Below are 57,671 nucleotides of genomic sequence, written 5' to 3' on the forward strand. Positions count from 1 at the left end.
CTGCTGAAGCAATACGACGGCAACGGCTGATGGCCTTTCAGACCACGCCAACTGAGCAATCAGACCTTCCAATAACAACATGAACCCAAGGGGACATTTCTACTTTGTTAAGAGGGGGGACATTTCTACTTTGGTTTGACAATCTCATTGCACAATGCAGTGAAATCCATCAAATTATACGGTTACCACTTAACCCATTTATGATGCGCGAAGCAACAGCCAGCAACACGAAACGCACGCCGCAATCGATTGACGTTGTCTTGGTCAACCCTGGTCAACGGCAAGCTGTTTACCAGCAACTCGCCGACGACCTGTCAGCGATCGAGCCGCCGTCGCTGGCCGGCCTGTTCGCCACGTATCTCCGCAACAAGGGTGTCAGCGTGGCGATTGTAGATGCGCCCGCCACCGACCTCAGCCCGAAGGGTACCGCCGAATTCATCTCGGAGAATTTCCGCCCGGTACTGACCGTAATGGTCGTGTATGGGTTCCAGCCATCCGCTTCCACGCAGAACATGGTCGCCGCAGGCGAAACCTGCCGCGCGTTGAAGGAAATCAACCCGGAATGCCGGATTATGATGACGGGGACGCATCCCGCCGCGCTTCCCGAGCGCACGCTCCGCGAGGAAACGGTCGATTTCGTGTGTGATCGCGAGGGGCCGGAAACGATCCTGATGACGACAAATGCGTTGAAGAGCGGAGCCACGTCGTTCGAGGGAATCCCGAGTCTCTGGTACTACGTGGGCGACGCGGTGACGTCGAACCCTCCCGGGGCCCTGATGACTAATCTCGACACCGAGATGCCGGGAGTCGCATGGGACCTCCTGCCGATGGAGAAGTACCGGGCTCACAACTGGCATTGTTTCGAGCACATCGACGACCGGCAGCCGTACGTATCGATGCACACCTCGCTCGGTTGCCCATACAAGTGCTCGTTCTGCTGCATCAACGCGCCATTCGGAAAATCCGCATATCGGATGTGGTCTCCGGAAACGGTAATCGCGGAAATCGACATTCTAGTCAAGCAGTACGGTGTGAAGAACATCAAGTTCGTGGACGAGATGTTCGTCCTCAATCCCAGCCACGTACTCGGCATATGTGACGCAATCATCGAGCGCGGCTACGACCTGAACATCTGGGCGTATGCGCGAGTGGATACCGTCAAAGACGAATTCCTCCACAAGCTGAAGGGCGCCGGCTTCAGGTGGCTCGCGCTCGGAATCGAATCTGCCAGCAAGCATGTCCGCGATGGTGTCGAGAAGGGCCGTTTCGGCACGACAGACATTTTGAAGACGGTCAAGAAGATCCAGGACGCCGGAATAAACGTTATCGGGAACTTCATATTCGGCTTACCCGACGACACTCACGAATCCATGCGGGAGACGCTCGATCTGGCGGTGGAGGCAAACTGCGAGTTCGCCAATTTCTATTGCGCTATGGCGTACCCCGGATCGAAGCTCTACACAATGGCTCTTGAGACCGGCCTCGATCTTCCGGAGACCTGGATCGGCTATTCCCAGCACAGTTACGAATGTCTGCCACTCGGGACCGACACACTGACCAGCGCCGAAGTACTCAAATTCAGAGATGAGGCGTTTCTCACTTATTTCTCGAATCTCCGCTATCTGAACATGGTGCGGGAGAAATTCGGGGAGAAGGTTGCCGCCCACGTTCAGCAGATGACGAAGGTGAAGCTGAAGCGAAAGCTCCTTCACGAGCCGGCGCTCGTTGGCAGCGGCGGCTGATGAACGCGTTCGGTAGATTGCGGGGCGGTCGAAGGTGAAGGGGCGCAAGGTTTGTCTGGGGTTCATCGGTGGAAGCGGTATTTACGACCTGGACTGGCTCGCCGAGAAGCGATGGGAAGCAATTGAGACTCCATTCGGCGATCCGTCGGACCGCGTCCTGAGAGGCGAGCTCGACGGAACTCCGCTCGTCTTTCTTCCGCGCCATGGGGTCGGCCACCGAATCCCTCCGGCGGAAGTGAACTATCGGGCGAACATCGACGCCCTCAAGCGCTGCGGCGTCACCGATGTTATCGCGCTCTCCGCGGTTGGCTCGCTTAGGGAGGATCTCGAGCCCGGGATGTTCGTCATCGTCGATCAGTTCCTCGATCGGACCATCAGCCGGCCGCACAGCTTTTTCGGCACGGGGTTGGTCGCTCATGTCTCCATGGCAACCCCGGTTTGCCCACGACTTGGAGATGCACTTTACGCCGCGGCGACAGACGCTGGCGCGACGTGCGTGCGTGGCGGAACCTACGTGACCATCGAGGGCCGCAGTTTTCGACACGAGCTGAGTCGGAGGTGCACCGCCGGGATTCCGGGGCCGTGATTGGAATGACGAACATGCCCGAGGCCAAGCTCGCTCGAGAAGCTGAGCTGTGTTATGCGACGGTGGCGATGGTGACCGACTGGGACTGCTGGAAGACCGACGAGCAGCACGTTACGGTGGACCAGATCATCAAGACGATGACGAGAAACGTGGGAATCGCCCGCGAGATGATTCGGCTGGCAGTGCCGCGGCTGCGCGAGGGGCCGTCCACGTGTCCTGCCGGTTGCGACAGAGCGCTCCAAGGCGCGATCATGACGGCAGCCGGTGTTCGCGATCCGTCAATGGTTGCGCGGCTCGCGGTTGTCGCGGGAGAGTCCTCTGACTGATTTGAAGTCGCTGGTACGCAGTATCCCCGGCTATCCGATTCCCTCCGTCAATTTCCGAGACATAACGACCCTGCTAGCCGACCCTTGCGGGTTCAGGGAAACGATTGATCGGATCGCCGAACGGTACACCGAGGCACGAATCGCCAAGGTCGCCGGCATCGAAGCCCGCGGATTCATTCTCGGCGGCGCCGTCGCGTACTTGCTCGGGGCGGGGTTCGTCCCGATTCGGAAAAAGGGCAAACTTCCGTGGACCACGATCGGCCATGATTACATGCTCGAGTACGGCACCGATCGTGTCGAGATGCACACTGACGCGATCGCCGCGGGGGAGCGTGTCCTGCTCCTTGACGACCTGGTCGCCACCGGTGGCACGGCGAGCGCCGCAGCGCAGCTGATTGACCAGACGGGTGGTGACCTAGTCGAGCTTTGCTTCATCATCGATCTCCCGGATCTGGGCGGCAGAAAAAAACTCGAGGCGGAAGGACGCAAGGTTTTCCATCTGATGGAATTCGAGGGGGATTGAGGCCCGTGAGCCGGCTCAAGTGAATGTCAACGGAGTTCGCGAACGGACCCTAACCGAAACCCCGGATGGCCGCGCGGTTTCGATCGTGGACCAGACGTTGCTGCCGGATAGGTTCGAGCATCTGCGGCTGGAGGACATCGCTGCCACAGCTTCGGCGATCAGCCGAATGAGCGTGCGGGGCGCGCCACTGATAGGCATCGCCGCCGCCTATGGCTTGGCGCTCGGATTGCGCGACGATGCTTCGGACGCCGGACTCGACCGCGCTATAAAACTTCTGATTTCGACCCGGCCGACCGCCGTGAACTTGCGCTGGGCCCTCGAAAGTGTCAGGGCCGAGGTCGCTCCACTCCCCGAATCCCAGCGCTTCAGTGAGGCTTGGGCGACAGCCGGCCGGATGGCGGAAGAGGACGTCGCGGCGTGCCAGGCGATAGGTCGTCACGGAGCCGTACTTCTCGAAAGTCTGCAGCAGCCGCGACGCGACGGTGGGCGTCTCAACATTCTCACCCATTGCAACGCCGGGTGGCTGGCGGCGATAGATGTCGGCACCGCCCTCGCGCCGGTCTACTTCCTTCACGATGCAGGTGTTCCGGTGCATGTCTGGGTAAGCGAAACGCGGCCGCGCAATCAGGGACTGCTCACTGCATGGGAGCTCGGTGCTCACGGAGTGCCGTTCACGCTAATTGTCGACAACGCTGCTGGATCGATCCTGCAGAGCGGGCGGGTTGACGCGTGCATTGTCGGGACCGACCGCGTTACTCGAAACGGTCACGTGTGCAACAAGATCGGAACGCTGCTCAAGGCTCTCGCAGCCGATGACGCCGGCGTGCCATTCTATGTCGCCGCACCGTCCGCGAGCATCGACTGGACGCTGTCGGATTCCGCTCTGATTCCCATAGAGGAGCGCTCCGCCGAAGAAGTACGCGGCAACGCAAACACGCCCGTCCTGAATCCCGGATTCGACGTGACGCCAGGCCATCTGGTGACAGCGCTCATAACGGAATATGGGGTCTGCCCGGCAACGGAAGAGGGTCTGGCTTCGCTCGTTCCAGAGGCGCGCCTGAAAGAAGAAAAACTACTGACCCCCGTTCCCCCCGAATCAACCGCTGCGAGTAGGTGGAAATGAGAAGTCTCTGGAGTGACAACGACGCCGGGAAATTCAACGGCGACCCCCTGGCTCTACGTGTCTACACATCGCGGCTGCTGGGCAGTGAGCCGGCACTCGTCCTTCACGGCGGTGGCAACACTTCGGTCAAGGTCACCACTCGTGACATCTTTGGAGACGAGGAAGATATCCTTTATGTGAAGGGCAGCGGATGGGATTTGGCGACTATCGAGGAAGCCGGATTCGCTCCGGTCAGGTTGTCGCACCTGAAGCGCTTGGCTGGTCTGGAATTCCTGTCCGACCCGGAGATGGTGAATGAGTTTCAAACCCAGACCACCCGGCCGGGCGCTCCGACTCCCTCGGTGGAGGCGATCCTTCACGCAGTCTTACCGTACAAGTTTGTCGATCACACTCACGCCGACGCGGTTGTCACACTTACCAATTCCGCGAACGGCCGATCACGCATTGACGAGGTTTACGGCAATGTCGCGGTGATCATTCCCTACGTCATGCCTGGGTTTCCGCTGGCCCAGCTGTGCGGGGAGCGGTTCGCACGTGAGGCAGGCCCGGCCACGATCGGCATGGTGCTGATGAACCACGGCATTTTTTCGTTCGGCGAATCGGCCTACGAGTCCTATGAGCGAATGATCAGTCTCGTCGATCGTGCCGAACAGTACTTGAAACGAAACAAAGCTTGGGGGGTCGAGTGGGATCCGCCGCGTCAACCGGCCGCGAAGGGGTGCTCCGAACTGCCCAGGCTGCGGAGGGAGATCTCCGATGCTGCTGGGTTCCCCCTAATTGTCTGGAGGCAGTCTGACGACCGTTCTCTCAGCTTCGCGCAGTGCAAGGATCTGGAGGCCATAGCGACGCACGGCCCTGCAACGCCGGACCATGTTCTCCGGACCAAGCGCCTGCCGATGATCGGCCGCGACGTGGCTAAATACGTTGACGAATACCGGGATTATTTCGTGCGGAACGGCGGCGGTGCGACGGGCAAGGTCATGGTGGACCCCGCCCCAAGAGTGATTCTCGATCCCACGCTGGGCATGTGCACGGTTGGGCGGTCTGCGGCGGACGCGGGGGTCGTCGCTGATATCTACTCGCACACGATCGACATAATCACGCGCGCATCCGCCCTCGGAGGTTACACCGCGCTTCCAGAGCGCGAGATATTCGACGTCGAATACTGGGATCTGGAACAGGCCAAGCTCGCGAAGTCCGGAGAAAGGAAAGTGTTCTCCGGTGAGATCGCCCTAATAACCGGCGCGGCCTCCGGAATCGGTCGCGCGTGCGTGGACTCTTTCCTGCGACGTGACGCTTCGGTAGTCGGCGTAGACATCAACCCGAAGATCTCAACGCTGTACCAGCGTCCGGATTTCAGCGGAATCCAGTGTGACATAACAGCCGAATTAGAGGTAGCGGCCGCTCTCGAACGCACTGTGAATTGCTATGGCGGGCTGGACATGCTTGTTCTCAACGCGGGGATCTTTCCCGCTAGCCGTCCGATCGCCGAACTGCCGAGTGAAGAGTGGAGCAAGGTGATGCGCCTCAACCTCGACGCCAATCTCACGCTGATGCGCCTTGCGTTTCCGTTACTGAAGCTTGCCCCACGCGGCGGCCGTGTAGTCATCATCGGTTCAAGAAACGTCGCCGCCCCGGGACCTGGAGCTGCAGCATACTCCGCTTCGAAAGCAGGCCTCAACCAGTTGGCCCGAGTGGCCGCTCTCGAATGGGGTGGGGATGGAATCCGCGTAAATTCGCTTCACCCTCACGGCGTATTCGACACGGGCATCTGGACGGATGAAGTACTAAGGTCACGCGCGCTGCTATATGGGCTAACGGTCGAAGAATACAGGAAAAACAACGTACTCAAGACTGAAATTACGAGCCGCGATGTGGCGGAGTTGGCTGCTGAGTTGTGCGGACCCGTCTTCGCCAAGACTACGGGTGCACACATTCCCGTCGACGGCGGGAACGACCGGGTGATTTAACGAGAATGGGACTACGACCCAGCACTCCGCAGCTGACGGGGGTTATCGGCGGAAGCGGCGTCTACGACATAGACGGGTTGACCGGAAAACTGTGGGTGAAGATTGCCTCACCCTTCGGAGAGCCGTCTGACGAGATCTTATACGGTGAACTCGACGGACTGCGGATGGCGTTCTTGCCGCGCCATGGACGCGGCCACCGCATACCGCCCTCGGAGATCAATTTCCGGGCAAACATCGACGCACTGAAGCGTGCCGGGGTCACTGATCTGATCTCCGTGAGCGCGGTTGGGTCGCTCAGGGAAGATTTGGTTCCGGGAACCTTCGTGGTGGTCGATCAGTTCATCGATCGCACTTTCGCCCGCCAGAAAAGTTTCTTCGGCAATGGCATGGTCGCGCATGTGTCCATGGCGGATCCGGTCTGCAAACGGCTGGGTGCCCATTTGATGCAAGCTTCCCGAGACGTCTCTGCGAAAGTGGTTGACGGCGGGACGTATCTCGTGATCGAGGGGCCGCAATTCTCTACGCGAGCTGAGTCGGAGTTGTACCGGCAATGGGGATGCGATGTGATCGGTATGACGAACATGCCAGAAGCAAAACTCGCGCGGGAGGCGGAAATGTGCTATGCGTCGGTGGCGATGGTGACCGACTTCGATTGCTGGCACTTGGATCATGACGAAGTTACGGTCGACGCGATCATCAAGGTTCTTGTCGCAAACGGGGACCAGGCGCGAACTCTGGTCAAGGCGGTCGCACCCAGACTTAACAGGGACTCGAGTTCGTCGATGTGCCGTTGCAAGATCGCCCTCAATGATGCGGTCATAACCGCCCCTGGTGCGAGAGAGCCGCTGATCGTTGAGCGTCTCCGCGCAATCGCCGGGCGCGTTCTGGGGAGCGAATGAAGATGGCCCACGAGTTCTCTTTTCTCCGCTCTACGCCTGATTAGCTCCGTGCCGATCAAATCATTCATTCGGACAGTTCCGCATTACCCGAAGCAAGGTGTGATGTTCAGGTCCCACCGCCATCAATCTGTTCTGGGCTCTGGACAGGATGCGGTCGATCCTCGAGATCGCCGCCGAGCGGCAGCCCGGTGACATTGCGGACAAGTTGCTCGGGGAGGCCTGCGCGATTCACGCGGAAGACATCACCACCAATCGGGCAATCGGTGCATTCGGCGCGGAGCTGCTTAGCGACTCCGACACGGTTCTCACCCATTGCAACGCTGGGGGGCTCGCAACCGGAGGCCACGGCACGGCACTGGGGGTGATTCGCTCCGCGGTTGAAGCCGGAAAACGGATCTACGTAATAGCGGGCGAGACGCGGCCGTTGCTTCAAGGCGCTCGCCTGACTGCGTGGGAGATGGTACAGGAAAACATTCCGGTCACGCTCGTCACGGATAATATGGTCGGTCATCTCATGGCGCGAGGTGAAGTAGATGCGGTCGTGGTCGGAACCGATCGTGTCGCCGCGAACGGGGATGTGGCGAACAAGATCGGTACCTACACCATCGCGGTTCTTGCGCGGCGTCACGACATCCCGTTTTATGTGGCGTGTCCGCTATCGAGCATCGACCTTTGCACCGACAGCGGCGCAGATATCCCGATCGAGGAGCGGGGTTCCGAGGAAGTGACCGGCTACCGAGATGTTCAATGGGCGCCCGCGGCGTGTTGGTGCGGAATCTATCCTTCGACGTCACACCAGCAGAGCTCGTGAGCGGGTTGATCACTGAGAGAGGGGTAATAGCTCAGCCAAACCGTGGAAAGCTCGCTGCGTTGTTCGCGGAACGACATTAGCTGCTGCGAGGAGTGGTTTCGGCTCCAGAAAGGCACCCCAAACGACGGACGTACCAGGAGACCGGCACTAGGATCAAAGATTCATCGGAATCGTTGCCCCGACCGAACGATGCATGATAGCGCGATCAGTATCTGCGGGGCCAATCAGTGGCGCCGAAGATTTCGACTTCATGAGTGAGTAAGGCATGGGGTTATTCCTCCCCGTTTCCAAACGCTTGACCTGTGGGGGAGCCTTGATAGGCTGCGAGATCGCTCAGCGAAAAATCGCGCTACCGGGGAGTGGATGAAATGGTCGAGCAGTTTCGATACTACCTGGCTCACCCTGAACCCGCCGTGCAGATCGACTCGCATGCGCGCGAGGGCAAACTGCGCGAGCACCGGTACGCACGAGTGCTCCGCACTCTGGTGTGCTCCCGGATTAGACCCTATTGCCCTCGACGCGTTCCCGCTAAGTTTAACCCTTTCTCGCGGCTCGTTCCTGCCGTCAGGCAGAGTCCAACAGTCCGTCAATGCCGCATATTCTTTTCATACATGCACTGCTTAAACTCGCATCCGCCTGCGGCGGTCACCTGTTGATTGTTCTCGCGTGAACGACAGGGTTCCGGGACTCGTCTCCATCGGCATCACGGTGTACAACGGCGAGACGGATCTGAGAGAAGCTCTCGAATCGCTACTCGCCCAGGATTACGAGAACATCGAGGTAGTGATCCTGGACAACCGCTCGACTGACGGCACTGCTGAGATCTGTCGAGAATTCGCGGCGCTGGACCGGCGCGTCCGTTACGTCGTGGACGAGCGACGGTCAGACGTTGTTGAAGGGCAGAAGAAAGTCGCGGCGATGGCGCGCGGCGAATACTTCATGATCGCGTGTGACGACGACGTCTATCGTCCGAGCTACGTCCGGCGAATGGTGGAATTGCTGGAGGCCGACCCCGGCGTGGGGATGGCATACTCGGGACTCGGTTTCGTTTACCCCGACGGCTCCGTGCGCGACGTAAATTTGGCGCCGAAGTACTTTCGGAGTCGCCGCCAATCGGCGCTTGCAAATTTCGCTTTCTATCTCCTCTATCGCACGCCGATCCCGTTGATGTTTGGTCTCGTCAGGGCCGACGTTCATCACGAAGCTCTCCTCTCATATGAGATGGTGGACAACCGGGGCAGCGATCACGACAACCTCTACATGCTGAAGTTGCTGAGCATCGCAAGGTTGAGTAGCACTCCGGAAGTGCTGTTTTTTTACCGCCAGCGAGACCGGGCCACACGCGCTCCGTTCGTGATTCCAGATGGCGCGCTGATGCGTTACGCGTCGCGCACGCTGCATCAGCTTCACGTATCGAGAGCGGTCGCGCACATCGTCGCGGCGGCGGGTTTTAGTCGGGCGCAGAAACTGGCGATGCATCTTCACAACGTGGCGGCGTTCACCTACCACGTAACGTTGGCCCATGCTTTGGCTACGAGGTGGTATCGGCGGCTTCGCGGCGAGTCGTACACCTGACCTCGTTCGCGACTCACGGGATCGCGCCGGAGGGCGGTGGCGGGCTCCCCGAACCGGAGATGGGAGTCGCGGCCACCAGCGGCACTCCCGCCGGCCGCCAGTTTGCGGAAGCCGTCACGATCGCGGTCGGACGTGCGGCCGCCGCAGTCGGGCAAATCGTCGCTGTCCGGGTTTCGACCGAGCTGCTCGTCCCGGCGCAGATGGCAGGAGTCGCGGAAATCGGGAGCGTCGCCTACTTCTGCCTGATGCTCGTCTCGCCGGTCGGGCAGTACGTGATCCGCGGTTTCGGCGAGTGGCGCGAAGAGGGCGTTCTCAAGACCTACGTCCGGCGGTATGCCGCTTACGCGATGGGCGTTGCAATCCTTGCCGGCGTCGTCGGTGCGCTGTTGCAAAGCAAGCTCGGGATCGTAAGCGGGTTCACTCCGCTGATGGTGGGCGCATTACTCGCCCTTTATGTCGTCGCGACGCCGCTCAACACGCTAGGCACCAGCGGGGCGAACCTGATGCGCAAGCGGATCCGCTGCGCGGTGTTCTCGAACGTGCCGGTATGGGCCGGACTCCTGATATCGATCGCCGTGCTGCGCGCGACGAGCGCGGGCGCAGCCGGTTGGGTAGCCGGCCAGTACCTGGGGTTGGCCATTTCGTCGTTCTCATTCTTCGTACTGTGGCGTGCGCTCGGAAGACCGAGAAGAAGCCACGATTCGACCGGAACGCTATCCTTCACGCGCCGCGCGGTATTCGCTTTCGCGTGGCCGGTGATCGTTACGAACATTCTCTGGTGGATCCAGTCGCAAGGCTATCGGTTTGTGCTCGGCAAGGCGCAGGGTGCGACGAGCCTCGGTCTTTTCGTCATCGGTTACGGGCTCGCCGCCGCGCCGATCGCGCTGTACGAGGGAATCTTTGCGCAGATCTACGAGCCGGAATACTACGGCAACCTCAAGGGGCAGGGGCCTGAAGGGCAGGCGCTCGCGTGGAACCGGTACGCCCGCGCTTACCTTCCTGGGTTAGTGATCGTGGCTGTTTTCATTGCCGCCGGCGGTCCTTTTCTAGCCACGCTGCTGGTCGGCGCGCAATTCAGACACGCGGCAATGATCGTAGTCGGATGGGCGGCGTTCATCGAGATGTTGCGGGCTGCTTCATCAATGCAAAGCCATCTCGGCATCGCCAAGGTGGACATGCGGATCGTCATCGCGCCGGTCGCGGCGGGCGCTTTCCTCGCTCCCGTATCGGTCTTGCTTCTCTCGCGTCGCGATCCTCTCGTCGGAACCGCTCTCGGACTTCTCACCGCGGCGGTCGCGGTGATGGTGATCGTTTTCGTAATCAGCCGCCGAGCGCTCCCGATTCGCTGGCCGCTCCGCCGCTGTCTCGAAGCCGCGTTCGCCGCAGCGCCAATGGCACTCGCGCTCTACGCCGCGTCACGCGAATGGCGGTCGCCATCAGCGTTTCGAGCTCTGATCGTAGTAGTCGCCAGCGGCGCGTACACACTTGCCGTCATCGGCTTTTTCTACCTGTTCCGCGAGCGCAGACTGATGACGGGGCGCGTGCTCGTGTGATTCGGCGACGCTAACGAGATGAGACGGTGATGGACGCGCTTCAGATGGCGATTGCCTGGAGAAAACCTCTGGTGGGTCTTTTGCATCACGCGAACCGGGGGAGCCAGTACGCCTGCGCCGACTACCGGGCACTGCTCGATCAGCGCGGAATCACGTGCAGCAGGAGCCGGAAGGGAGATTGCGGGGATAACGCCGTGGCTGAGCGCTTCTTCGCCAGACTCAAGAAGGAGATGGTCGACGATTCAGACTGAAACACCAGGAAAGAAACCAGAGCCACGCTGTTCGAGTACATCGAGGTGTAGTACAATCGGGCGCAGCGGCACTCGAGCCTCGGCTATGTGTCCCCCGCCGAGTTGTATTTTCTGCTCTCGTGGGTGCGGTACCGATAATTGCATCCGACGGTGTACGTGTCTCCCTTCGCATCGATTCGCAATCACCGCTGGATCCGGCTGGGCCCGGGATGCAGGGTGGATCACTCCGTCACCCTGTGGTGCACCTTCCTCAAGGTGGGCAAGTTCGTTGACTTCAATCCGGGAGTGGCTGCGTACGGGCGCGTCGAGATCGGTGACTTCGTGCTGATCGCGCCCAACGTGATGATCGCCGGGGGAAACCACGGAACCGCGAGGATCGAGACCCCGATGTATCTTCAGCGCGACTCGTCGCGTGGGATCGTGATCGAGGACGATGTGTGGATAGGCGCGAACGCCGTGATACTCGACGGAGTGCGCTTTGGCCGCGACGCGATTGCGCGAGTCGGGCTTCTTCGCGCCCCCTGGGCGCGAATGCGCCGAGCCCAGGTTCGCCGCGACTACCGGCGACGGAGGGACGGCCATGCAGAGTCCCCGCGGAGCGAGGGCTCGTTTACGACGAGCGGGCGGTACCCGCTTCCGTGCGCGCACGACTTGCGCGTTGGGGCTACAGTCCGGAGCTGCGCCGGCGAACTCTTCTAAGCTATCGGGAAACTCGCAAGCCACAGCCAATTGGAGTCGGGCGAAGAAAATACTTGTCCATGTTGCGCACCTTTGCAGTATCCGGCTGCAATGCGCTGACTAGCGCACGTATTTCGTCCTCAGATTTGTGATGCTGGTATTGATGCGAACCATAACAGTCAAAGGTATTGAGCTTCGTGTTCTTGAATCGCCGCTTTATGCGCGCCCATGTGGCTTCCCCGGCCAGTCGCGGAATATCGCCTTGTACACAGAAACCGGATTTCTCCAGAAACACCCCAAACCCGGGCACCAGTCGAAGGGCGGCCATGATGCGTGAATAAAGCATGATAAGGCCGAAAGGCATACGCGACAGTACCGCGCGTAATGGTCTATAAACAAGATGAAAGCGCACCCAGCGCACCAATCCTTGGTCATTCAGCGGATAACAATTGAACACAAACTCGCCACCTGGCGCCATCAGCGCATAGAGCGCATGGGCGGTCTTTTCAACTGAGGGGGTGTGTTGAATCACATTATGGCAATAGACAATGCCGTTAATGCTTTTGTCACGCAGGGGGGGGGCATCGATGGAGCACTGAATCACATCCACATTCTTGAATCCGGCAAGATTGCGCTTCACAACATCGTCGACAGCATGCGAAAGATCCATCATGATCACGTGGCTAGCGCCATATTCCGCGAACCACTTGCTCTGTGCGCCGCTGCCCCCCCCTGCATCCACAATCAGCTTACTCTGAAAAACATCGGTCGTGCCGAAGGTATTCGCAACGGTGTGGGAGAGCCAGTTCACCTTGAAGTCGGTAAAGTTGAAATAATTCCATTCATCGCCAAAAGACTCCACGGTCTTGGTGGGCACAAAATCTATAAAACGAGGGATACCGTTGATGATGGGATAACGTTTGCCGGTAGGCGTAACCAGATCACCGGATTGGATGTTGCCGTCAGCATCGGAAACCGCATCGACAAGTTGAAGCGGCGCCTTGGTGACAGGCTCGCAGAGGTAGTCGAGGAGGTTGGGAGTCATAGGATTTGTTCGAGTCAATTAGGTATTATTCGAAACGCACAACACGTTGGTTTCTTTTCGGTACCACCACATCGTGGAGCATGGACTGAACGAACGTAGGTTCAGCAAACGAAATAGCATCGTATAAATAAGGAATTAATCTATGACCCCACAACTTCTTACACTCTCGTCAATACTCTCGCCAACAGATGCCGTCTGCTGGCCCTTCGCCTCTTTCCTTCGTACTCTTCGCATGGGTGGTGTCCTTGTCGCTGTGAGTGAAAATCCTTTCCGGGGATCAACACTCTAGTAGGAGGCACCACCCGAATTTCAACTAGACCTGGGACTCATCCAAGCGGGTCAACTCCACCTCCTTATTTATACGATGCTATTCCGTTTGCTCAACCTACGTTCGTTTGTTCTAAGTTTGTTGGTCATAAATGCTGCGATTGGAGTGATCATATTTCTATTTCCTGAATCCTACATCGATTATGGCCGTCAATGTTTTGGATTTGGCTTTTTGTCCTTTCTTACGGCAATGTGGTTTTTTCGTAATAATTTATTGTTTCAATCTAGATTATTGCTTTTGGTTACTATCGGCTATTACGCAGGGCTTATCAAAGCGATTGATCCTTCAGCAGCCTTTTCACCAGTTGGGATTGAGGCACAGACGTTGGAAGTCGGTGCGAAGATGTTCGCACTTACCTCGCTGGCGTTGCTGGGCGCGTTCGGTGGCTTGGTAATTGGATTTAGGCTATCGCGGAAACCTGGTTCTACTTGGCCAGCAACAACTGCGCTTATGTCTTTTTCTTCATCATATTTTTACTTTGCGACTGTAATTGTTTTTATCACCGGTTACTTATCAGCCCGAAGTTATGGGAATACCGTTTTCGAATCTGGTTACGCAAGTGGTAGCGGGAAAGGGCAACTTCTCGGAAATTTACAAGCGATTGGTGTTATTGCGATGGTGGTGGCCGTTACCGCTGGCTCACGTTCAAGCAGACGATGGGTCACACCGTTTCTGATTTTTCTTGGAAGTTATTTTTTCATCTGGGGAATATTTTTACGCGGCGGACGAATCGACGTGTTGTCAGGGATATTGGCCGTTGTTATTGGGCCAGCTGCAGCAAATGGACGAATTGCCCGTTTCAGACTTCGGCACTACGTTGTATTTGTTTTTGTGGCACTCGCCATGGAGGCTTGGGGTACATTAAGAACTACGTTATCTTCGGCGGAGGCTCCAGAGGAGACCATTGTAGAAGATTACAAGGGATTGATGGACTTGGGCATATATAACGCGGGTACGATTAGCAGTATTGCGACGACGTTTTCTAACACTGTAGACATGATGGGTACAGCGGTCAATTTTGATCATGGTAAGAGCTACTTTGATTACGTCCTTCGGACGCCGCCAGAATTTATTTATCCTAATCGCCCGCGAGATTTGGCATGGATGTTTCAAGATTTGGGATACAGTGCTATAGGGGGCATGTTCGAGCTGGCTGAAGCTTTTTTTAATTTTGGCTTGATCGGCTGCCTACTCGTCCCATTCTGTATTTCATACGCAATTGGCGTCACCTATAGGAAAGCGTTGCGAGGACAATTGTTGTGGTTCTTTATTTTGGCGTCAGTTTTGGCAGAAACATTTCGTGGTGGTTGGTATCAAACTTTTGCTTTCTACAAAGGCGCTGTAACAGGCATTGTTTTATATTTTGCTTTCGTTTTCGTTGCAAATTCATTTGGTCAGCGGCGCGTCATTGCGCGTGCGTGATGCTCGTACACCACTCGCTGCTTAGGCATTCCTCCCGGAATCGCCCGTTGAAGCTTTCGATGAACGCATTCTCAACCGGCTTACCAGACCGGATGAATTGAATAGCCACGCCGTGAGGATGCGCCCAGAGATCGAGCGCTCTGCCCGCGAGCTCGGGGCCGTTGTCGCAGACAATGCTTCGAGGAAGACCCCGGCCTTCCCGCTCCGACACGATGTGAAGCCGCACTCGTAACCCCAGCCTGGCCTCATACCGGCCAAATCACGCAGGCGCTCTCTGATGATCTTCGTGGCGTCCCCTTCGCAAGCGATAGTGCCAACGGGACCGGCTGGGACCGATCAACTCACATGCGTGGCGCGCGCTCGTCGGAAAGCCTTCGAGCAAATGGGTGACGACGTCGCGCCGCTGTCCGCTCGTCACAGACCTCGCGAATCGAGGTGGAACCTCCAGCCTCATACAGAACCGCGATTATCTGCTCAGTAAATCTCATCCTCTTGATCAGTCCTCGCCGCCTCAAGGCAGATTAGGACTCATAACCTACGAAATGGCTCCGATTTCGGGGAGGACGTCAATACGTCTAGAAATGGAGTAAATCGACTGCGCTAGCCAATCGCTGATCCCATGTGTGTTCGCGAACCGCCCGGGCTCTACCGGCAGCTCCTATCGTTTTCCGTTCCGCATCGTTGGCGAGGTAATAACGCAGTTTCTCGACACACTCGTTAATCGTTTTGTAAACAGCAATCTCCTTACCGATTTCATAGTGCTTCTGCAGATCGGGGTTGTAGCTAGTAAGATACAGACTTCCAGACATTGGCCCATCGAAATCGCGTAATTTGAGAGTAACTATTTTGCTCGAGTGTCCAACAAACCCCGTGCCGAGAACTATTTTGGCTCTGGCGAATAGTTTAGGAACCTCGTTGCCCGCTATATGGCCATTTTGGAATCCGTTACCGAAGCACTCGATCCGAATTCCCGCTGCCCTAACAGCATCGACGAGCTTTCCTCTTTTACCGTAATTATTTCCGACGAACACAACATCCAAGTCTTTGTCACCTGAAGGTTTAAATAGTTCAGGATCACTCCCGAACGGCCAGTAAATAGCAGGGCACCCTTCAGACAGATAGCGAGGCACGTATTCCTCGGTCGTCTGCAAAGTAAGATCAACGCCTTCGACGAGTCCTATAAAACCCATACGCACGTTATCCTGCGTGCTCCAATGTACCGGTAATCTATCATCCATTGCCATATTAATGACGGGAATACCCATTTTCCTTACCGATTGCAACGCGTGGACAGATAATTGTTGCGCCGTCATCGTACCGATGACGCAATCTACTCGGCGCTCCGCATTTAATGCTCTGATGTGTTCCACAAGATGGCGACTGTTCGACTCTCTAGCTCTGTAGGCCGAAACGCCAATTGGTGGATTCAATCCATATTCCCCCTGCATATTGTAGTAGAGGCTCAATTGACCAAAACGAGCAAGCGACTGCAGAAACCCAGTCGCCTCATGATCGTAATAAGTACCCACACAGTAAATATGCATCGGTGCGGCTGGCCAACGAACCTGCTGGACGCCGGCACCGCGCATTCTGTCATGCAGCATCTTAATTAAGTTCCTCCTGTCCCAGTTAGCAGGGACGCAAGCGACCTTGCTTTCATAGACCCGGCTAATGCGCGCCAACTGCACCGACAACGCAACATCCTTAATAAAGGAATTCAGCGCGTAAATCACTCGAGACTTCTTAAGTGATTCCTTTATCATTGGGCTCGTTCACGGACGAGGTCATTAGAAAAGATTTCGTGTGATCCGCGAGGACAGAGGTGGGGATGAGTCCCAAGTCTAGTTGAAACTCCAATTAAATTCCTTGGACCTTGCGTTGCCCCGGCAAAGGAAAACAATGGCAAGGTGTCTTTAATGCGGTCTGCGCAGATGATCTGCCATGCGGAGCGCGAGGGCGGCGATTGTGAGGCCGGTGTTGGCGTAGCCGCTGGCGGGGATGAGAGAGCCATCGCACACATACAAGTTTTCCAGTCCGTGGACCCGGCCATTCTTGTCGCACACACCCTGATCGGGTGACGCGGCCATGCGGGCGGTGCCAGAATGGTGCGAGGAAGAGAATATGTTGCTGGGCCAGCACGGGAACACGTTTGCGTTCGTGACCATATTGCCCAGTATATTCAGCGCCTGGTGAATTGATTTCTGCAGGGAGAGGATGTAAGTAGCTGGCATGTCCCACTTCCGGTAGATGTTGGGGCTTTCTTTATCCCCCCAGACGTTGCGGGTGGTGGCGGGCGGTTGTTCCGCAACCATCAGTAGTGAATAGTGCTGGGTGGGCAGGTGGATGCGGAACCTAAAGGAAAGGATATCCAGAATATCGTCCCAGTGAGTCAGCAGGCGGAAGTAAGGCCGCGGGTTGAACGGTTCGTTCCTTAGCTCGGTGAGTACACTTCGCACCCTGACTCGCGGGTGCGGCGTCCGGTGGTAGATAGCCGCCGGTCTGAGCTGGAAGGAAACCTGCAGGCCATCTTGCTTGACAACCAGCGGCAAGCGGAGATTGCCGTCAGTATGGGGCGCGGGATAATTCCACAGATTGTAGAGCGGCGCGTCCAGAGTGATTTCGCCCACAAACGCAGATGGGTGGTCCTCGTAATGGAGGCCAGCTTGTTGCAAAGCCGGAAGCGGGAAGTGTTCGGCCAGTTTTTGAAGCAAAAGTGGTGTACCGAGGCCACCGGCGGCGAGAATGAAGACATCGCCGCTGACCTTGTGCTCGCCATCTGCGCTCTTGACCAACAGGTGACGAACTTCTCTCTTTCCATCGTACAACAAGGCAGTGACCTCGCCTTCAACGACCTTGACGCGCCCTTTCAGTTTGAGAGAATGCCATGTATTGACACGCTGACGGGGGAAAAATAAACCTTGTCCCAGTTTCTTTTCCGGGAAGCCAATGGCCAAGTACTTCTCGCGTAGCGTTTCTACAGCTGCCATCACGGCACTTTGGGGTGCACCGGCAAGCTTCGGATAGGCTTGAGTGTAATACGGCGCCAGTTCTGATTTGCAAAATGGCCATTTCTCCTGAAAGATATCCTCGTCCACTTCGATAAGGCCATTGTGCCAGAGGGCAGTAGTTCCCCCGAGCCCGGAGCCGATGTGTGGGTAGGTGACGGCGGGTGTGGCAGTATCCAGCACACGCTGTTGCAACGGCGTGGCCTGCGAGCCGAGTTCGACAATAGTGATGTCCCAACTCTCGGCTAGGCGGTCTGCCAAAACGCAGCCTCCGAGACCTGCGCCAACTATGACTAATTTTGGCTTCACGCGGCCATTCTAATTGACTTGGTCTCAAGGTCGAAGTGCAAGCTTAAGAGATTGTAGCTGAGCGGACCAAGCCTCGGCAGGGTCATCCGGACGCGGGGTTTACGGGTGCGATCGTTCAAGTGTTCGGCTATGGAATACAACTGGCGCTCCGTTTGTTTAAAAAGAGATTGTCATGTGTGGAATTTATGGGCTGGCTCAGGTTATTAGAGCGCGCTTGGTTTTCATGCTGACGTCAATTGCGTGGACGTTGCCGGCGGGACAGGTAGAGGGGCTGTACAGGGCTGTCGGGCGCCTCCAAGTAGTAAATTAATATCTTCGCCAAACCCTTCGCAAGCGGTCGGTTTTTCAGCCGAGAATGGATATTTTACAGGCCCTTCCGCGTAGCTTGTCTTTGACACGGATGAAATGCACGAACGGCTGAAGCGGTTCCTCGGAGTGTACTCGGAATCCCGAATCAACGATTTCATTGAGCGGGAGGTCGCGGCGTTGCCGGCGGGGTCCAGGATACTCGATCTCGGCTGCGGATCCCAAAGATACCGCAAGCACTGCGATCAGCTCCGGTATTATGCGCAGGATTGGGGTAAATCCTCTGAGGGGCTGGGCAGCACGCGGGAAGAATATGTGTACGGGCAGCTCGATTACTTGGGAAACTGCTGGAACGTCGATGAGGAAAGCGGCCACTTCGACGCGATATTGTGCACCGAAGTTCTCGAGCACGTGCCGTATCCCGAGAAAACCATACGAGAGATCGCGCGTCTGCTCAGGCCCGGCGGAAAGCTGTTACTCACTGCGCCGTTGATGTCCCTGCGGCACATGAACCCGCATTGGTTTCAGCCGGGGCTTTCCGACAACTGGTACGAGTTTTTTCTGCCTAAGTACGATTTGTCCATTACCAGAATGGATACGATCGGCGATTACGCGATGCTGCTGAAATCGGAGCTCGTACGCGTGTGGGCGCATCACAAGTGGGCGGTGCCGTTCATGCTTCCGGCAATCGTTTTCATGTCCCTGTTTTTCAAGGCGGATAAATCCGCTTTTCGGAACCTCGCCTGCATGGGCTACCACATCGTCGCAACGAAAACGCCTCGGGATTGACGTTTCGGCGGCAATCTCTTTTCGTCCCACTCAAGCCAAATACAGGTCGCGCAAATGAGTAGCCCAAGATTCTCGATCTGCATCCCGACGTTCAACCGGTCCTCGGAGCTGCGGCAGCTCTTCGACTCGATCCTGGGCCAGCGTTTTACCAACTATGAAGTGATCTGCTGCGACGACTTCACCCCCGAGCCGGCGCGAGCGCAAAAACGCGAGATGGCCCAAGCGTATGAGCGCCTTTTTGATGGACGGCTGAGGTACGTTGAGAATCCGCGGAATCTCGGCTACGACAGAAATCTGCGCACCGCGATGGACTACGCGGCGGGTGAGTACATCGTGCTGATGGGAGACGACGACCTGCTGGCTCCCGGCGCGCTCGAGCACTTCGATGCGGTGTTGACCGCGAACTCGAACCCCCGATTCCTGCTTCGCTCTTACGCGACCTTTCGAGACGACCCGAGCGTTCAGGAGCAGATACACCGGTATTATCCGCGAGAGACCCGGTTCCAGCCGGGTGCGGAGACAATCAAGCGGCTGTTTCATCGCGCCGTTCTGGTCTCCGGTCTCGTCATCCACCGGGCCTCGGCGGTTGAGAACAGGACCGATAAGGTAGACGGGACTCTTTACTACCAGCTCTACGTCATCGCGATGATCCTGTCGCGGCTCCCGGCGGTCGCCACCCCACAGATCACCGTTTACAACCGCCTGATCGGTCCGGAGAAATCCGTATTCGGCAATTCGCAGAGCGAAAAAGGTTTTTGGGAACCGGGCAAGCGCACGATCGCGAGCAGTCTCTACCAGATGAAGCAATACCTGAAGGTGGCGAAAATCGTGGAGGATGATTCCGGCCTCGATGTCTATCGCGGCATCCGGAATGAGCTTTCAAAATACTCCTATTCCTTTCTTTCCTATCATTCCGACAAGGGTGCGCGCGCTTTCATCGCGTACGCGCGCGATCTCATTCGCGCCGGTTTCGGACGTGAGCCTTTCTTCTACGTTTACGTAACGGGCCTCCTGACGCTGGGACCCGGCCGCTGTTACTGGATCATCAACCAGATCAAAAGACGCTTGGGGCACACGCCGCGGCTGTAGCGGCGTGCCGGGTCATCCGCCGGCTGCATTCCTGATCTCCTCGACCCAATCCACCACCTGCCGCATTCTCGACTCGACGTCGTGACCGTCGGCGATCACCCGGGCTCGGCCGCGTTCCGCCACCGAGCGGCGCGCGTGCCCGTCCGCGAGGTAGTGGCGGATTTTTCTCACCAGTTCGTCCTTGTCGCGAAAAAAATCCGCTTCGACGCCCTCTTCGAAGAGAGACGCCAAATCGTCCGAGTACTCGGAGAGCAATAACGTTCCGGCCGCGGGGATCTCGAAGCATCGCCTCGTGTAGGTGTCACGGTTGAGCTTCGACAGAAAGCAAAGCGCGATCTTTGTTGCGCAGACCGCCTTGTTGTAGTCTTCCCCACGAACGGGATTGACCGGCCACAGATGCGCGAGGACGTCGGAGACAGGCTTGGGCGGATAGTCGGGACCATACAGCTGCAGCGCGACGCCCGCTTTCGCAATCTCCTCCAGGCACTCGATTCGATTGTCCGGCTCATAGTGACCGATGAACGCCACGTCGCATCCGAATCGCGCCTCGTCCTCCGGCGAAAGTGCCACGAGACGGTTCCGCTCCGGCACGAACCAGGAGCGAAGGACCTCCACCCGTTTCGCGCCGATCCGCAGGAAGTCGGCAACGTTGTGTTGGCGGTACGCGAGCATCAGGTCGTAGAACGGTACGCTCGCCAGGAAATGTCGCCACAGCAAGCCCGGCTGCCGGCGCGAAAACGGATCGTCGTTGTTGTACCCGACGAGGACGGCTGACGGGAGCTCCCTCTTGATGCCGGTCAACGTCGCTTTCTTGACGTGGGTTCCCCGATAGACGAAGACCATCTCGGGCCGGAAAGCGACCGCGGCCGCTATGAAGTCGCGATTGAGCTGGCGCAGCCGATTCCCGAACAGGAATTTGTTCTGGATTTTTCGGCTGATGATGTCCGGACTCAACCGCTCAGCCGGCTTGTGCTTTGCGTGAAAATAGGAATGCCACTTGAAGGGACGGACTTCGTGTCCGAGCGTTTTTAGCGCCCGGTACGCGGGCTCCTCGTGAATGTCCGCTTCCCAATCTCCTACGAACAGAATGCGCATTGCCCGCCGGGTCGGATCGCTCAATCGCCGGAGCGCAACAGCATTCGCTCGATGCCCTGACGGAACGTGAGCTTCGGCGTCCACTCCAGGAGCGCCGAGGCCTTAGCAATGTCCGCGTACACGTCGTTGATTTCTCCGCGGCGCGTTTCTCCGTCCGTTTCGATCGGCAAGTGCGTTCCAGCGACGTCTTGAACGGTTTCGATGACGTCCCGCACGCTGAGCGAACGGCCCGAGCCGATGTTGATCACCTGATAGCCCGACGCGAAGTTGAGGGTCCGCACCAGCGCGTCCACGAAATCGTCCAGATAAACGAAGTCCCGCCGCGGCGCGAGATCGCTGACTCGAATTGCCCGTTTCTCCCTGATCTGTCGGATGATCTGGGGAATTAGAAATATGTCCGGCTGGCCCGGTCCGAATATGTTAAAGGGCCTGATCACCGTGACCGACGTGCCGTAACAGGAGGCGTAGAAGGCGCACGATTGTTCGGCGAGGTACTTCGATAGTGCGTAGGGATTATTGGGGCGGGGGATGACGTCTTCGGAGACCGGCAGACGCTCCGGTGCTCCGTAGAGATATGCACTCACGAAAGTCAGTCGAGCGCCGTGAGTGCGGCAGTACTCAAGAACGTTGGCGGTGCCGAGCACGTTGGTTCGCTGAAATCCGGCTGGATCGAGCCAACTGTCTGGTACGAAGGTGCGTCCCGCGAGGTGGAAGACGTGCCGGGCCGCAGGGGCTCCGGCCAGCGTCTCCCGCCGCGCGATGTCTCCGTGCTCGCTGGTAAGCTCAAAGACTTCGTGACCGGACCGTTTCAGTCTTCTGCACAGGGCGCCCCCGATGAAGCCCGCTGCGCCCGTGACGAGGACGCTAGTCACTGAGGAATCGCGACTTCAATGAGTCGAACTCTTCGATCGCGCGGGCGTAGTCCTCCGGACGTCCAATGTCCAGCCAGTACCCCTCGAATGGACGTACAGTCACCTCTTTTTTTTCTGCTATAAGGTCCAACATCAGGTCATCGAATCCGTAGGGCTTGCTGGCGGGAACCGAGTCAAGCGCCTCCCGGCTGACCATATAGACACCCATGCTGACCTCATACCGAGCCGTCGGTTTCTCATTGAACCCGGTAAGGCGCCCACTCGACCTATCCACTTCGAGGACTCCGTAGTCTATCGCCTGCTCCCGCGAGTGAGATGATATCGTGAACAGCTTACCCGACGCCAAGTGGGCATCGTGAAAGGCGGCGAAGTCCAGATCCGTCAAGACGTCGCCGTTCATTACGAGAAAATGTCGCGGCAAATCGCCGATCAAGCGCAAAGGCCCGATCGTTCCGAGCGGCGACTCTTCCAGGGAGTAGTCGATGGCTATACCCCACCTGGATCCATCTCCGAAGAAGGCCTTGATCAAGTTCGCCTGGTGGTTGACGGCCATCGTGACGCGGTCGAACCCCGCCGCGGCCAGTTGTCTTACGACGACTTCCAGAATCGGGTATTCGCCAAGTGGCATCAGCGGCTTGGGCAACACAATAGTATAGGGCCGCAATCTCGCGCCCTTGCCGCCGGCGAGAATCACCGCTCGCCTAGACATTATACACATCGGTCCGGTAGCGGGCGAGGTTGGAGGGCTTTCGGAACCATTCGATGGTTTCGGAGAGGCCTTTCCTGAAACCGGTGAGGCCCGCGTAGGCCGGGCGCCAATTCAGGATCGAGGCGGCTTTCTCGTTTGAGGCGAGCAACCGCTCGACTTCGCTCGTTGGCGGCCGGAGCCGCTCCCGCTCGGTGACGATCTCGATTTGCGCACCCATCAGCTCCCCGATGAGAGTAGCCGTGTCGCCGATCGAGATCTCGAAATTGCTGCCGAGGTTTATCACCTCGCCGATTCCGTTGTCGGAATTCGCCGCGGCGATGAACCCTTCGACCGTGTCCGCGACAAAATTGAAGTCCCGAGTCGGAGTCCTCGCGCCGAGCCGGATTTCTCTCGCGCCGTCCGCAATCTGTGTTATGATGGTGGGAATTACAGCGCGTGCCGATTGGCGCGGACCGTACGTATTGAACGGGCGGATGATCGTGACCGGCGTGTTGAACGAAGTGTAAAAGGACATCGCGAGTTGGTCCGCGCCGATCTTGCTCGCCGAATAGGGCGACTGACCTTGAAGCGGGTGATCCTCGGTGATCGGTACGAATCGCGCGGTGCCGTACACCTCGCTCGTTGAAGTATGCACCACCTTCGAGGCGCCCAGGTCGCGGGCCGCTTGCAACACGTTCAACGTCCCCTTGATGTTGGTGTCCACGTACGAATCGGGGGAGTGATACGAATAGGGAATCGCAATGAGGGCGGCGAGGTGGAAGACGACGTCGCAATCCTTCATCGCGGTGCGGACGCCGTTCGGATCGCGCACGTCGCCCGCAAAAACCTCAAACCGGCCTTTCACATCATCGCCGCATTCGTCCAGCCAGCCCCACGAATTGAAGGAGTTGTACAGGACGAACGCGCGAACGTCGAATCCTCGGCGGACGAGCGCCTCCGTGAGATGCGAGCCGATGAATCCATCGGCGCCGGTTACGAGCACGCGGGGCTTCTCAGGCATTGCGGCTCGCGGCCACCTTTACCCGATCGCCTTCGATGCGGTCGGGCGCGCGTAGTCCGAAGGCGACTCCGGACGGAAGTGAAGATTCGTTCGCGGGCGACTGCGGTTCCGCGGCGCTGGCGACTTCCGACAGGAACATCAAGGTTTCGCGGGCGCACCGGGTCCAATCGTAGGCCTTAGCGCGTTCGAACGAGATTGCGGATCTTTCGCTTCGCAGGCTCGGAGACGTGATCATCGCGTGCAGCGACTGAAAAATTTCTTCGGGTTTTTCGGGATTGAAGTACACCCCGCCGTCGCCGAGGATCTCGGTCATCGGGCCGCTGTCGGAGCAGGCGATCGGCAACCCCGACGTCATCGCCTCGAGCAAGATGAGCGGCATGTTTTCGCAACTAGAGGCGAACACGAACAGGTCCGCTTCGGCATAGCTCGCCAGCAGTTCCGGGTACAATACCTTTCCCCTTTGGCGGATCAACTCGCCTTCCGGATCGACGCGATCAACTGTCTTTTGGAGCCGCTTCATCGCCGGCGGGTAAGCGGGGCCGACGAGCTCGAGGACGACGGGAAAGCCGCCGGCGCGGAGTCTTGAGGCGGCCTCCGCGACTTCGGGGTGGTGCTTGTACACGTCGATGATCGAAACGTACAGGATGCGGAACGGGTTCTCGGCGGAATAGCGCTCGATCGGCAACTGCTCACGCGGAGCGCGGATGAACTGCCGATCAACGCCGTTTGGAATAACCACCGTGCGGCGGGTTTTCGGCTTTACCACTCGCATCACCACGTCGCGCGCATACCGGCTGGCAAAAACGAGCCCGTCGGCGTTCCGGAACGTGCGGGACTGCGCCTTACGGAGAAGCATCAGCTTTAGCGCCATCCAGCTCCAGCCGAAGCGCTTCAGCTCATTCCACTCGAACGGCAACAGATTGTGACTCGCGGCGACGAACGGCCTGAAGTCGCCATCGAAGGAGCCGCCCGGAACGAAGAGAACGTCGCAGTCGAACTCGCGAGCGGATGCCGAAAGCCGGGAAAGCTGCCACCAGACCCGATACGGAAGCACTTTGTCGAGATGTGGATCGTGGCCTTTCACGAGCCAGGGCCGGTCTTCTATCATTGCCAACGTTTCCCGACCGGCCCATACGACCACCTGCGAAAAGCCGTGCGCCGGAGGGTCCGCGCCACGCAGCACTCCGGCGAGATAGGAAATGCCACCGCCAGCGCGGAGATTAGTCGCGTCGATGCCGAGTATCAACGGTTTTCGAAATCGGCGGCAAGTTGCTAAGTGGAGTGAAAGGGTGAAAGCACAGACGGCAAGATCGACCAGCGGCGAGCCTTTGTCAATCGGCGGCGGAGCAGCGGCGGAGCGGACACGAGGCGGGGCGGTGTCCGTTGCAGCCGACGAGCGTTGCATCCTACCGAGCTCCATCCTGTGAGGTTATCGTTCGTGACCGGTTTTTCACGTCCACATTCCACTCGGATTGCATGTCACGCCAGTCACTGTTCACTCGCGCATTGAATTATCTAAGGCCCGCGCCGGTATGGAAGCCGCTCTCTGTCACGCAGATTCTTGCCGATCAGAGAGCTCTCGGCATCGTCGAGCAGTTCAGGGACCTGTACTACCGCAGCGGTGTTTCGGGCGACCTGCGGTGGCGGGGTGCGCGGCTCATCAAGAACCCGTGCGATTTGTGGATGACGCTCGAGTTGTTCCAGCGAATCCGTCCCCGCGTCGTCGTCGAGACTGGAACGCACGAAGGCGGGAGCGCACTTTTCTACGCGGACCTCGCGCGCGTTCTCGGGATCACAACCACCGTGATCACCGTGGACCCCAATCCGAAATGGTCGGTCGATCCGGAAGCGGCGGGAATCGTTTCGATCCGGGGCTACAGCACCGATCCCAAGATCATCCAGCGAGTGCGCGAGGAGGTCTCGCGACTCAAGAGTGACGGCGCGGTGATGGTATTCCTCGATTCCGAGCACAGCGCCGACAACGTGTTCGCCGAGCTCGAGACCTACGCCCCACTCGTGACGCGCGGCTCGTATTTGATCGTCGAAGACACGAATGTCAACGGCCATCCCAGCTTCCCGGAACACGGGCCGGGCCCTTGGGAAGCGGTCGATCGCTTCCTCGCGACGTCGCCGCCTTTCGAGCCGGATCCCGACTGCGAGCGCTTTCTCCTGACGTTCAATCCGCGTGGCTGGCTGCGCCGGACCGGCTGACTTCGGGCAAAAAAATGCGCCGCAGGAACGCCCCCGCTAAATTGAGTTTCCCGGCGTCAAAGCTTTCGCCGCAAGTCGCTTATCTTCGGGGCAATCAATAATGTGCGGTATCCTGGGTTTCGCATCCGCCGGTGGTGTAGCTGACGACCTGGCCATTGCGCGGCAGCGCGACACGTTGCGGCACCGCGGGCCCGACGACGAGGGACTTTGGCGGTCGTCCGACAATCGGATATCCTTCAGCCACCGCCGGCTGTCCATCGTGGACCTTTCCTGCGGCGGGCACCAGCCGATGGCTTCGCCGGACGGCGCCGTGCACGTCGTCTTCAACGGCGAGCTCTACAACTATCTTGATCTTCGCGACGAGCTTCGCGGGCTGGGCGCGACATTCTCGACGGCGAGCGACACCGAAGTACTTCTCGCCGCGTACGCTGCCTGGGGTGAGAGGTGCGTCGAGCATTTCAACGGGATGTACGCGTTCGTGCTGCACGACGCGAAGCGTGGAATCCTGTTCGGCGCGCGGGATCGTGCCGGAGAGAAGCCTTTCTTTTATCGTCACCAAGGCGGGAGGTTCGCGTTCGCGTCCGAGTTGAAAGCTCTCCTCGCCGATAGCGCGGCGGGTCGTCACCTCGACCTCGAAGCTTTCAACTCCTACCTCGCATACGGTTACGCCGGTTTTGACCAGTGCATGCTGAAGGGATTCCGAAAGCTGCCGGCTGCACACTCGTTCACGTACCGCGTGCAGGAGGACGAGTTCCGCATTCGGCGCTACTGGGAGCTCCCGGAGCCCCCTGACCAGCGGCACGCGCCAGACACAGAGAGTCTTCTCGAGGAGCTCGAAGGGCTGCTTCAGGACTCGGTGCGCCGCCAGCTTATCGCCGACGTGCCCGTTGGAATCCTGCTGAGCGGCGGGATCGACTCGAGTCTCATCACGGCGATGGCGGCGCGAGTCGGCGGGTCGTCGGTTCACACCTTCACGATCAGCTTTCCCGGCCACGGCAGCTACGACGAAGGTCCGATTGCGAAGCTCGTGGCGGCGCATTTCGGAACCACTCACACGGAGCTCGTGGCGGACGCCGCAAGCGTTGATTTGCTGCCCATCCTCGCGAGGCAGTTCGATGAGCCGATGGCCGATTCGTCGATGATCCCCACGTATCTCGTCTCGAAGCTCGTCCGCCGCCACGCGACCGTCGCGCTGGGGGGTGACGGCGGGGACGAGCTGTTCGCCGGATATCACCACTACAGTTGGATCAAGCAGCAGGAGCGGACTCGCTCGGTCGTACCACGGCCGGTCCGGCGGGCGATCGGCGCCGTGACGGAAAAAGCGCTCCCTGTCGGATTCAAGGGGCGGAACCGCATTCTCGGATACACGGCCGATCTCGACGAGAGTCTCGCGCGGTGGGGAATCTTCTTCGACCGCGAGGCGCGTGCGCGGCTCGCGCCATCTCTCGCGTTTGCGACAAGCGACGCGCCGGAGCGCTGGAAGCGCACCGCTTTCCGCGAGCGCGCGACGACCTTGCAGCGCGCGACGGCGGAGGATTTCGCCAGTTACATGACGGACGACATCCTGGTGAAGGTGGACCGCGCTTCGATGCTCAACTCGCTCGAGGTCCGAGCGCCCTGGCTCGACTATCGGCTGATTGAGTTCGCATTCGGCCGTGTTCCCGATCGGCTGCGGGCCTCGAGCTCGGCCCGGAAGATTCTTCCACGCCGGCTCGCGGCGAGACTGCTGCCCAAATCCGTGGACCTGCGGAGAAAACAGGGCTTTTCCATCCCGCTCGACGCCTGGTTCAGCGGCCCCTGGGGCGAATTGATGGAAGACACGCTGCGCGGAGCCGATCCGGCGATTTTCGACCAGCGCGAGATTGACGGCTTGCTAAGGGCGCAGCGCAGCGGACGCGCGCATTCGAACCGACTGTTCGCCCTGACCATATTCGAGCTGTGGCGCAGAGAGTACGGCGTCACGCTGGAGTAACCATTTTCGGCGTCGGCGACGCTCCGGCGGCGCTCCGCTAAATTTCGCACCGGTCTTCCAGCGTAGGCCCGGATCCCCGAATGGCAGCCACTTCTTGCCATTCCTCCCAAAATTCACAAGGTTCAGCCATCATGTTCGACGACTCAACCTGTTAATCACCGGCGGAACGGGCTCATTCGGGCACTCGGTTCTGAAAAAGTTCCTGCGTACCGATGTCGGCGAGATCCGGAATTTCAGTCGCGATGAGATGAAAAGAAACAGGATGACATGCGGAAGAGCTTCCACGACCCCACGCTGAAGTTCTACCTTGGCGACATCAGGGACTTGGGGAGCGTCAAGCAGGCGATGACCGGCGTGGACTTCGTGTTCCACGCGGCCGCCCTGAAGCAGGTCCCGTCTTGCGAGTTCTATCCGCTCGAGGCCGTCAAGACCAACATCATGGGAACCGACAACGTGATCGAGGCCGCCTTGGACCGCGGCGTGAAGCGCGTCATCTGCCTGAGCACCGACAAGGCGGTCTATCCCATAAACGCGATGGGCATCTCCAAGGCGATGATGGAAAAGCTGATGGTGGCGAAAGCGTGGTTGCTCGCTGAAACCAACTCGGTGGTGTGCGGCACGCGTTATGGAAACGTGATGACGTCGCGCGGCTCGGTCATCCCGCGTCTACGCGTGCAGCGGGTTCGATCGCGACACGCTGATGCATCGCTTCGAGCAACTGTTCAGCGAGATCTCCGCGTCCGTGTCCGCGGCCGCGATCGAATAAGCTCGGCCGCCGCGGGCGCCGTTCCGAGGCGCCGTTCGCGCGCCGGTAAACCGATGTAAGAGAGGGCCGTCAGTTGCGTCACATGTTGCGTCACAGCTCGGTCGGGCGCAAATTATCCGGACGCTTACGGGTGCGGCGACCTTCGCCATTCGTGGGTGATTGCGTTTGAAGCGCCGACTTGAAATTTTGCGTCGTACGCCGCCGGCCTCTCTGGAAAGCACATCGCGAGCGAGCGGGTCCGGGATGTGCAAGATATTGCCGGCCCTGCGTGGGGGCTGAGTCGCACGATCCGGCGTGACCGACCATTCCTGACACAATCCCGACTCTGGACTCGATCTCGCAACCTGGGGCGAACGCCTGACAAGATGAAGCTGACCATACACAAGACCACGATCCCGGAAGTGCTCTTGCTGGAGCACGGTGTGTTCGAAGACGAGCGCGGTTTTTTCATGGAAGTCTACAAGCAGGATCAGTTTCACGACGCGGGATTGCCCGACACCTTCGTCCAGCTCAACCACTCCCGTTCGATGAAGGGCGTACTCCGCGGACTCCACTTCCAGTGGGAGCCGTCGATGGGCAAGCTGATGAGAGTGACCGAGGGTGCGGCCTACCTGGTAGCGGTTGATGTCCGAAGGGACTCGCCGACGCTGGGCCGCTGGGTGGCGGAGACGGTGACGGAGTCGAACCGGCTGCAGATTTGGGCGCCTGCCGGATTCGCGCGCGGATTCTGCGTTCTCTCCGACTTTGCGCAAATTCAGTATCTCTGTACTGGCGTGTACAACAGCTCGGGGGAATCGGGGATCCGATGGAACGATCCGAAAATCGGGATCCCGTGGCCGATCACGAATCCGACGCTGTCGGCGAAGGACGAGCGCGCCCAGACCCTGCGCGAGTGGCTGGCCAGGGCGGAGTCCGCGAACTTCGTAACGAACGGGGAATGACGATTGACCCGTTGCGTCCGTCGCGGATCTTACATGGTATCGGAGAAACCTAAATGAAAATTCTATTGGCCGGCGGTGCCGGATACATCGGCTCCGTCCTCGCACCCAAGCTGCTCGATCGCGGATACGAGGTTGATGTCGTTGATCTGCTCTGGTTCGGAAACCAGTTGCCGCCGGCGGTGAGAGTGATCGAAAAGGACATCCTCGACCTCACCGAGGGCGAGCTCGTCGGGTACGACCAGGTGGTGTTCCTCGCCGGCCTCTCCAACGATCCGATGGCGGACTACTCGCCGTCGCGCAATTTCGTCTTCAACGCCGCGAGCCCGGCATTTCTCGCTTACCTCGCCAAGAGAGCGGGCGTCAAACGTTACGTGTATGCCAGCTCCTGTTCCGTTTACGGCTACACGGAGAACGAGCTGTACAATGAGCAGTCGCCGGCGAACTCGTCCTATCCGTACGGGATATCAAAGCTGCAGGGCGAGTTCGGCGCCATGCAGACGAGGGACGACAATTTTTCGGTCATCGCGCTCCGCAAAGGCACCGTCTGCGGCTACAGCCCGAGAATGCGGCTCGATCTCGTGGTCAACACGATGTTCCGGACGGCGGTCACGGACGGAGTCATCAACGTGGCGAATCCGGCGATCTGGCGCCCGATTCTCGCGATACAGGATGCGGCCAGCGCTTACATCCGCGCGATCGAGGCGAGTCCGTCAATCTCCGGAATATTCAACGTCGCTTCGGGCAACTTCACCATCGGCGAGGTGGCGGACCACGTTCACGATTCCGTCAAGGACCTGCTGAGTCTCGACACGCGGCTCAACATCAATCACGTCACCGACGTCCGAAACTACAAGGTCACGTCGGAGCACGCGCAAAATGTTCTCGGATTTAATCCGACTCAAACCATCCGCGACATCGTTCGGGAGCTGGTGGACAACTACGCGAAGTTCAAGGACGTCGAGAACCCGGCGTACTACAACATCCAGACTTTCAAGAGGGTGGACGGCACCCCGAAGAAGATCAGTTCGGACGATGCCGCCGATTCGAAGAGCCGCCGCCGCACCGCGCAAAGTCATTCGGCCAAGGCATGAAGAGCGTTCTCGCTGGCGGCCGCGACCGCGGATGAAAGTCGCCGTAGTCGGAGCGAACGGACAGCTCGGCGCCGACGTCGTCCTCGCTTTTCGGCAGGCCGGCGACGAAGTCGTTCCGCTCGACCACGAGGATGTCGAAGTCTCCGACGAGTCATCCGTCGTGTCCGCGCTCTCGAATGCGTCGCCCGACCTGGTCGTCAATACGGCCGCGATGCACAACATCGAGAAGTGTGAGCTCGACCCGGCCCGCGCGTTCGCGGTGAACGCTCTGGGCACGAGGTTCCTCGCCCAGGCCTGCGAGGCGAGCGGGTCAGCATTCGTTCACGTGAGCACGGATTACGTCTTCGGCGGAGAAAAGCGGTCTCCATACGTGGAGACGGACCCGCCGAGACCGCTCAACACCTACGGTATCAGCAAGCTGGCCGGCGAGCACTACGCGCTGTGTGAGAACCGGAAGACCTTCGTGGTGCGCACCTCCGCGGTATACGGGTCGCACCCGTGCAGGGCGAAGGGCGGGGATAACTTCGTTCGTCTGATGCTGAGACTGGGACGGGAGCGCGGCAAGGTGAAAGTCGTTGCCGACGAATTCGTGTCGCCGACATACACGGTGGACATCGCGAACCAGATCGTCCGCCTTGCGAGCACCGACGCATTCGGTCTCTACCATGCTACCTCCGCTGGCCAATGCACCTGGAACGAATTTGCGAGGGCGATTTTCGAGGAGGCCGGGCTCGACGTCGTAACCGAGGTCGCAACCGCGGCGGATTTTCCGGCGAAGGTGCCGCGTCCGGCATACTCGGTACTGGACAATCGGGCCTTTCGAGAGCGCGGTCTCGACGTGATGCCGACGTGGCAAGAGGCTCTGAAGCGATACATCTCCGCGTTGAGGCAAGAAGAGCGTCTGCCATCGGAGCTGGCGACCGCCTGAGCGGCTCAAGAGCGCGCGCTCACACAAGACGCGCCACCGGTGAGCTTCCGCCGACGGCCGACTTTCTGATAATCGGCGGCGGCATCCTGGGAATCACTCTGGCTCTGGAGTTGGCTCAGCGCTTCCCCTCGCGGAAAATTGTCCTTGTCGAAAAGGAAAGCTCTCTGGCCGCTCGATCTCGTGACGAGCGACGTGGTAGACCGCGCGCGATTCGACCAGCTCGTCAATGGCGTGAGCGCCGGCCAATCATTGCTGCTGATGTCCGCTTCGCCGTAGCTCTTGTCACGCTTCTCCAGTAGCGCAGAGCGTGCTGGAGAAGCGTGAAGGTGCCGACCACGTTCGTATTGATGAAATCGGCCGGTCCGTCGATCGACCGGTCGACGTGCGACTCGGCGGCGGGGTGGACGATCGCGTTTGGGCGTGTCGCGGAAAGCAGCTCGCCGACGCCGTTCCCGTCACAGATGTCGAGCCGATGAAACTGACAGCGCTGATCTTCGATGTCGGGCAGCGATTCCAGATTGCCGGCATAGGTCAGCTTGTCAACGTTGACGACGGCGTGATCGGTGTCGCGAATGATCATGCCAACGAGGGCCGATCCGATGAACCCCCGCCGCTTGTAACCAGTACCGTGCTCAAAGGCGGCTCAAGCTCTCGTTATGCGCTGTGCTCGTGTGGAGGTTGGCGATACATTTCCAGCTCATGGAATCCAGCTCGCAAGCCGTGGGATGAGTGAGGCCAAGAAACGAATTTGAGGCCTGAATCTGATCTGCACGCCCCGGCATCGCGCGCGAAAAAGTCCGGTGCGCCGCTGGCCACTGCCGACTTTCTCGTCGTCGGCGGCGGTATCATTGGAATCACCATCGCCCTCGACCTCGCCCGACGTTTCCCGGGCCAGTCGATCGCACTGATCGAGAAGGAGGATGAGCTCGGCATGCACGCGAGCGGCCGAAACAGCGGGATCCTTCACGCCGGCTTCTATTACTCCGCCGACAGTCTCAAGGCGCGATTCTCTAAGGAAGGGAATGCCGCGCTCACCACCTACTGCGTCGAGCGGGGATTGCGGATAAACCGCTGCGGCAAGCTTGTCGTCGCCCAGGACGAGAGCGAGCTGGCCGGTTTGGACGAGTTGCTCCGGCGGGGGCGCGTCAACAACGTGCGTCTCGACGAGATCACCGACGCGGAGGCACGGAAGATCGAGCCACGGGTACGCACCTTCCAGCGCGCGATCTTTTCGCCGACGACTTCCGCTGTTGACCCGGCGGAGGTCACGCTCTCACTCGCCGCGGACGCGGAGAAGGCGGGGGTCGCGATCACCCGGCGGACGAAGTATCTCGGGCGCGGCGGCAGCACGGTTCGAACCAGCTCGGGAACGATTGACTGCGGATACGTGGTGAATGCGGCCGGTCTGTACTCCGACCGCGTCGCCCACGATTACGGATTTTCCGATAACTACCGGATACTTCCGTTCAAGGGTGTCTATCTCTACGCCGACGAGGGCGAGACGATTCGGACGAATATCTATCCGGTTCCGAATCTCGCCAATCCCTTTCTCGGCGTGCACTTCACCGTCACCACTCACGGCCGGACGAAAATCGGACCGACGGCGATCCCGGCTCTCTGGCGCGAGCAGTACGGGTGGGTTGCCGGGTTCAGCGCGCGCGAGCTCGCCGACATCGTGGCGCGAGAGTTTGGTCTTCTGGCGCGGGACGACTTCAATTTCAGGTCGCTGGCGCTTTCCGAGCTCAAGAAGTACCGCCGCTCGAATCTCGTCGCGCTCGCGTCGAAAATGATGCGCGATCTGGATCCGAGACGATACACGCATTGGGGCAAACCGGGCATCCGTGCCCAGCTTCTCGACATCCGAACCCGGCGGCTGGTGACGGATTTTCACGTCGAAGGCGACGACCGGTCAATGCACGTGCTGAACGCCGTGTCTCCGGCGTTCACTTCGTCGATACCCTTCGCGTCCTATGTCGTCGACCGGATCCAGGCAGAAATGAAATAATTGTCGCGCCGGCCCAGGACGCTACCGATGCAGCCGCGCAGTCATCTGCAAGTTCAGGTTCGGCACGTCCTGCGAGAAGTTGCGGCATGCCCGTTATGCGGTTGCCGACCGGGCCATTCCGGCGATCGCGTTCGCGAGTGCCACCCGCCAGTGCGGCGGAGTCCGACCCATCGCCACCATTCATCTGTTTAGCCGGCTCGCCCCAGGCCGGTCAAGCGATACATGGGGCCGTAGGGAGTGCCGATCCAGCGCGCCACAGCGCCAGGCAACTCCGGGTAACGATCGGGGCTGCGAATATAACGCCTGAATGACGGGCGCCGTGCACATTCCCCCCGAAGCTCTTGCGGACGATTCGCACCTTGCGTTCATCGGGATCCGCTCGGCAATCGGACTTTCACTATTTCACACCGTTTGGGAGAGACACGTATGAAACAGTTCTGGAAGAAAGGGAAGAACGCCGTACGGCGAGGCTTCACACTCATCGAAGTCCTGGTGACGGTTGGTGTCATTGGCGTCCTGGTTGCGGTCACCGTTCCGGCTGTGACGTCACAGATGAGCGCGGCCGACCCGGCGCGCGTTCTCTCGGACCTGACCAACATCACCACGAGTATCGATGCCTTCAGCACTAACGTGCGTCCCAGCATGCCGGGCGATATCGAGGATCTCGCCAACCAGATCGCCGCGACGGGTGACATGGACGGCGGAACGGTGGCTCTGACCCCCGCCGTCTACGGCATTGCCAGCACGAAGTGGAAAGGACCCTACATCGGGAGACCTGTGGCCACGGGTGGCGCCATGACCGGCAAGGCGTTTGCAAGCGGGTACCAGAGCTATGTCCAGAACGATTTCGTACGCTGCAATTCCTTGGCTGATGCGGCGTGCACCACCGCCACGCCCGACTATCTCACCGTCAAGATTTCGCCGCTGACCACCGTCGAGTTCGAGCTCGTCAACAAGCTGATCGATGTCGGCGAGACGGCCGGAGCCGCGACTGGTGAGAGTCAGAAGTTCGGGAAGTTTCGATATGACAACGTAACAGCCTCCTCGACCGCATACTATTTTGCGATGCCTCTGATCCCGTAGTTCAGGCGGATTCACGATTGCGTGTGGCCACTGGCGTTCCCGGTGGCCACATTGTTTTTTACTCATATGCAGCAAGTCCCTTCGATCGAAGAGCCGAAACTCCACAGCGTCGCGCGACTGCTGCTGTTCGCGACCGTGCTCACACCGGTCATCCTGCTTCCCGGCTTCTTTTTCCCTTATATCACCACCCGCGCCATCTTCTTCCGGGTGATCGTGGAGCTGGCGCTCGGCATCTTCCTCTTCGTGGTCGTCCGGAGACGGTGGCGGCCCCAGGCCTCGCGTGACCCGGTTTTCCTGGCGCTCCTGGCCTTCGTCGCAATCAATGCCATCGCCGCCACGTTCGGTGTTTCGCCGCTGCGAAGCATGTTCGGAGACTACGAGCGGATGTGGGGCGTCTGGGCGTGGATCCACCTGCTGCTTTTTTACGTCTTGCTGCGCACGTTCATGCGCCCCGCCGACTGGATGCGTTTCTTCCAACTCTCGGTAGCCGTGAGCCTTGTGGTTGCGCTCATCGAGATCCGCAGTTGGGCCGTCAACGGCGGGACCAACTCAACGATTGGCAACCAGGGTCTCCTGGCGCCGTACCTCCTTTTTCACATGGGCTTCGCCTGCTTACTTGCGTTGCGCCATCGCGTTCGCTCGTGGCGCATAGCTAACGCCGGCGTCGCGGTCATTATTCTGGTCGGGATTTTCCTGACGCAGAATCGCAGCATCTTGCTTGGCCTCGTCGTTGGATCCGTGGTGGCCCTGCTCGTTGCGCGCCGGAGCCGATGGCTGGGTGTTGCTCTCGTCTGTGTTGTAGCGGCTGCCACGGTAGTGGCGCGCACAATGGCTGATAGACCCATCGCCCGATACCTGCCGGGCAACGTACAGCGTCTCGCTGCGACTGGCACCAAGAAAGAAAGTAAGAGCGACGACCCGCGAAAGATGCAGGTAATCGTCACCCTTGCGGGGCTCAAGGAGCATCCGTTGCTTGGCGTGGGTCCAGAGAACTTCGACGTGCTGTGGAGTGCGCACTTCGATTCACGCATCTACCCAGCGGGCCCTGATGAGCGCTGGGACCGCGCTCACAGTGCGTACATGGAGGCCGCCGCCACTACCGGCATCCCCGGCGCGCTGGCCTACTTGGGCTTCTGGGTCGCGCTGTTTGTTGGTGTTCGCCGGGCGTACCGCAAGCAGCGCCTGACGGTCGCCGAACTGAGCATTTGTTGTGGGCTCATCGGCGGTTACATGACCTACTTGCTGTTCTGGTTCGTGGATCTCAACTCGGCGCTGCCGTGGATAGCGCTGGCCGCATTCCTTTCCGCGACTGCCGCCGGTGAGCCGCTTGTGGTGACGGGCGACAAGAAAGCATGGCGGCCCGGCGGCGTTGTCATCCTCGGGCTGGGCGTTGTCACCATCGCAATGGCAATCCTGGTGCACGGTGTCGCGCCATTGCGCGTCGCCCGGGTGCTGCATCTGGTTGGTCGCGGAGACGCTGCCGTAGAAGAGAATCTCGCCTATCTGGATTACGCTTTCGCTTCACCAGCGCCGCAGAAATCGCATACGCTCCAGGTGTATTCCGCCTACATGGCGTCGCTCGCGCCATCATTCCCCGCTGCCCGTCGCGAGCCGTACCGCGGCCGGGTTCTGGACCTCGCGCTGCAGCGGGGGTTGCTGGAGTACGACCGGCAGATTCGCCGCGATCCGCAGAACCCTCGTGTCCACATTCAGCGCGCCCGCCATTCCCTGTTGGCGCTTCAGTTCTACGGCGATCGGAAATACGCGTTTGCGGCGGAGAGCTCGCTGGTCGCGGCGACTCGCCTCTCACCCGGCAGAGTCCCGCCGCGATTGGCTCTGGCGTCTATCCATCTCATCCTCGGTGACACCACCAGAGCCTTGAAGGATGTGCGCGGCGCCCTCTCCGTCAATGACGCGCGTGGAGACACCTACTACGTCCTCGGCTCGGTGTATGACAAACTGGGGCTGGTGGACAGCGCCGCGACGTTCCTCATAAAGGCAGAGCGCCTTAAGTACGTTGGGCCTCCCGAAACCATTCTCTCCGTTAGTGCGGCGCTCGAACGTCAAAATGACGAAAAGAGAGCGGCCCAGCTCGTCGCGGGCTATCTCGAAAGGAAATACGGTGCGCTGACAACGTGGAGCCGGCCGGGACGGGGTCCGAGTAGCGAGATCCTGGACCGCTTGCTGGCACTTCGCCTGCCAGTATTATTTCTGAAGGCGGGCCAGACGGATCGCGCCGTGCTTGCGGCGCGAGCGGTCTTCTTCGTGAGCCCCCCGGCAACTCGTGCTTCCATCGAGCAATTCATCGCCGACGTGAATGCCGGGAAAGGATCTTCCTGGCACAGCCGCTCCACTGTCGCCGAAGCGACCGGTCGCTAGATGGAACAGCCATCGGGTACACCTCGGCTTCTTGTCTGGGTGCCTCCAGACAATAGATTATAAGACTCCTGTGCGTCCTTCCATTTACTGCGAAGTGTGCCTTGCAGCGCGATCTGGATAGATCTGATAGCTTTCGCCGATACTCTCCTGGGAGCAGGGGATTGACTCTTGTCGAGATGGTTGTCGTACTCGCAATTCTCGGAGTGCTCTCAACCGTGCTCTATGCGACGGTTTCGACCAACGTTTCGGCTAAGAACGATGTCGATCGGATCAACAACGTCGCTAAGACTCTGGACGACCTGTCCCGCGCCATAGCTTTCTTCGAGCCCACGCGTCAGGCTTTTACGTTTCACCAGACAATCGGGGTGTATCCCGGTCGTCTCTCGCACATTACGACCGTGATCACGACCTCCCAGCGCAACAGCTGTGGTGCTTTTTACACCGCCGGGAACGTGGTCGCGTGGATTGGGGGTTACTACAACCGTGAGCTGCCGCCCGCGGGATTCCCGATTGACGCTGGATTTACTTCCCAGGATTCTCTCGTTCGAACACCGTCCAGCGCCGGTGGCACGCTCAACGGGACCCTCGCGATCGTAATACCCGGGGTGTCGGCGTCCGATGCGGGGATGCTGGCTTCCACGGTGGATGGAGATTCTACTGGGACGGTGGGAACTGTACGGTTTACACGGAACGGGTCTAATCCGGTGACAGTCTCGTACCTGACGGCGGTGGGAGGATGTTGAGACGATCCGGCTCGACGCTTCTCGAGCTACTGGTCACAATCGCGGTTCTTGCCGCGATCGGGGGTGTCATTTACATAAATGAGTCAAGGAGCAGCACCCAAATCGGGAGCGACGTCGAGCGGATTGACCGGGCGTCGCGCGTCCTCTCGGAGCTGGCCGATGCAATCGGCAGAACGACGGGAACCGGGGGCGTGACATCGTTCAACCAGATCATTGGCCAGGTGAACGCCACGGTCAGTGCAAACACAGGCCGACTCTCACAGCTGACCACGCCGATTACAACCAGCAACATGAACAGCTGCATGTACACTTACACCTCATCCGAGGCCGGCAGGTGGACGACTCCTTTTTATTATCGCTTTGTCCCGCAGTCGGGCTTTCTCATCGCGCCCGGGTTTTTCGTCCAGGATAGCTTGATAAGGTATAACGCTGCCGGTGTTGCGACTACAGTCGCCAACCGCCCCGCCGCAAATGATGCTACATCATTCGGCACACTGGCGCTGGTGATGCCAAATACATCTCGCTCCGACGCCGACGCATTGGCCGCCCGGGTGGAAGGAGATCAGACCGGTGTTGGGGGTGCTATTCGCTTTACTGCTTCGGGTTCCGCCCCTGTGACGTTGTTCTATCACTTCACCATTCGCGGCTGCTGAAATGAAATGCAGCTTGATCTCCGACGGGTGCGGCGCATGGCGATCGCCAGGGATTGCGAAGCGGCCAGGCTTCGCCCTGTTCACGGCGCTGGTCACGATCGCGGTAATAGCCGTGCTGGCTACTGTCATCGTGCTCTCTCTCAACGTTGATTTCAACCGGATCGCAATAGCCCAGGATTCGTTGTTCCGGTTCAAAACCGAAATTATAGGCACACCTCCCTCTTTCTTTACCCGAATCAACACCTACCCGGGACACCTCTTCGATCTCGTACAACCGATTACCACTAGTCAGACGAACAGTTGCGGTCAATTCTACAAGTCGTCACCTGACGTGAACAACTGGCAAGGCCCCTATCATCTCGTTCCGTTCAATCCCGCCCTCGGTTACACGATGGCCCGCGGACTTGTTGCCAACGACTCGACTCGGCGGACGACCTTTACGGATGCAACGCCGGCGCTTGCCATCGTCATGGCAGATGTCCAGCTCGCCGACGCCCAGGCTCTCAAGGCGCGGGTGGACGGGACCACCGGGGACACGGTTGCCTTCACGCCGAACGGAAGCAACCCGATAACAGTCTTGTATAGAATGCCAACCACCGGGGCATGCTGAGAAACCCGCCGGCGGCGGAGCGCGGGTCGCCGCATCTCGGATTCTCTATGGTCGAGGTTCTCGTGGCCCTCGCGATTGCGGCGCTTCTTGCAGCCGTTCTCATTCCCGCCATAATCGGGAAGGTACAGGACGCGCGCCGCTCTGCGCTGTCCCAGACATTGTTTGCCCTCAGTCAAGGCATAGCCGAGTATCGCAAAGCTGTGACGCGGTATCCGCCGACGCTCACCGTCCTCACAACTCCGCCGATCGCCGGCGTGACGACGGATCTGTGCGGCGGATCCAATTTCCTTTCGCAGGCGAACGTGAATAACTGGCGTGGCCCTTATGTATCTCGCGAGTTGCTGAGTAGCGGTGTCAGCATGGCCGATGGCGTCATCCAGAACACTTTGAGAAGAGCCACTTTAAGCACCTCCGTTTATCTGCTCATGGATGTAGTCGGCGTGGAAAGGAGGACAGCGACGGATTTGGAAAGTGACTTGGACGGAGCGGTCTCGGATTCGACGGCCGGCACCATCAGGTTCACGACTGCTGCTTTGCCTTCGCCCTCCACGGTCGGCGCAGCGCCTCCGGGCACGGTGAATCTTTCGTACTCGATTCCTATCGCTGGTTGCTAGCTCCCTTGCCCGCCAGCCAGACACTCACGTCGTCAAACGTCACCGCGGCCCCCGTTCCGCGGCCACCCAACCACAGTTGGGCGCTACTGTTCTCTTCGGAGCGAGTCGCGCGGACAGTGGAGCGCCAGCGAAGCTTGCCGTCGGCGTAGAACGCGACTCTCCCATCGGATTCGATGGTGAATCGGAACAGGTGCGCGTTGCCGTCGCCAAGAGCAGCAGCGGGCTCGGTGAAGATTTCCTGGTCCACCGCATAGCCGATCCGTCCCGCGTCACCGAGCCACGAGATGGACACCAGACGCAGGAATTGCGGAGCCACGGAGTCGAGCGCCTCGGGAGGTTCTTCGGCGACCAGCGCGATCGCCGCCGAGGCTGACGGGACCGACGTGCTGGTGAAAGGCGCTCGCATCCACGTTTCCAGAGACAGTCCGCTTCTGATCCGAAATACCGATCGGCTCAATACGCCACTATCCCATTCGCGGTCGGCCATCGGCGCGAGCCCGGCGCTGGCCAGTCGTCCGCTTCGCGGCTCGACGCGCGGGGCCGGCTCGCCGAGCGATATCCACGTGTCTTTCGACAGCCCGCGTTCGAAATCTTCGCGCGCCAGCGCGAGCGGTCCGGCGCCCACCAGGATGTAGGCTGTATCCGTGCGCCAGCCGCCGAGGCTCGCGACCAGGCGTGCGAAACCAGAGCGCCGCCCAACAAGCCACCCCGAGGTATTGGAGGAGCGGAGCGACTGTTTCTCGTCCGTCGCGCGAACGAATCGCGCGGCGGCAGAGTCGAGGAGCGTCCATCGAACTTGCCTGACCTCGAACGAAGAACCCAGTTGATCGGTGCCGGTCACCGATATCGCGCCGCTGTCACCCTCGGCTACCCATTCCGGCGCGCGAATGCGCAACTGGTCGGGGTACGGTAGCGGCGCTCCCCGCCAGCCAAGAATGCTCATGCGGCTGTCGGCCGGAGTGACACGGTGCGCGGTGCCGCCCCACGAGGGCATCACGTACACGCCGGCCTCTCCGCCGCGAGTTGACTCGAAGGCGACAAACTGTCCATCGGGCGAGAAGCTGGCCCGATCGTTATGAGAGGTGTCGTACGTGAGGCGGCGCAAATGACCAGTCAGCACATCCGCGGCATACAGCTCAGCCGTGCCATTCCGCTCACTTGTGAAACCGACTTGCGTGCCGTCGGCCGACCACGCTGGATTGTAATCTTCGCCCGGATCATCGCTCAGGTTTCGGAGGCCGGTGCCGTCCGTGCGACTGACGAAAATGTCCTGTTGGTGGTTCGCTCCCGTCCGCGCCGTCCACGCCACATGCAGTCCATCGGGTGACCACACGGCGTCGGCGACGGCCCGCGAGCGCGACGTATCGAGGGCGATCCGCTCTCCAAAAGAAAGGACGGAGTACGCATAGAGATCGGAGTCGTAGGCGCCATCGGGCAGCGTGCCGCCGTGAATGACGAGAAGCCAATGGCCGTCAGGGGACCATCCCGACGCAATATCGTCGCCCGCGCCGACGGCAATCGGGATTGTATCACGCCTGTTCGCGCTGATCGCGTAAACATCGGAGCCGGCGGCAGTCACTCGCTCCACAGACACGAAGTGACCGTCCGGCGCCACGGAAGGATTGACCCAGGGGCGCTTGACTGAGTCCCTCCAGGCGAACGCGGCGTCGGAGGTCCGGCCGGGTCTCGCCAGATGCGTGAGGTCGGCAAGGTCGCCGGTGATGAACGAGACGGGCGGCCGCTGACCGGGCACGCGTTCCGCGAGCACCAGCGTGTCAGTGAGCGTTCGGCCTCGCAACGAGGCCTGACGAGCGCCGCGAACGCGGACGGAGAACAGCAACAGAACCGCTACAACGAGCGTTCCGCCCAGAGTTGCCCGACGGGTGAATAGCCAGGTCATGCGCGGGGTCTTTGCTGCGCGCGTCGCAGTGCCGATTTCCTCGATCGGTGACGAGGCGTCTGCCGGAGGAGCGGCGGGACGCATGGAATCACCCTTCAGGCGGGCGGGTCCAACTCCGATCGCGCTGCGCAGGCTGGTGACTCTTTCGCGTTCGGCTTCCGTGGAAGCGAAGCTGCCCGCGATGTCAAGAAAACGCCCAGCCGACGTCCACGCCGCGGCGGCCATGGCTTGGTACGCGGCGACGATCGAATGCGTGAAGGCGAGCTCGGATCTGCCGGCCAACGCGTAGAGGTGAGCCAGTTCGGTGTCGGTGGCGCCCGGTTGGGCGGCCAGCGCGTCCGCTGCCCAACCGGCGAGCAGAGCGAGTCCGGCCGAGCCTATTCCCTCCAGTGCGAGCGATGCCGCGACATCATGCGCAGGCCTGATACCTCTGGCATCCTGGGTCACAAGCCCGAGCTGCTCCAGCGCCATGGCCGATTCGAATGCCGCGATTTCCGACAGGTGAGCCGCGGCAGCGAGCAGCCGCAAAGATGCTGCCCGGTCGAACAGCGCCACGGCGACGAACAGCCGCTGTTGGGCGGGTGACGCCCCCTGAAGGCGCGACCACAGAATGTCGCGGATGCCGGCCGGTACGCTCGCGATCGATTCGCCGGCCGCCGTCCGACGCGCCGTTTCGATGATTTTAAACGGCATGCCCTCGGAGGCGCCGACGATCTCGTCGAGCTCCAGAGGAGGCGCCATTTCCGCGGCCAGCACGGACGAGGCAAGCGCGCGTGCAGCGTCTGCCGCGAGCGGCTGCAATGTTATGCGCGAGGTTTCGGAGAACCTGTCCCCAAAGGCTCCGTTGCGCGCTGACAGAACAAAGAGCACGCCGCACGCGCGGAGCCGATTCGTCAGATACTGGGCCAGATCCAGCGTGTTTGTGGAGGCGTTGTGGAGGTCCTCGAGCACGACGCAAACCGGCTGCTCGTACGCCACAGCATCGAGAACCGCGGCGACGCCTTCGAAAAAGCGCACCCGCTCAGAATCGTCGCTGATGGCCGCGAGGGCGGGAAGGACGAACCGATCGCGAAGCTCGGGAAGCAGCCGCGCGGCTTCTGCCAACAGGTGTTGGCTCGCGCCAGCCAGTCCGGGCGCCGTCAGGGCGCCTCGCAGGGCCTCGGCGATCGAAGCGTGGGGAATCGCGGCGCCGCCCTGGCGCTCTCGACCGCGCAACAGCAATGCCGAGCCCATGTCGCGGACTCGCGCCAGGAATTCATCGATCAGTCGCGTCTTACCGATGCCCGCTGCGCCGTCGAGCAAAATGGTTCCACCATCTCCCCCTTGCGCTCGACGCCATCCTCCCATGAGGACGGTGATCTCGGAGTCGCGCCCGACGAAGGGCAGAGTTGTGCGGCCGGGTGCTCGGCGCGACTCCTCAGCACCAGACTTCCTGAGCTTGCCGATCAAGGCAAGCACGGCGGGAGATGCTGCAGCGCCGAGCTCCGTCTGCATGCGCGATCTGAATCTCTCGAGCGCGACAAGCGCTTCCGGTTTTCTACCAGCGGCGATGAGAATCGTGGCTTCGAGTACCGCGGCGTCGGCATCGAGCGGGGCATAGGCGGCCAGCCGTGTAGCGTACCTCAGCGCGTCCCGTACCTCTCCAGCCTCGAGTGCTTCCTGTGCCGCCGAGGTGAGCGTCGAGCGGTACCGGGCACCGATCCGCGATCGCTCGGTGGTCACCCACTGGTCGAAGTCGTCTTCTCCGAGATTGAGACCTTCGAGAAATTCACCGCGGTAAAGTTGGAGCGCGTCAGCGGTGCGGCCGGCGTCGAGAGCGGCTTCGAAGTCGCGGAGATCGAGTGTCAAAGTCTCCGTGGCCCCAAGGCCGATGATATCCCGGCCGGTGGGAGCGGCATCCCGACCCATTGCGGTCCGCAAACGGTGCAGCGCCTGCCGAAAGGCATTGCGCGCCTTATCCTCGGGGATGTCGCCCCAGAGGAGGGCGATCAACTCCTCGCGCCGCGCGGGCCCCCGTACGGCGAGGTAGGCCAGAAGCGCCAAAGGCTTGCCCGGACCAAGGACGGGTATCTGCGGGTCGGTATCGCGGTCCAGTGAAGGAGAACCCAGCAGTTTAAGCCGGAAGGCGGTCACGCCCCAATATAACGCCTCCATTACGCGCTCGAAACAGCGGCTCTTTGCGGTGTAACGAACGAAACGTATGACATAACGAGGCTGTTACGTGAAGGTCGTAGTTTTTCGCAGAGTTAATGACGACACAAACATTTTCAACCGGGACATTTTCCAATGATTGCCACGACACTGATTGGCCGACGCGCAGGTGGCCGACGCTCGGGCTTCACGCTGACAGAGGTGTTGGTCACGTTGGCGATCATTGCGGTGATGGCAGCGGTGCTGCTGCCGGCGCTGAACAGCCAACTGTCCAAGGGTGACACAGGCCGGCTCGCGAGCGACTTCACGAACATCCAGACCGGAGCACAGGCATTCGTTTCCGACGTGCACCGATACCCGGCCACCGTTTCGCAGCTCACGACCGCACTGAGTGGTACCCCCACTGACCTCCTTAGCGTGGCCATTCCAGCCACCCTTGTCGCCAAGTGGAAGGGTCCATACATCAATAGGGACGTCGGTAACACCGCAGGCGGCGTCATCTCCACCTCGTTCACGAGTGTGGCGGGCGGAAACGGGGTTAATTATCTGACCGTTACCGTCACTGGGATCAGCCTTACCGACTTCACCAACATCGAGGCGATTCTCGATGAGGGCGTAGCGGGTGCGGCGTCGAGTACGGGCTCGATCCGGTACACTGGCACGACGCTCACCTTTCTGGCGCTGCCGATCCAGTAGTCGCCGAGATCGGAATGGCGCGCCGCGCCTTCAACGGCACGGCGCGCAGTCAGTCTGGTGCGGGCGCGCCGCGACCACGAGCTTCGCCAGCATCGCGCTGACCCCGAATCGCGCCTGGATAGTCGCGGCGCTCGCCGCATTGACGTTTACCGGCAGATCATAGAACACCAGTCTGGGATATGGCGCAATCAGTTGGACCGGGCCGAGCGTGAGTCCGGCCTGCTCGATGACCGACTGTAGCACCTCGCGTGCGTTCGCGTCGACAACGTGCACGGTGACCCGGCCGCGCGCATCTGGAGCAATCACCATACTGACTCCGGCGGCGCTCGCCAGTGCTGGCAACAGCTCCCGGACGTCCGCATTGGCGGCAGAGAGTGTGATGCGGGAGCCCTGTCCCGCCGCCGTGTCCACCGAGGACCGCAGCACGGAAGGGACAGCCAGCACATCGACCGCAAGCGGAGGAAGGGTAGACGGGAGCGAAGGTCGCGATGGCAATCTGTACGCGCCGCAACCGACGCATAGAATGCACACCGCGAGCGCGTCGAGACGGATCCGGCGACTCACCAGTACGTTAGACATCGTTGCCACCCTTGCCACCCTTTAGCGTCTTGAGGTGTTGCGTGACTTGCTTCTCCAGCGCCGGGAACTGACCCGCGCCCGTCGTCAGGAACAATTCGTACTCCTGGATCGCACCAGCACGCTCCCCGAGACTCTCCAGCGTCCGTGCCAGCGAGTAATGTGCCTCCGCCAGCGAGGGGTTGACCCTGAGTACTTCCTCGAGCAATCGCTGGGCGTTCGCGTAGACACCGATCGCATAGAACTGATTGGCGAGATTGACCTTGCTGCCCGTATTCGACGGATCGAGTGCCAGCGCCTGCTGAAGCGCCGCCGTCGCTTCCTTTCGCTTGCCGCGCTGCTCCAGGAGGACACCGAGATTGCTCCACGCCGCGGCGAACTTCGGGTTGATGGAGATCGCTCGCCGATACGCATCTTCGGCGCGCTCCAACTCTCCGGTCGACCGGTAGAGCAGCCCCACGTTGTTGTATAGCTCGGCGTTGTTGGGGTTCCGCTCGATCGCCTTTGCGTACAAGTCCCGCGCGCGCGCAATGTCGCCGCGTTTCTGGGCCGCGAGAGCCTCAAGAAAAAGCGTGTTGCCTTCGCGTCCGGCTGGCTCCATGGTGATCTTGAACGCCCCTTCGTTCCTGCGGTCGCTCACGGCATCCGCCGGCGCAACGAGTGGCTGCTGGCGACCCGCTGACATGACGGGCACGTCGCCCACCACTGAGCGGGTTCCGCCGCTATCGTTTGTACCGGGAAGCACGGCGCCGGTCGCCGACCGCGTGACGTTGACTGGAGCCGGAGTGATGAGCGCTGCCATCGCGGGATCTGGTTCGCGAACGGCTGGCTGGGTCGTCGGTGACGCAGCGGATGCACTCGGCGCCGCCGCGACCGGCGCGGGGACGGATGCGGCTGGACTGGCAATCGGCGGCGTCAACGCCGGTCGTCTCTTGTCTGGGGACCGCGATGAGGCCAACAGCAGCGTAATGAACACCCCGAGGACGCCCACGGCCGCCAGCGCGCCGAGCCCAATTTGGACGCCGCGCGGAAGCGCGGATTGGGCGGGTCCCGCCGGCGAGCGAAACGAAAAGAAACTTTTCGGCGCCAACGCGTGCAGTGGCGGCATGCGCTGTTTCTTTTCGTGAAGCGCGGTCTTCAGCGCGTCGGCGATCAGACTCAACTCAACCGCCAACTCAAGAGCGACGGCAGGGTGTAGCCGGCTCGATAAAGGAGGAGGGCAGCCGCCGCAACGATCAAGGCGAGCCCGGCGGCGCCAGCCATGACCCACCGCTGGCGGCGGAAATCGGCGTGAGTGTAATCGGATGCATCGCCACGCAGGGAAGCGATCGCCTGGTTCACGTGTTTGGTGTCGAGCTTGTATGTCCTTTCGACGTAGCCCGCGAGCAGGGTCTGATCGCAGATCGCATTGATGCTGCGCGGAATGCCGCACGATGCGGCGTGCACCCGCTTCAGAGCCCGGCGGGAAAAAACGACGCGGCCTTGTGCGCCCGCGACCTCGAGCCGGTGATAGATGTACCGCCTGGTCTCTTCGAAATCCAGGTGCGTAAGGGTACAACGCACGGAGACGCGCTGACTGAGTTGCGCCATCCCGGGCACGTTGATCTTGTTCAGGAGCTCCGGCTGCCCGACCAGCAGAATCTGGATCAGCTTTTCTTCAGCCGTCTCGACATTCGACAGCACGCGAATCTGCTCCAGAAATTCCGTGGACATGTGCTGCGCCTCGTCGAACACGGCGACGCACGTTCGGCCGGCCGCGAGCTGGTCCAGCAGGAACCGGTTGAGCGCACCGAGAAGCTCGTTCCGGCTTGCGTTTGCGGGGGCAGGAACGTTGAACTCCGTCAGCACCGCCTGGAGCATCTCCGCGCCGGTGAGGAACGGGTTGAAGAGCAGCGCCGAGCGATGCGTCCTGGCGTCAAGCTTGTCAATCAGGTCCCGGCACAACGTGGTCTTTCCCGTGCCGGGCCAACCGGTGAGAAGCATGAAGCCATCTTTGCGATCGATTGCGTACGTCAGCTCATCCTCCGCCTGCCGATATCGCGCCGAATAGAAAACAAACCTGGGATTCGGCGTTAACGCAAACGGACGCTCGCTGAGTTGGAAAAAGCTTTCGTACATTGGTTAGGGGCGGGCCCGCGGCTGTCCTACGATAATCGTAGGCGTGAGGAATATCACCAGCTCGTCCTTTTGCACTTTGTTCGACACGCCTCGGAACAGCCAACCGATGCCCGGGATGCTGCCGAGAAGCGGCACGCCGGTCGCTGTCTTGTCGCGCCGGGTTTGCATCAGACCACCGATCACGATGGTCTCGCCATCACGAACGCGGGCCATGGTGTCCGTTTCCCGGTGGCTGGTCACAGGCGCTTCGGCGGAGCTGCCATCCTCGAGCTTGATCGTCGCGATCCGCTCGACGTTGGTGATGCTCGGCAAGATGCTGAGTGTGATGCTATTGTCCGCGCCGATCTGCGGCAACACGTTGAGCACGATACCGATCGACACTTGCTGCGGCGTGATCGTCGGGCTGAAGCCGATCGTGCCGCCGTTGGGTCCGATGATTGGCGTTCGCGTCACGTTGAAGAATACTTCATCCGTAGTGACGTTGAACACCGCGCGCTCGTTGTTGAGCGTGGCGACTCTGGGGCTCGAGAGCACGCTAACGTCGCCTTGCGTTTCGAGGGCGCGGAGAACGGTCAGGATTTGCGAGGCGCCGCCGCCGATCGTCAGCTGGATGCCTCCGCCACCGAGCGGGGCGTTGTTGATCTTCACCCCGAGTTTGCCTGATTTGCTCAAGGCGGTCCAGTCAATGCCGAACTGTGACTCCTTGCTGAGCGTGACCTGAACGATCTTCGCCTCGATGAGGACCTGGCGTTGGATCGAGCCTTCGAATGCCGAGATGAACGTCGCAACTTCGGCGAGCTTCGCCGGGGGCGCGGTCACCAGGATGGTGCCAGCGCCCGGATTGATGATGAGCCGTCGTCCATCGGACGTCGTCTTGCTCAGGGCTCCTCCCCGCGACAGACCCGCCGAGAGTGGTTGTCCAACTGGCGCGGGGGAGCCGGCCGCGATACCCCCTTCGCCGCCGGTGCGCGTAGCGTCAAAGACGAGACCATCGAGGGAAACCTTGAGCTCTTCCCAAACGTCGGAGACGGCATATGTGGCGATAAAGTCCGAGCCACCCGAGCTCCCAATAATCCCGAAGGGGTTCGCAGTCTGATTGCCGCCTCCGCTCAACCGGCGCTGAATCGACGTGTTTGTCGAGCCAACTCGCTGCAAGGCGACGTAATCGAGAGAGAACATCCGGGTCTGCAGTCTCGCCGCGCCGACCTGAAGCACTCCGCCTTCGATGCTGTAGCTGTAGCCCTGTGGCAGCACGATGGCGTCGAGGGCCTGCTCCAGCGTCACGCCCTGCAGCCGCGTGTTGACCGAGCCACGCACATGGGGGTCAATCTGATAGTTGAGCCCAAAGCTCGTCGCGAGACCCCGCAGCACGACAGGCAGCTCTTTCCCCACGACATCCAGAAGCTGGATACGCCTCACGGGTTCATCGGCATCGCTGATCTGCGCGATCATAAGGCCGGGCAGATAAGCCGAGGCGTGCGCGGTATCGCGAGGCGCCCCGGCTTTCGGGTCCGACTTGACCGGCTCGACATAGACACGCGTGCGATAGTCGGTGCCCGGATCAGGCTCGGCCGCCGTCACGGGAACGGCGGAGTGACCAGATGCGCAACCTGTCGCCCCAAGCGCGATCGCGATAGTCGAGAGGATGAAAGCGCGTGAAGCGCCTGCGGCGTTTTTTCGGAGCGGTTTCACTATTGACTCCCGGACTGGACACGTAGCTCGCGGCGAGCGCCGCCTGACTCCAGCAGAATGACGCGATCTGGTTCGATTGCGACCACGGTGGCGCCGCCACCGACCGCCGCGCCTACACTGACAAGTGAATCATTGACGACGGCAACTCGTCGCGATTCGGTGATCATGATGGCACTCACGACCCATCGCATAACCGGCACGCCCGCGGGCCGCGGCCGGTCCAGCGCCGGCATTCTGGGAGACGGCCGGCCAGCCTGAGCCAGGGCACTGAGCGAATCCGCCAAAGCGATCCCGTCGAGCGGGCGCGCGACAAACCGCGGTTGCACCGGCTGACGCGTAAGATACTGACTCAGCAGCTCCAGCTCAGCCACCTGATTCGGCGAAGGCGATTGCGCGCCTCCCGCGATAGCCGGCGCGAAGAGTCCCCGGGCCATCGCCGTCCCGAGGATCACCGCCGCGATGACCCCGCGGACCAGAAGAAAGCGGGCGTTCCTTGTATCCGTCATTGGCCGTTCGCTGGCTCATAGATGTCGAGCGTGACCGTGCCCCGGAGGCCGGTGCCTTCACGCTTGAACTGCACGCCAGTGACGAGCACCGCCGCCGGGAGGTTTCCGATAAAGGCTCTGGTGGCGGCAAAATCGCCTCGAAACCTGACCGATATCCGATAGGGGGCCAGGACGAATGCATGCGGGCCGGCAGCGTCCGGGAGCGGTGCAGCGGTGGCGGAGTCTGGCGGCTCGAAAGCAACGCGCACATCGGTGAATCCCGGCCGCTCGGCCTGGCCGGCGATCTCGCGCGCCAGGGTGAGCCGATCGTCGCGCCGACTGCCAAGCTGCCGCGTCTCCGACGACATCTGGCGCCAAGCGGCCAATTCCTCGCTGGCGGCCGGCTGGAATGTCGCGGCCCAATTGCCGAGCGTCGCAGCCGCGCGATCGAGCCGAGCCTCTTCGGCGCGCATGACTGTCTTCTGGCGGCCCGCTTTCACAACGATCCAGCCCGCACCAACAAGCACGAGGACCGTCAAGGAGAGCAACTGGACCCAGAACAGATGCTTGCGAAGATAGGCCGTCGGCGCGGCGAGCGAGATGGTCTTCACTGGAGCGCCGTACTCGGGTTGAATGCGAAGGTGATGTGAAACCGGAGCGCGGTGCTCCCACCTGCCTGCGCGGAGATATCAACCAATTCAACCAACTGGCGGTCAACGAGCGCAATCGTCGCGGGGAGCGTGCGATAGAATCGGTCGACCCCGAAGAGGGCACTCGCCGTGCTGGATCCCGTGCTCACGGCCACCACATCCGCCGTCCAGCCGGCTCCGTTCCGAGTGAGCTTCATCTCCTCGAGCTGAACATCAGACCGGGTCGTGGCCGCGATTGCGGCCAATACGCGCCGGAGCCCGGCGCGGTCGGCGGTGCGGCTGTCGAGATATGCTGCTTCTCGAACGTAGTCGCGCCGGGCCTCGGCGACGGCCCGCATGCTGGAATATTGCGGCGCCACGTGTTGGACCTGCGCTGCGCTGGTGGCGACGCGGGCGGAGAGCTGTTTCAGAGACCAGACGCTGGAGACAGCCCATAAAATCGCGAGAGCGACCAGTACGTCGGCGCCGAGCATGAGGATCCGCTTCTTCACGCGCCGCTCGCGGGCCGCTGGAGATTCCGCGAGCGGCGACAGATTGATGAGCGACGGTCCCTCAGCGTCACGGACGGCGCCGAGCGCAATCAACAGTTCCGGAGCGTTCACCTCGGTGCCGAATGCACGCACATCGATCCCGAGTTTCTCCGCGAGCGACGCCATGAGCGCCGGGTGGCGCGTGGGATCCGCCGACACGAGCACGCGTCCCATCTCGGCGCCCCGAAAAGTCTGCCGGAGATAGAGACGGCCGCGCTCCAACTGCTCCAGAACGGTCTCCAGCTCCTCTTCCGGCGTTGTGTCGAGGCTCAACGGCGGCTCGACCACGAACCGCAGCTCCGCATCCTGGAAGAAACCGATCAAAGGTCCGTCGGGAAGCATGAGAACCACGCCGGTCGGCTCGGAAGCGTCGTCAATCTCCGAGTAGAGCTGTTGAAGCGCCTGCGGGAGCACCGTCAGGTGGTCCAGCGAAATGCCGTGGGCGCGAAGCTCGTCGCTCAGCGCGCGCGCCATCTCGCCAGGCACCGCGCCCACGAGCAGCTCCTGTCGCGGCTGCCCATGCTGGGCCGGCCGCTCACTAATGCGGCGGTCAACGAATCCGCTGCGCGCGAACTCGTACACCGGCTGCTCGAGGTCGGGATACACACGGGCCAGCTCACGACCGACCACGGGCCGCAGCACCTCGTCGTCAGCGGAGGGAAGCGTGACGATGAGGTACTCGGAACCGAATCCCCGAATCGCCATCGCGAGGCGCGCACCTTCCGATCTATCCAGCCGCATCGCGAGCGCAAGGCCGTCTGCCGCATCGGCCGGACTCGCGATTCTGCGCGACACGAAGTGCTGGTCAATGATGTGGACGCCTTCCGGCTCGCGCGCGTACTCGACCAGACAGAGCCCCATAGGGTGCACGAAGGCGCCGAATCGGCGCTGGTTTGGTCTCGATTTCAACGGCGGACACCGATCTCATTGTAGATGCTCAGAATCGGGAGGATCATCGCCAATGCGACCATCAACACGATACCGCCCATCAGCAGGATGAGCGCGGGCTGCAAGGCGGTAATCAGTCGGCGGACAGCTACCGGCACCTCACGCGCATAGTAGACCGCCGCACGGGCGAGGGACTCGTCGAGGCGCCCGGTGGTCTCGCCGAGCGCCACGCTCCGGATCACGACCGGCGAAAACAGCGAGCTCCTGGAAAACGCCGACGCCATGGTATTCCCACCCTCGATGTCCACTCTGACCTGGCCGATCGCTTCCGACAACACGCGGTTCGTGATCAAGCGCTCTACGAGCTCGAGCGCTAAAATCAGATTCACGCCCGAACGGTAGAACAGGCCGAGATAGGTGACCAGGCGCGCCATGTTCACCTGGCGCATGAGCTCCCCGAAGACCGGCAACCTGAGTACGAGGAGGTCGATGGTCCGACCCCCTCGCTCCGTGCGGTGCGCGAATCGGTATGCCGGCAGGATGCCCGCGGCGAAGCCAAAGACCAGGATATAGTAATCGCGCAGGAACTGCGACACCGTCATAACGATCCGTGTGGGGAGGGGCAGCACTGTGGTGCGGCTGAGCAGTACCGGAAGGATTCTCGGGAAGACGAACATGACCAGCACGAGAACGAGGCCACCGACCGCCACGAGAAGGATCAGCGGGTACATCGTCGCTTGCCGCACCTGTCCGGTAATGCCTTGCTGCCAGTCGAGGTACTCTACGAGCTGCGCCAGGACGAAATCGAGCCGGCCGCTTGTTTCGCCCGCCTCGACCGTCACGATGTACAACTCCGGAAACGCCTGCGGGTGCTCGGCCATCGCCTCGGAGAGGCTTTTGCCCTCCTCCGACAGAGCATGTCGCATCTCGACCACAATCTTGCGAAGCTTCCTGGAATCGAGCCGAGTCTCGACATCGGCGAGCGTTGTCAAAATCGGCATTCCCACCTGTACGCTTCCGGCGAGGTACTCCATCAGCGCCATCAATTGCTTGCGCTCGATTTTGCCGTCCGTGAGCGTGGCGGCGGCCTTCGGCCGACTCTTCTGCGCCGCCTCGACGAGAAAGCTGCCGCTGGCTCGAAGCCGCTCCTCGAGCTCGCGCTCGTCGGGAACGGTCATCCAGCCTTCCTCAACAACCCCGGCATTGGTGAGCTTCTTGTACCAGTAGTCCGGCACCGTCAGTCCGGGATCAAATGGAAGTGACGCGCAACAGCTCATCGAGCGCCGTCACACCGGCGCGAACCTTCCTGAGGCCGTCATCGAACAGCGACGGCCTTCCGGAGATCTGGTGGATCTCCTCGGCTGGACGACGGTCGTACACCGCCTTGACGACATCTCCCGTCATCGGCAGCAGCTCGAAGATTCCGATGCGTCCGCGATAGCCGGTCTGCCGGCACAGGCGACAGCCGCGATGTCCATACAACGGCACGTCACCGATGCCGAACCGCTCTCTGACGACCGACGACACTTCGATGACCGTCTTGCAGTCGTTGCATAGCGTACGAATGAGCCGCTGTGAAATCACGAGCAGCACCGAGGAGGTGAGGATGAATGGTTCGGCGCCCATGTCGAGCAGGCGAGGCATCGCGCCGGCGGCGGTATTGGTGTGCAGCGTCGTCAGCACGAGGTGACCGGTCAATGCCGCGCTGAGCGCGATCTGGACGGTCTCGGCGTCGCGCATCTCACCGACCAGGATCGTGTCCGGATCGTGCCGAAGAATGGACCGAAGCCCCGACGCGAACGTCAGGCCGGCTCGGACGTTGATCTGTGACTGCCGAATCTGGGCAAGCTCGTATTCGATAGGATCTTCGAGCGTGATGAGACACCGCTCGTGGTTGTTCAGCTCGATCAGCGCGGAATACAGCGTGGTCGTTTTCCCTGAACCCGTCGGTCCGGTGACCGGAATGAGCCCGTGCGGTCGAAGGAACGCGGCGCGCAACAGCGCCAGATCGTCCGGCTCCATTCCCAGGCGCTCCAGGTTGAGCGCGACCCTGGATCGGTCGAGAATGCGCAAGACGATGTCCTCGCCGTACAGGGTCGGGAATGTCGATACGCGAAGATCGATGTGCGTGCCTTCCGAACGGATCCGTACGCGCCCGTCCTGCGGAAGACGCGTTTCGGCGATGTCGAGACCGGCTAGAATCTTGATACGGCTCGTCAACGGCGCTTGCACGGCCTTGGGGTAGGTGCCCCCGTGCTGCAGCAATCCATCGAGACGGTAGCGGACCTTCATCACCTCTTCCAGGGGCTCGATATGAATGTCCGTTGCGCCGAGGTTCGTGCCCCTCCTGATGATATCATCCGCGAGCTTCGCGGCGGTGGCGCTCTCATCGAATGGCTCCATCGGCCGGCCCGCTGTGATTCCCTGACCGGGGGCCGTAGCGGATCGACTGGCCTCGGCAACCGAGTCCAGAGGACGTTCCCCGGGCGCCGCATACGCGAGCCGCAAGCGCTTGGCGATATCCTCTTTGGGCGCTGCCGCAATCTTTATCGGACCGCCGGCGGCGCGCTCCAACGCAGTGACCGCTTTCATATCGAACGGGTCGGCCATGGCGACGAGGAGTCGACCGTTGTCCTCCTGGAGCGGTACCGCGTTATACCGGCGGGCGACCGGCGCGCTGATAAGAGCGACGGCGCCCGGCGCGGGCATTCTGTCCGCCAGCGGGATGTAAGGGATCCCAGCGTCTTCGCAGAGCGTCTGCATCATGACGTCCGGATGTACATAGCCCAGATTCACGAGCGTTTGGCCGAGCTTCTCGCCGCTGGTGGCGTGCTTCTGTAGCGCGCGGTCCAATTGGTCTGGCGTGATCAGACCGCTCTGTACGAGGCGGTCACCAAGACGCATCTTCACCGCCATGACGACCCCCTCATACGCGCCATCGCGCGCGCCCGACGAACGTCACGAGAGCGCGCCGGAAGAAGGGTGATCGGCATTTGCAGTTATAAGGATGGATTTAATGTCAATGTATGGCTCGGGCATCATTAATGAAAGACTCGGTCGAGCGATCTCTCCCCCGGTCAGCCTCTCATTCATGGGACTCCGGTGCCCGAACGGTTTCCACGGCCTCGACCCACGCCGTCAGAAACTGATTCGCCTGGAAGCCGTCCAGCACGCGATGATCGATCGTCAGGGACACGTAGCACATCGGCCGCACCGTGACTTCGTTTCCCGAGTCACCCGCGGGCTTCGCGCGCCGCTCGAGCTTGCCGACGCCCAGTATCGCGCTCTGCGGCTGGTTGATGATGACGGGCGTCGCAACGAGACTTCCACTCACGCCGTGGTTGGAGATGGTGAATGTCCCGTTCTGCACGTCGCGCGCGTCGAGACGCTCCGACCGCGCTCGCTCGGTGAGATCCTGGAGACGCTCCGCGATCTCCGCCAGGTCGAGATCCTGCGCTCTTGTTATCACGGGGACGATCAGCCCACCGGAGCCGAGCGCTGTCGCGATACCGATGTTGATGTCATCGAAGATCTCGAGAGCATCGTCGTGCCAGCGGCTGTTCACTTCGGGAACGGCCTTCAATGCCTTCACGGCCGCACGCACGAAATACGCGGTGTAGGTGAGCTTCACGCCGCGCGACTCGAAATCCCCCTTTCTCGCCTCGCGATCGGCGATCACCGAGGAAAGATCGGCCTCGAAGACGCTCGTAACGTGCGGCGCTGTGGCAACGCTCTGCACCATGTGCTGAGCGATGCTGCGGCGCATCTGCGTGTGCGGGACCCTTTTCCCGGACCCGCGTGACGCGACGAAATCCATCACGTCCTGGTGCGTGATGCGCCCGCCGCGTCCCGTTCCAGAGATCTGCGACGCGTCGAGATTGTTCTCCCTGAGCAGCTTCCGCACGGCGGGGCTCAGCTCACCCGATCCGACCGCTGCCGCGCCGGTCTCGATGCGTCCCAGCACCTCGCCTGGCTCGACCTGCTCGCCATCGCGCTTCAATATCTCGGCGAGCCTGCCGGTTCCTGGAGCAGCGACCTCCATGTTCACCTTGTCGGTGGCGATCTCGAGCAGCGGCTCGTTCTCGGTGACCTGATCGCCCACAGACTTGAACCACGTGGACACCATCGATTCGGTCCCCTCTGACTGGCCGACAGGTACGGTGACATCTATCAGATTCGGCATACGGGTAACGGGTAACGGGTAGCGGGTAACGGGTAACGGGTAACGGGTAAGGAATCCCTACGCTTCCAGGATTTCAGTCATGCGCACCGCGATTGACGCGACGGTCGGAACCGCCGCGTCCATCAGGCCGAAATTATGCGGAACCGGCACGTCGGGAATCGCCAATCGGTGTATTGGCGCATCGAGATTGAAGAACGCCTCCTGCGCCACCGTCGCCGCCACCTCGGCGCCGAAGCCCGCGGTCATTCCGTCCTCGTGCACGATGAGACAGCGCCGCGTGCGCTCCACCGACTGGAGCACCGTCGCCTTGTCCCACGGCGAGATGGTGCGCAGGTCAATTATCTCGATGGATTCGCCGACGATCTTCGCGGCGAGCTCACATCGCTCGACCATCGCCCCCCACGTCACCACCGTCAGCGCGTCGCCGCTCTGCGTGATCCTCGCCTTGCCGAACGGAAGCACGTAGTCGTCGCCGGGATACGGACGCCGCGCCCACGGGCCGTCGAGCAGATGCCGGTGCTCGAAGAAGATCGTCGGGTTGTTGCTCCTCAGCGCGGCACGCAACAGCCCCACCGCATCCTCGGCGTTCGATGGAAACGCCACCTGCCATCCGATCGCGTGCGCCCACACGACTTCACCCGACACGCTGTGCCACGGATCGCCCACTTTTGCGAATCCGCCAGGCATTCTCACGACGATGGGAGCCGCAAACCGGTTGGCCGTGCGCCACCGGATCGTTCCGCAGTTGTTGAGCTGCTCCATTGCGGGGTCGGCGTATTTCCGGAACTGGATCTCGGCCACGGGCATGAGCCCCGCGATGGCCATGCCCACCGCGCGGCCAATGATCCCCTCTTCGGAAAGACTCGTGTCGAAGACACGCTTGTCGCCGAATGCGTGCTGCAATCCCATCGTCGCCGCGTGAACGCCGCCCTTTGGCCCGATGTCCTCGCCGAAGACGAGCACTCTCGGATTCGTTCGCAGCTCGTGCTCCAGCGTGCGCCGAATAGCCGTGAGCATGTTCATACGCTGCGGCTCCGGCTCCGGCTTGTCAGTCGCGGTGGGAAACTGGTAACCACCCGCGGCGAGCCCGCCGACTAGCTGCACATCGCCCGGCTCGGCGAAGCGGTATCGCGTGATCTTCGACGCGTCGGGCTCGGGCCGCGCGAGAGCACCCTCGAGTGCAGCTGCGACGTCGCGCGACGCTTCCGCCTCGAGATCGCTCCACTCCAAATCCGACATCACTGCCGGCACGAGATAGCTGCGAAGCTTCGGCAGCGGATCGCGCGCCTTCTCGTCGGTGATGCAGTCCTCGGTCTTGTACGCCTGGGTGTCCTGTCCGGAATGTCCGCAGAGGCGCGGAACATCCAGCCGCAGCAATGCCGGTCCGCGACCGTCGCGAACATGGCTCGTGACATCCTCGAACAGCGCGGCCGTCCGCGCCGGATCGGTGCCGTCTCCCTCGCGGATGTACAGATTCCTGAACGACGCCAGGTTCGCCGCGATGTTGCCGCCCGGCGTCTGGAAATCGCCCGGAACGGAGATGCCGTAGCGATTGTCCTCGATGTAGAAGAGGATCGGAAGCTGGAGCGTGGTCGCGATCGTCAGCGCTGACCAGAATCCGTTGGTCGCCACCGACGCTTCGCCGCCGAGCACGACCGCCATCGCGCGATCGTACGAGCGATCACCGAGGACGTCGCGGTGATAGGTGATCGCCTGCGCCCATCCGACCGTCGGCGTGTACTGCGATCCGACGTCGCCGGACATCGGGAGCACAACGGGCCCGTTCCTGTTCGGAAGATT

The 57,671-nt window shown here is 60.8% G+C and carries 48 protein-coding genes and 4 pseudogenes (1 of these 52 running past the window's edge); 31 read left to right on the top strand and 21 right to left on the bottom strand.

Translation table 11 applies throughout. The features are described from left to right. Window positions 1-200: 200 nt before the first annotated feature. The 11 genes and pseudogenes from Q7S20_01955 (at window position 201) to Q7S20_02005 (ending at window position 12,058) form a co-directional block, all read left to right on the top strand. Window positions 201-1,742, top strand: a complete 1,542-nt coding sequence (locus Q7S20_01955; protein ID MDO8500586.1) for a radical SAM protein — start codon at window positions 201-203, stop codon at window positions 1,740-1,742. A 34-nt stretch (window positions 1,743-1,776) separates the two neighbouring features. Then, a pseudogene (locus Q7S20_01960) lies at window positions 1,777-2,654 on the top strand (S-methyl-5'-thioadenosine phosphorylase). 1 nt (window position 2,655) lies between these two features. Further along, complete coding sequence (locus tag Q7S20_01965; protein MDO8500587.1) at window positions 2,656-3,177, top strand: adenine phosphoribosyltransferase; 522 nt, start codon at window positions 2,656-2,658, stop codon at window positions 3,175-3,177. Between the two features lie 19 nt (window positions 3,178-3,196). After that, a complete protein-coding gene (gene mtnA / locus Q7S20_01970; protein ID MDO8500588.1) occupies window positions 3,197-4,300 on the top strand; it encodes an S-methyl-5-thioribose-1-phosphate isomerase in 1,104 nt (367 codons plus the stop codon). Continuing rightward, window positions 4,297-6,270: a bifunctional aldolase/short-chain dehydrogenase gene (locus Q7S20_01975; protein ID MDO8500589.1), complete on the top strand. Its 1,974-nt coding sequence runs from the start codon at window positions 4,297-4,299 to the stop codon at window positions 6,268-6,270. The genes mtnA (Q7S20_01970) and Q7S20_01975 overlap by 4 nt, the downstream gene beginning before the upstream one ends. Before the next feature lie 5 nt (window positions 6,271-6,275). Then, a complete protein-coding gene (locus tag Q7S20_01980; protein ID MDO8500590.1) occupies window positions 6,276-7,169 on the top strand; it encodes an S-methyl-5'-thioadenosine phosphorylase in 894 nt (297 codons plus the stop codon). A gap of 118 nt (window positions 7,170-7,287) precedes the next feature. Beyond that, window positions 7,288-7,980: pseudogene (mtnA, locus tag Q7S20_01985) on the top strand (S-methyl-5-thioribose-1-phosphate isomerase). A gap of 666 nt (window positions 7,981-8,646) precedes the next feature. Continuing rightward, window positions 8,647-9,555, top strand: coding sequence for a glycosyltransferase family 2 protein (locus Q7S20_01990; GenBank protein ID MDO8500591.1), 909 nt, complete (start codon window positions 8,647-8,649; stop codon window positions 9,553-9,555). Beyond that, the gene (locus Q7S20_01995; GenBank protein ID MDO8500592.1) at window positions 9,519-11,108 is read left to right on the top strand and encodes an oligosaccharide flippase family protein; all 1,590 of its coding nucleotides are present in this window, start codon (window positions 9,519-9,521) and stop codon (window positions 11,106-11,108) included. Before Q7S20_01990 ends, Q7S20_01995 begins: the two co-directional genes overlap by 37 nt. Before the next feature lie 26 nt (window positions 11,109-11,134). Beyond that, entirely contained in the window at window positions 11,135-11,359 is a 225-nt protein-coding gene (locus tag Q7S20_02000; GenBank protein ID MDO8500593.1) for a hypothetical protein, read from the top strand. Between the two features lie 150 nt (window positions 11,360-11,509). Further along, the gene (locus Q7S20_02005) at window positions 11,510-12,058 is read left to right on the top strand and encodes an acyltransferase (GenBank protein ID MDO8500594.1); all 549 of its coding nucleotides are present in this window, start codon (window positions 11,510-11,512) and stop codon (window positions 12,056-12,058) included. Window position 12,059: 1 nt separating this feature from the next. On the opposite strand, the gene Q7S20_02010 is transcribed toward Q7S20_02005, so the two are convergent. Continuing rightward, the gene (locus Q7S20_02010) at window positions 12,060-13,082 is read right to left on the bottom strand and encodes a methyltransferase domain-containing protein (GenBank protein MDO8500595.1); all 1,023 of its coding nucleotides are present in this window, start codon (window positions 13,080-13,082) and stop codon (window positions 12,060-12,062) included. A 433-nt stretch (window positions 13,083-13,515) separates the two neighbouring features. Here Q7S20_02010 and Q7S20_02015 point away from each other — a divergent pair, with 433 nt between their 5' ends. Then, window positions 13,516-14,832 (top strand): hypothetical protein, encoded by a 1,317-nt coding sequence (locus tag Q7S20_02015; protein MDO8500596.1) that lies wholly within the window; start codon window positions 13,516-13,518, stop codon window positions 14,830-14,832. A 19-nt stretch (window positions 14,833-14,851) separates the two neighbouring features. On the opposite strand, the pseudogene Q7S20_02020 reads toward Q7S20_02015, so the two are convergent. The 3 genes and pseudogenes from Q7S20_02020 to Q7S20_02030 all read right to left on the bottom strand — a co-directional run bounded on the left by Q7S20_02020 (window position 14,852) and on the right by Q7S20_02030 (window position 18,098). Beyond that, window positions 14,852-15,055 (bottom strand): annotated as a pseudogene (locus tag Q7S20_02020) (integrase core domain-containing protein). Window positions 15,056-15,407: 352 nt separating this feature from the next. Continuing rightward, window positions 15,408-16,565: a glycosyltransferase gene (locus Q7S20_02025; protein MDO8500597.1), complete on the bottom strand. Its 1,158-nt coding sequence runs from the start codon at window positions 16,563-16,565 to the stop codon at window positions 15,408-15,410. 180 nt (window positions 16,566-16,745) lie between these two features. Continuing rightward, on the bottom strand, window positions 16,746-18,098 hold the full coding sequence (locus Q7S20_02030) for a GMC oxidoreductase (GenBank protein MDO8500598.1): 1,353 nt from the start codon (window positions 18,096-18,098) through the stop codon (window positions 16,746-16,748). Window positions 18,099-18,551: 453 nt separating this feature from the next. Here Q7S20_02030 and Q7S20_02035 point away from each other — a divergent pair, with 453 nt between their 5' ends. Next, entirely contained in the window at window positions 18,552-19,241 is a 690-nt protein-coding gene (locus Q7S20_02035; GenBank protein ID MDO8500599.1) for a class I SAM-dependent methyltransferase, read from the top strand. 54 nt (window positions 19,242-19,295) lie between these two features. Then, window positions 19,296-20,330 carry a glycosyltransferase family 2 protein gene (locus tag Q7S20_02040; protein MDO8500600.1) on the top strand — a complete coding sequence of 345 codons (1,035 nt, stop codon included), beginning with the start codon at window positions 19,296-19,298 and terminating at the stop codon, window positions 20,328-20,330. A gap of 12 nt (window positions 20,331-20,342) precedes the next feature. Here the strand turns inward: Q7S20_02040 and Q7S20_02045 are convergent, their stop codons facing one another. The 5 genes from Q7S20_02045 to Q7S20_02065 are packed head-to-tail and all read right to left on the bottom strand — an operon-like array spanning window position 20,343 to window position 25,252. Continuing rightward, on the bottom strand, window positions 20,343-21,425 hold the full coding sequence (locus tag Q7S20_02045) for a glycosyltransferase (GenBank protein MDO8500601.1): 1,083 nt from the start codon (window positions 21,423-21,425) through the stop codon (window positions 20,343-20,345). Window positions 21,426-21,445: 20 nt separating this feature from the next. Beyond that, entirely contained in the window at window positions 21,446-22,297 is an 852-nt protein-coding gene (locus Q7S20_02050; GenBank protein ID MDO8500602.1) for an NAD-dependent epimerase/dehydratase family protein, read from the bottom strand. Then, the gene (locus tag Q7S20_02055) at window positions 22,290-23,006 is read right to left on the bottom strand and encodes a sugar phosphate nucleotidyltransferase (protein MDO8500603.1); all 717 of its coding nucleotides are present in this window, start codon (window positions 23,004-23,006) and stop codon (window positions 22,290-22,292) included. Before Q7S20_02055 ends, Q7S20_02050 begins: the two co-directional genes overlap by 8 nt. Then, window positions 22,999-24,006: an NAD-dependent 4,6-dehydratase LegB gene (locus tag Q7S20_02060; protein MDO8500604.1), complete on the bottom strand. Its 1,008-nt coding sequence runs from the start codon at window positions 24,004-24,006 to the stop codon at window positions 22,999-23,001. Before Q7S20_02060 ends, Q7S20_02055 begins: the two co-directional genes overlap by 8 nt. Next, complete coding sequence (locus Q7S20_02065) at window positions 23,999-25,252, bottom strand: glycosyltransferase family 1 protein (GenBank protein MDO8500605.1); 1,254 nt, start codon at window positions 25,250-25,252, stop codon at window positions 23,999-24,001. The genes Q7S20_02060 and Q7S20_02065 overlap by 8 nt, the downstream gene beginning before the upstream one ends. Window positions 25,253-25,482: 230 nt before the next feature. Here Q7S20_02065 and Q7S20_02070 point away from each other — a divergent pair, with 230 nt between their 5' ends. From Q7S20_02070 to Q7S20_02140, 15 genes and pseudogenes are all read left to right on the top strand, one after another. Beyond that, entirely contained in the window at window positions 25,483-26,217 is a 735-nt protein-coding gene (locus Q7S20_02070) for a CmcI family methyltransferase (protein ID MDO8500606.1), read from the top strand. Between the two features lie 100 nt (window positions 26,218-26,317). After that, complete coding sequence (asnB, locus tag Q7S20_02075) at window positions 26,318-28,189, top strand: asparagine synthase (glutamine-hydrolyzing) (GenBank protein MDO8500607.1); 1,872 nt, start codon at window positions 26,318-26,320, stop codon at window positions 28,187-28,189. 261 nt (window positions 28,190-28,450) lie between these two features. Continuing rightward, window positions 28,451-29,014, top strand: a pseudogene (locus tag Q7S20_02080) (polysaccharide biosynthesis protein). A gap of 306 nt (window positions 29,015-29,320) precedes the next feature. Then, window positions 29,321-29,896 carry a dTDP-4-dehydrorhamnose 3,5-epimerase gene (gene rfbC / locus Q7S20_02085; GenBank protein ID MDO8500608.1) on the top strand — a complete coding sequence of 192 codons (576 nt, stop codon included), beginning with the start codon at window positions 29,321-29,323 and terminating at the stop codon, window positions 29,894-29,896. Window positions 29,897-29,949: 53 nt separating this feature from the next. Further along, complete coding sequence (locus Q7S20_02090) at window positions 29,950-30,987, top strand: SDR family oxidoreductase (protein MDO8500609.1); 1,038 nt, start codon at window positions 29,950-29,952, stop codon at window positions 30,985-30,987. 31 nt (window positions 30,988-31,018) lie between these two features. Further along, complete coding sequence (rfbD, locus tag Q7S20_02095; GenBank protein ID MDO8500610.1) at window positions 31,019-31,915, top strand: dTDP-4-dehydrorhamnose reductase; 897 nt, start codon at window positions 31,019-31,021, stop codon at window positions 31,913-31,915. Between the two features lie 144 nt (window positions 31,916-32,059). Further along, window positions 32,060-32,191 (top strand): hypothetical protein, encoded by a 132-nt coding sequence (locus tag Q7S20_02100; GenBank protein MDO8500611.1) that lies wholly within the window; start codon window positions 32,060-32,062, stop codon window positions 32,189-32,191. A 31-nt stretch (window positions 32,192-32,222) separates the two neighbouring features. Next, window positions 32,223-32,648, top strand: coding sequence for a hypothetical protein (locus Q7S20_02105; GenBank protein ID MDO8500612.1), 426 nt, complete (start codon window positions 32,223-32,225; stop codon window positions 32,646-32,648). A 15-nt stretch (window positions 32,649-32,663) separates the two neighbouring features. Then, window positions 32,664-33,920: an L-2-hydroxyglutarate oxidase gene (gene lhgO, locus Q7S20_02110; GenBank protein ID MDO8500613.1), complete on the top strand. Its 1,257-nt coding sequence runs from the start codon at window positions 32,664-32,666 to the stop codon at window positions 33,918-33,920. A 426-nt stretch (window positions 33,921-34,346) separates the two neighbouring features. Next, complete coding sequence (locus tag Q7S20_02115) at window positions 34,347-35,003, top strand: prepilin-type N-terminal cleavage/methylation domain-containing protein (GenBank protein MDO8500614.1); 657 nt, start codon at window positions 34,347-34,349, stop codon at window positions 35,001-35,003. Between the two features lie 42 nt (window positions 35,004-35,045). Beyond that, window positions 35,046-37,382, top strand: a complete 2,337-nt coding sequence (locus tag Q7S20_02120; GenBank protein ID MDO8500615.1) for an O-antigen ligase family protein — start codon at window positions 35,046-35,048, stop codon at window positions 37,380-37,382. Window positions 37,383-37,543: 161 nt separating this feature from the next. Further along, window positions 37,544-38,125 carry a type II secretion system protein gene (locus Q7S20_02125; protein MDO8500616.1) on the top strand — a complete coding sequence of 194 codons (582 nt, stop codon included), beginning with the start codon at window positions 37,544-37,546 and terminating at the stop codon, window positions 38,123-38,125. After that, the gene (locus Q7S20_02130; protein MDO8500617.1) at window positions 38,119-38,778 is read left to right on the top strand and encodes a hypothetical protein; all 660 of its coding nucleotides are present in this window, start codon (window positions 38,119-38,121) and stop codon (window positions 38,776-38,778) included. Before Q7S20_02125 ends, Q7S20_02130 begins: the two co-directional genes overlap by 7 nt. A 13-nt stretch (window positions 38,779-38,791) precedes the next feature. After that, window positions 38,792-39,388, top strand: coding sequence for a hypothetical protein (locus tag Q7S20_02135; protein ID MDO8500618.1), 597 nt, complete (start codon window positions 38,792-38,794; stop codon window positions 39,386-39,388). Further along, window positions 39,382-40,002 (top strand): prepilin-type N-terminal cleavage/methylation domain-containing protein, encoded by a 621-nt coding sequence (locus Q7S20_02140; protein MDO8500619.1) that lies wholly within the window; start codon window positions 39,382-39,384, stop codon window positions 40,000-40,002. The genes Q7S20_02135 and Q7S20_02140 overlap by 7 nt, the downstream gene beginning before the upstream one ends. On the opposite strand, the gene Q7S20_02145 is transcribed toward Q7S20_02140, so the two are convergent. Continuing rightward, window positions 39,986-44,056, bottom strand: coding sequence for an AAA family ATPase (locus Q7S20_02145; GenBank protein ID MDO8500620.1), 4,071 nt, complete (start codon window positions 44,054-44,056; stop codon window positions 39,986-39,988). The two genes, Q7S20_02140 and Q7S20_02145, sit on opposite strands and share 17 nt — an antisense overlap. Window positions 44,057-44,188: 132 nt before the next feature. On the opposite strand from Q7S20_02145, the gene Q7S20_02150 reads away from it, so the two are divergent. Then, window positions 44,189-44,749 carry a prepilin-type N-terminal cleavage/methylation domain-containing protein gene (locus Q7S20_02150; protein MDO8500621.1) on the top strand — a complete coding sequence of 187 codons (561 nt, stop codon included), beginning with the start codon at window positions 44,189-44,191 and terminating at the stop codon, window positions 44,747-44,749. A gap of 30 nt (window positions 44,750-44,779) precedes the next feature. Here the strand turns inward: Q7S20_02150 and Q7S20_02155 are convergent, their stop codons facing one another. Both Q7S20_02155 and Q7S20_02160 read right to left on the bottom strand, forming a co-directional pair. After that, on the bottom strand, window positions 44,780-45,337 hold the full coding sequence (locus tag Q7S20_02155; GenBank protein MDO8500622.1) for a hypothetical protein: 558 nt from the start codon (window positions 45,335-45,337) through the stop codon (window positions 44,780-44,782). Next, on the bottom strand, window positions 45,321-46,127 hold the full coding sequence (locus tag Q7S20_02160; GenBank protein MDO8500623.1) for a tetratricopeptide repeat protein: 807 nt from the start codon (window positions 46,125-46,127) through the stop codon (window positions 45,321-45,323). The genes Q7S20_02155 and Q7S20_02160 overlap by 17 nt, the downstream gene beginning before the upstream one ends. Between Q7S20_02160 and Q7S20_02165 the strand changes: the two genes are divergently transcribed. Next, window positions 46,114-46,452 (top strand): hypothetical protein, encoded by a 339-nt coding sequence (locus Q7S20_02165; protein MDO8500624.1) that lies wholly within the window; start codon window positions 46,114-46,116, stop codon window positions 46,450-46,452. The two genes, Q7S20_02160 and Q7S20_02165, sit on opposite strands and share 14 nt — an antisense overlap. A gap of 31 nt (window positions 46,453-46,483) precedes the next feature. Here Q7S20_02165 and Q7S20_02170 read toward each other — a convergent pair whose 3' ends face one another. The 9 genes from Q7S20_02170 to Q7S20_02210 form a co-directional block, all read right to left on the bottom strand. Beyond that, window positions 46,484-47,443, bottom strand: a complete 960-nt coding sequence (locus Q7S20_02170; GenBank protein MDO8500625.1) for an AAA family ATPase — start codon at window positions 47,441-47,443, stop codon at window positions 46,484-46,486. A 3-nt stretch (window positions 47,444-47,446) separates the two neighbouring features. Then, complete coding sequence (locus tag Q7S20_02175) at window positions 47,447-49,135, bottom strand: hypothetical protein (GenBank protein MDO8500626.1); 1,689 nt, start codon at window positions 49,133-49,135, stop codon at window positions 47,447-47,449. Further along, window positions 49,135-49,641 (bottom strand): hypothetical protein, encoded by a 507-nt coding sequence (locus Q7S20_02180; GenBank protein MDO8500627.1) that lies wholly within the window; start codon window positions 49,639-49,641, stop codon window positions 49,135-49,137. Before Q7S20_02180 ends, Q7S20_02175 begins: the two co-directional genes overlap by 1 nt. Further along, a complete protein-coding gene (locus Q7S20_02185; GenBank protein MDO8500628.1) occupies window positions 49,638-50,231 on the bottom strand; it encodes a hypothetical protein in 594 nt (197 codons plus the stop codon). The genes Q7S20_02180 and Q7S20_02185 overlap by 4 nt, the downstream gene beginning before the upstream one ends. Continuing rightward, the gene (locus Q7S20_02190) at window positions 50,228-51,709 is read right to left on the bottom strand and encodes a hypothetical protein (protein MDO8500629.1); all 1,482 of its coding nucleotides are present in this window, start codon (window positions 51,707-51,709) and stop codon (window positions 50,228-50,230) included. Before Q7S20_02190 ends, Q7S20_02185 begins: the two co-directional genes overlap by 4 nt. Then, entirely contained in the window at window positions 51,706-52,923 is a 1,218-nt protein-coding gene (locus Q7S20_02195; GenBank protein ID MDO8500630.1) for a type II secretion system F family protein, read from the bottom strand. Before Q7S20_02195 ends, Q7S20_02190 begins: the two co-directional genes overlap by 4 nt. Window positions 52,924-52,936: 13 nt before the next feature. Next, window positions 52,937-54,604: a GspE/PulE family protein gene (locus Q7S20_02200; protein ID MDO8500631.1), complete on the bottom strand. Its 1,668-nt coding sequence runs from the start codon at window positions 54,602-54,604 to the stop codon at window positions 52,937-52,939. A gap of 169 nt (window positions 54,605-54,773) precedes the next feature. Beyond that, window positions 54,774-55,871, bottom strand: a complete 1,098-nt coding sequence (locus Q7S20_02205; GenBank protein ID MDO8500632.1) for a 2-oxo acid dehydrogenase subunit E2 — start codon at window positions 55,869-55,871, stop codon at window positions 54,774-54,776. A 57-nt stretch (window positions 55,872-55,928) separates the two neighbouring features. Further along, window positions 55,929-57,671: the 3' portion of a transketolase C-terminal domain-containing protein gene (locus Q7S20_02210; GenBank protein ID MDO8500633.1), read on the bottom strand. It continues 351 nt past the right edge of the window; the window shows 1,743 of its 2,094 coding nt (coding positions 352-2,094); the start codon falls outside the window, past its right edge; it ends in the stop codon at window positions 55,929-55,931.

It is taken from the genome of Gemmatimonadaceae bacterium (genome assembly GCA_030647905.1).
GTDB lineage: Bacteria > Gemmatimonadota > Gemmatimonadetes > Gemmatimonadales > Gemmatimonadaceae > UBA4720.

Excerpts from the sequence above, each read along its gene's own strand:
- Q7S20_02130 (MDO8500617.1), top strand. The coding sequence starts at position 38,119 with ATGTTGAGACGATCCGGCTCGACGCTTCTCGAGCTACTGGTCACAATC.
- Q7S20_02165 (MDO8500624.1), top strand. The coding sequence starts at position 46,114 with ATGAGCGCTGCCATCGCGGGATCTGGTTCGCGAACGGCTGGCTGGGTC.
- Q7S20_02070 (MDO8500606.1), top strand. The coding sequence starts at position 25,483 with ATGTCACGCCAGTCACTGTTCACTCGCGCATTGAATTATCTAAGGCCC.
- Q7S20_02040 (MDO8500600.1), top strand. The coding sequence starts at position 19,296 with ATGAGTAGCCCAAGATTCTCGATCTGCATCCCGACGTTCAACCGGTCC.
- Q7S20_02170 (MDO8500625.1), bottom strand. The coding sequence starts at position 47,443 with ATGTACGAAAGCTTTTTCCAACTCAGCGAGCGTCCGTTTGCGTTAACG.
- Q7S20_02115 (MDO8500614.1), top strand. The coding sequence starts at position 34,347 with ATGAAACAGTTCTGGAAGAAAGGGAAGAACGCCGTACGGCGAGGCTTC.
- Q7S20_02060 (MDO8500604.1), bottom strand. The coding sequence starts at position 24,006 with ATGCCTGAGAAGCCCCGCGTGCTCGTAACCGGCGCCGATGGATTCATC.
- Q7S20_02055 (MDO8500603.1), bottom strand. The coding sequence starts at position 23,006 with ATGTCTAGGCGAGCGGTGATTCTCGCCGGCGGCAAGGGCGCGAGATTG.
- rfbD (MDO8500610.1), top strand. The coding sequence starts at position 31,019 with ATGAAAGTCGCCGTAGTCGGAGCGAACGGACAGCTCGGCGCCGACGTC.
- Q7S20_02090 (MDO8500609.1), top strand. The coding sequence starts at position 29,950 with ATGAAAATTCTATTGGCCGGCGGTGCCGGATACATCGGCTCCGTCCTC.
- Q7S20_02035 (MDO8500599.1), top strand. The coding sequence starts at position 18,552 with ATGCACGAACGGCTGAAGCGGTTCCTCGGAGTGTACTCGGAATCCCGA.
- Q7S20_02150 (MDO8500621.1), top strand. The coding sequence starts at position 44,189 with ATGATTGCCACGACACTGATTGGCCGACGCGCAGGTGGCCGACGCTCG.
- Q7S20_02145 (MDO8500620.1), bottom strand. The coding sequence starts at position 44,056 with ATGGAGGCGTTATATTGGGGCGTGACCGCCTTCCGGCTTAAACTGCTG.
- Q7S20_01955 (MDO8500586.1), top strand. The coding sequence starts at position 201 with ATGATGCGCGAAGCAACAGCCAGCAACACGAAACGCACGCCGCAATCG.
- Q7S20_02045 (MDO8500601.1), bottom strand. The coding sequence starts at position 21,425 with ATGCGCATTCTGTTCGTAGGAGATTGGGAAGCGGACATTCACGAGGAG.
- rfbC (MDO8500608.1), top strand. The coding sequence starts at position 29,321 with ATGAAGCTGACCATACACAAGACCACGATCCCGGAAGTGCTCTTGCTG.
- Q7S20_01975 (MDO8500589.1), top strand. The coding sequence starts at position 4,297 with ATGAGAAGTCTCTGGAGTGACAACGACGCCGGGAAATTCAACGGCGAC.
- Q7S20_02140 (MDO8500619.1), top strand. The coding sequence starts at position 39,382 with ATGCTGAGAAACCCGCCGGCGGCGGAGCGCGGGTCGCCGCATCTCGGA.
- Q7S20_02180 (MDO8500627.1), bottom strand. The coding sequence starts at position 49,641 with ATGACGGATACAAGGAACGCCCGCTTTCTTCTGGTCCGCGGGGTCATC.
- Q7S20_02010 (MDO8500595.1), bottom strand. The coding sequence starts at position 13,082 with ATGACTCCCAACCTCCTCGACTACCTCTGCGAGCCTGTCACCAAGGCG.
- Q7S20_02160 (MDO8500623.1), bottom strand. The coding sequence starts at position 46,127 with ATGGCAGCGCTCATCACTCCGGCTCCAGTCAACGTCACGCGGTCGGCG.
- Q7S20_01980 (MDO8500590.1), top strand. The coding sequence starts at position 6,276 with ATGGGACTACGACCCAGCACTCCGCAGCTGACGGGGGTTATCGGCGGA.
- Q7S20_02200 (MDO8500631.1), bottom strand. The coding sequence starts at position 54,604 with ATGGCGGTGAAGATGCGTCTTGGTGACCGCCTCGTACAGAGCGGTCTG.
- Q7S20_02205 (MDO8500632.1), bottom strand. The coding sequence starts at position 55,871 with ATGCCGAATCTGATAGATGTCACCGTACCTGTCGGCCAGTCAGAGGGG.
- asnB (MDO8500607.1), top strand. The coding sequence starts at position 26,318 with ATGTGCGGTATCCTGGGTTTCGCATCCGCCGGTGGTGTAGCTGACGAC.